Annotated in this window: 43 protein-coding genes; 25 read left to right on the forward strand and 18 right to left on the reverse strand. The window is 71.7% G+C overall.

Translation table 11 applies throughout. The features are described 5' to 3' along the window. Nucleotides 1-309: 309 nt before the first annotated feature. Complete coding sequence (locus ACZ4MF_RS40555) at nt 310-1,815, reverse strand: peptide MFS transporter (protein ID WP_467498253.1); 1,506 nt, start codon at nt 1,813-1,815, stop codon at nt 310-312. 494 nt (nt 1,816-2,309) lie between these two features. On the opposite strand from ACZ4MF_RS40555, the gene ACZ4MF_RS40560 reads away from it, so the two are divergent. After that, nucleotides 2,310-2,987, forward strand: coding sequence for a response regulator transcription factor (locus tag ACZ4MF_RS40560; protein ID WP_020940464.1), 678 nt, complete (start codon nt 2,310-2,312; stop codon nt 2,985-2,987). A gap of 53 nt (nt 2,988-3,040) precedes the next feature. After that, a complete protein-coding gene (locus ACZ4MF_RS40565; RefSeq protein ID WP_467498255.1) occupies nt 3,041-4,312 on the forward strand; it encodes an ATP-binding protein in 1,272 nt (423 codons plus the stop codon). A gap of 76 nt (nt 4,313-4,388) precedes the next feature. Here ACZ4MF_RS40565 and ACZ4MF_RS40570 read toward each other — a convergent pair whose 3' ends face one another. Beyond that, nucleotides 4,389-4,895: a GtrA family protein gene (locus ACZ4MF_RS40570; protein ID WP_467498257.1), complete on the reverse strand. Its 507-nt coding sequence runs from the start codon at nt 4,893-4,895 to the stop codon at nt 4,389-4,391. Between the two features lie 182 nt (nt 4,896-5,077). Between ACZ4MF_RS40570 and ACZ4MF_RS40575 the strand changes: the two genes are divergently transcribed. Genes ACZ4MF_RS40575 through ACZ4MF_RS40585 form a run of 3 tightly spaced genes read left to right on the forward strand, consistent with a single transcriptional unit; the run spans nt 5,078 to nt 7,992 of the window. After that, a complete protein-coding gene (locus ACZ4MF_RS40575; RefSeq protein ID WP_467498259.1) occupies nt 5,078-6,271 on the forward strand; it encodes a 5-(carboxyamino)imidazole ribonucleotide synthase in 1,194 nt (397 codons plus the stop codon). Then, nucleotides 6,268-6,801, forward strand: coding sequence for a 5-(carboxyamino)imidazole ribonucleotide mutase (purE, locus tag ACZ4MF_RS40580; protein WP_356035532.1), 534 nt, complete (start codon nt 6,268-6,270; stop codon nt 6,799-6,801). Before ACZ4MF_RS40575 ends, purE begins: the two co-directional genes overlap by 4 nt. Before the next feature lie 6 nt (nt 6,802-6,807). After that, the gene (locus tag ACZ4MF_RS40585) at nt 6,808-7,992 is read left to right on the forward strand and encodes a dipeptidase (RefSeq protein ID WP_467498261.1); all 1,185 of its coding nucleotides are present in this window, start codon (nt 6,808-6,810) and stop codon (nt 7,990-7,992) included. Here the strand turns inward: ACZ4MF_RS40585 and ACZ4MF_RS40590 are convergent. Next, a complete protein-coding gene (locus ACZ4MF_RS40590; protein ID WP_467498263.1) occupies nt 7,935-9,089 on the reverse strand; it encodes an alkene reductase in 1,155 nt (384 codons plus the stop codon). The genes ACZ4MF_RS40585 and ACZ4MF_RS40590 overlap by 58 nt on opposite strands. A 61-nt stretch (nt 9,090-9,150) precedes the next feature. Between ACZ4MF_RS40590 and ACZ4MF_RS40595 the strand changes: the two genes are divergently transcribed. Together ACZ4MF_RS40595 and ACZ4MF_RS40600 are read left to right on the forward strand one after the other, a co-directional pair. Further along, nucleotides 9,151-9,510, forward strand: a complete 360-nt coding sequence (locus ACZ4MF_RS40595; protein ID WP_467498265.1) for a MerR family transcriptional regulator — start codon at nt 9,151-9,153, stop codon at nt 9,508-9,510. 126 nt (nt 9,511-9,636) lie between these two features. Beyond that, complete coding sequence (locus ACZ4MF_RS40600; protein WP_467498267.1) at nt 9,637-10,698, forward strand: dipeptidase; 1,062 nt, start codon at nt 9,637-9,639, stop codon at nt 10,696-10,698. A 115-nt stretch (nt 10,699-10,813) separates the two neighbouring features. Here the strand turns inward: ACZ4MF_RS40600 and ACZ4MF_RS40605 are convergent, their stop codons facing one another. Further along, entirely contained in the window at nt 10,814-12,157 is a 1,344-nt protein-coding gene (locus tag ACZ4MF_RS40605; RefSeq protein ID WP_467498319.1) for a UDP-glucose dehydrogenase family protein, read from the reverse strand. A 188-nt stretch (nt 12,158-12,345) separates the two neighbouring features. Between ACZ4MF_RS40605 and ACZ4MF_RS40610 the strand changes: the two genes are divergently transcribed. Continuing rightward, nucleotides 12,346-13,503, forward strand: a complete 1,158-nt coding sequence (locus ACZ4MF_RS40610; RefSeq protein WP_356035522.1) for an acyl-CoA dehydrogenase family protein — start codon at nt 12,346-12,348, stop codon at nt 13,501-13,503. Nucleotides 13,504-13,667: 164 nt separating this feature from the next. After that, nucleotides 13,668-14,033, forward strand: coding sequence for a four-helix bundle copper-binding protein (locus tag ACZ4MF_RS40615; protein WP_467498269.1), 366 nt, complete (start codon nt 13,668-13,670; stop codon nt 14,031-14,033). Nucleotides 14,034-14,092: 59 nt separating this feature from the next. Here ACZ4MF_RS40615 and ACZ4MF_RS40620 read toward each other — a convergent pair whose 3' ends face one another. Then, on the reverse strand, nt 14,093-15,397 hold the full coding sequence (locus ACZ4MF_RS40620; protein ID WP_467498270.1) for an LCP family protein: 1,305 nt from the start codon (nt 15,395-15,397) through the stop codon (nt 14,093-14,095). Between the two features lie 118 nt (nt 15,398-15,515). Between ACZ4MF_RS40620 and ACZ4MF_RS40625 the strand changes: the two genes are divergently transcribed. Continuing rightward, nucleotides 15,516-16,076 (forward strand): acyl-CoA thioesterase, encoded by a 561-nt coding sequence (locus ACZ4MF_RS40625; protein WP_467498272.1) that lies wholly within the window; start codon nt 15,516-15,518, stop codon nt 16,074-16,076. A 7-nt stretch (nt 16,077-16,083) separates the two neighbouring features. Here the strand turns inward: ACZ4MF_RS40625 and ACZ4MF_RS40630 are convergent, their stop codons facing one another. Then, entirely contained in the window at nt 16,084-17,589 is a 1,506-nt protein-coding gene (locus tag ACZ4MF_RS40630) for an LCP family protein (RefSeq protein WP_467498274.1), read from the reverse strand. A 128-nt stretch (nt 17,590-17,717) separates the two neighbouring features. Here ACZ4MF_RS40630 and ACZ4MF_RS40635 point away from each other — a divergent pair, with 128 nt between their 5' ends. Continuing rightward, nucleotides 17,718-18,746 (forward strand): glycosyltransferase family 2 protein, encoded by a 1,029-nt coding sequence (locus tag ACZ4MF_RS40635; protein ID WP_356035509.1) that lies wholly within the window; start codon nt 17,718-17,720, stop codon nt 18,744-18,746. A 39-nt stretch (nt 18,747-18,785) separates the two neighbouring features. Here the strand turns inward: ACZ4MF_RS40635 and ACZ4MF_RS40640 are convergent, their stop codons facing one another. From ACZ4MF_RS40640 to ACZ4MF_RS40655, 4 genes are all read right to left on the reverse strand, one after another. Continuing rightward, nucleotides 18,786-20,423 carry an LCP family protein gene (locus ACZ4MF_RS40640; RefSeq protein ID WP_467498277.1) on the reverse strand — a complete coding sequence of 546 codons (1,638 nt, stop codon included), beginning with the start codon at nt 20,421-20,423 and terminating at the stop codon, nt 18,786-18,788. A gap of 143 nt (nt 20,424-20,566) precedes the next feature. Beyond that, nucleotides 20,567-22,333 (reverse strand): LCP family protein, encoded by a 1,767-nt coding sequence (locus ACZ4MF_RS40645; RefSeq protein ID WP_467498279.1) that lies wholly within the window; start codon nt 22,331-22,333, stop codon nt 20,567-20,569. Between the two features lie 229 nt (nt 22,334-22,562). Continuing rightward, entirely contained in the window at nt 22,563-23,744 is a 1,182-nt protein-coding gene (locus tag ACZ4MF_RS40650) for an LCP family protein (protein WP_467498281.1), read from the reverse strand. A 111-nt stretch (nt 23,745-23,855) separates the two neighbouring features. Continuing rightward, the gene (locus tag ACZ4MF_RS40655; RefSeq protein WP_467498283.1) at nt 23,856-24,611 is read right to left on the reverse strand and encodes a TIGR03089 family protein; all 756 of its coding nucleotides are present in this window, start codon (nt 24,609-24,611) and stop codon (nt 23,856-23,858) included. Between the two features lie 128 nt (nt 24,612-24,739). Between ACZ4MF_RS40655 and ACZ4MF_RS40660 the strand changes: the two genes are divergently transcribed. Both ACZ4MF_RS40660 and manB read left to right on the forward strand, forming a co-directional pair. Further along, the gene (locus ACZ4MF_RS40660; RefSeq protein ID WP_467498285.1) at nt 24,740-26,155 is read left to right on the forward strand and encodes a peptidoglycan recognition protein family protein; all 1,416 of its coding nucleotides are present in this window, start codon (nt 24,740-24,742) and stop codon (nt 26,153-26,155) included. A gap of 217 nt (nt 26,156-26,372) precedes the next feature. After that, nucleotides 26,373-27,455 (forward strand): mannose-1-phosphate guanylyltransferase, encoded by a 1,083-nt coding sequence (manB, locus tag ACZ4MF_RS40665; protein WP_467498287.1) that lies wholly within the window; start codon nt 26,373-26,375, stop codon nt 27,453-27,455. A gap of 99 nt (nt 27,456-27,554) precedes the next feature. Here manB and ACZ4MF_RS40670 read toward each other — a convergent pair whose 3' ends face one another. The 4 genes from ACZ4MF_RS40670 to ACZ4MF_RS40685 form a co-directional block, all read right to left on the reverse strand. Further along, entirely contained in the window at nt 27,555-28,538 is a 984-nt protein-coding gene (locus tag ACZ4MF_RS40670) for a DNA-3-methyladenine glycosylase family protein (protein WP_467498288.1), read from the reverse strand. Between the two features lie 93 nt (nt 28,539-28,631). Beyond that, nucleotides 28,632-29,948, reverse strand: a complete 1,317-nt coding sequence (locus tag ACZ4MF_RS40675) for a coenzyme F420-0:L-glutamate ligase (protein WP_467498290.1) — start codon at nt 29,946-29,948, stop codon at nt 28,632-28,634. Continuing rightward, complete coding sequence (gene cofD / locus ACZ4MF_RS40680; protein ID WP_467498291.1) at nt 29,945-30,904, reverse strand: 2-phospho-L-lactate transferase; 960 nt, start codon at nt 30,902-30,904, stop codon at nt 29,945-29,947. Before cofD ends, ACZ4MF_RS40675 begins: the two co-directional genes overlap by 4 nt. A 34-nt stretch (nt 30,905-30,938) precedes the next feature. Beyond that, a complete protein-coding gene (locus ACZ4MF_RS40685; RefSeq protein ID WP_467498293.1) occupies nt 30,939-31,433 on the reverse strand; it encodes a cysteine dioxygenase in 495 nt (164 codons plus the stop codon). Nucleotides 31,434-32,057: 624 nt separating this feature from the next. Between ACZ4MF_RS40685 and ACZ4MF_RS40690 the strand changes: the two genes are divergently transcribed. The 3 genes from ACZ4MF_RS40690 (at nt 32,058) to ACZ4MF_RS40700 (ending at nt 37,865) form a co-directional block, all read left to right on the forward strand. Further along, nucleotides 32,058-32,321 carry a WhiB family transcriptional regulator gene (locus ACZ4MF_RS40690; protein WP_003975777.1) on the forward strand — a complete coding sequence of 88 codons (264 nt, stop codon included), beginning with the start codon at nt 32,058-32,060 and terminating at the stop codon, nt 32,319-32,321. A gap of 181 nt (nt 32,322-32,502) precedes the next feature. Beyond that, the gene (locus ACZ4MF_RS40695; RefSeq protein ID WP_467498295.1) at nt 32,503-36,282 is read left to right on the forward strand and encodes a glycosyltransferase; all 3,780 of its coding nucleotides are present in this window, start codon (nt 32,503-32,505) and stop codon (nt 36,280-36,282) included. After that, nucleotides 36,279-37,865, forward strand: coding sequence for a DUF5719 family protein (locus ACZ4MF_RS40700; protein WP_467498297.1), 1,587 nt, complete (start codon nt 36,279-36,281; stop codon nt 37,863-37,865). Before ACZ4MF_RS40695 ends, ACZ4MF_RS40700 begins: the two co-directional genes overlap by 4 nt. Before the next feature lie 45 nt (nt 37,866-37,910). On the opposite strand, the gene ACZ4MF_RS40705 is transcribed toward ACZ4MF_RS40700, so the two are convergent. Continuing rightward, nucleotides 37,911-38,363 carry a metallopeptidase family protein gene (locus ACZ4MF_RS40705; RefSeq protein ID WP_467498321.1) on the reverse strand — a complete coding sequence of 151 codons (453 nt, stop codon included), beginning with the start codon at nt 38,361-38,363 and terminating at the stop codon, nt 37,911-37,913. A gap of 322 nt (nt 38,364-38,685) precedes the next feature. Between ACZ4MF_RS40705 and ACZ4MF_RS40710 the strand changes: the two genes are divergently transcribed. From ACZ4MF_RS40710 to ACZ4MF_RS40735, 6 genes are all read left to right on the forward strand, one after another. Continuing rightward, entirely contained in the window at nt 38,686-39,111 is a 426-nt protein-coding gene (locus ACZ4MF_RS40710; protein ID WP_356035479.1) for a DUF3499 domain-containing protein, read from the forward strand. A 110-nt stretch (nt 39,112-39,221) separates the two neighbouring features. Next, entirely contained in the window at nt 39,222-40,586 is a 1,365-nt protein-coding gene (locus ACZ4MF_RS40715; RefSeq protein ID WP_467498298.1) for a phosphomannomutase/phosphoglucomutase, read from the forward strand. 255 nt (nt 40,587-40,841) lie between these two features. Beyond that, nucleotides 40,842-41,012: a Trm112 family protein gene (locus ACZ4MF_RS40720; RefSeq protein WP_376287156.1), complete on the forward strand. Its 171-nt coding sequence runs from the start codon at nt 40,842-40,844 to the stop codon at nt 41,010-41,012. A 102-nt stretch (nt 41,013-41,114) separates the two neighbouring features. Next, on the forward strand, nt 41,115-42,239 hold the full coding sequence (locus ACZ4MF_RS40725) for an SIS domain-containing protein (protein WP_467498301.1): 1,125 nt from the start codon (nt 41,115-41,117) through the stop codon (nt 42,237-42,239). A 148-nt stretch (nt 42,240-42,387) separates the two neighbouring features. Further along, nucleotides 42,388-43,539, forward strand: coding sequence for a mannose-6-phosphate isomerase, class I (manA, locus tag ACZ4MF_RS40730; RefSeq protein WP_467498303.1), 1,152 nt, complete (start codon nt 42,388-42,390; stop codon nt 43,537-43,539). A gap of 174 nt (nt 43,540-43,713) precedes the next feature. Then, nucleotides 43,714-44,694: a cation diffusion facilitator family transporter gene (locus ACZ4MF_RS40735; RefSeq protein WP_467498305.1), complete on the forward strand. Its 981-nt coding sequence runs from the start codon at nt 43,714-43,716 to the stop codon at nt 44,692-44,694. Nucleotides 44,695-44,701: 7 nt separating this feature from the next. On the opposite strand, the gene lepB is transcribed toward ACZ4MF_RS40735, so the two are convergent. After that, nucleotides 44,702-45,394: a signal peptidase I gene (lepB, locus tag ACZ4MF_RS40740; RefSeq protein WP_467498307.1), complete on the reverse strand. Its 693-nt coding sequence runs from the start codon at nt 45,392-45,394 to the stop codon at nt 44,702-44,704. Nucleotides 45,395-45,603: 209 nt separating this feature from the next. After that, nucleotides 45,604-47,823 (reverse strand): fructose-specific PTS transporter subunit EIIC, encoded by a 2,220-nt coding sequence (locus ACZ4MF_RS40745; RefSeq protein WP_467498309.1) that lies wholly within the window; start codon nt 47,821-47,823, stop codon nt 45,604-45,606. Between the two features lie 468 nt (nt 47,824-48,291). Here ACZ4MF_RS40745 and ahcY point away from each other — a divergent pair, with 468 nt between their 5' ends. Both ahcY and ACZ4MF_RS40755 read left to right on the forward strand, forming a co-directional pair. Further along, nucleotides 48,292-49,749 (forward strand): adenosylhomocysteinase, encoded by a 1,458-nt coding sequence (gene ahcY, locus ACZ4MF_RS40750; RefSeq protein ID WP_467498311.1) that lies wholly within the window; start codon nt 48,292-48,294, stop codon nt 49,747-49,749. Nucleotides 49,750-49,949: 200 nt separating this feature from the next. After that, complete coding sequence (locus ACZ4MF_RS40755) at nt 49,950-50,564, forward strand: hypothetical protein (protein ID WP_467498313.1); 615 nt, start codon at nt 49,950-49,952, stop codon at nt 50,562-50,564. 42 nt (nt 50,565-50,606) lie between these two features. Here ACZ4MF_RS40755 and ACZ4MF_RS40760 read toward each other — a convergent pair whose 3' ends face one another. After that, nucleotides 50,607-51,590, reverse strand: a complete 984-nt coding sequence (locus ACZ4MF_RS40760) for an RDD family protein (RefSeq protein ID WP_467498315.1) — start codon at nt 51,588-51,590, stop codon at nt 50,607-50,609. A gap of 151 nt (nt 51,591-51,741) precedes the next feature. Between ACZ4MF_RS40760 and ACZ4MF_RS40765 the strand changes: the two genes are divergently transcribed. Then, nucleotides 51,742-52,749 (forward strand): stage II sporulation protein M, encoded by a 1,008-nt coding sequence (locus ACZ4MF_RS40765; protein ID WP_467498317.1) that lies wholly within the window; start codon nt 51,742-51,744, stop codon nt 52,747-52,749. Nucleotides 52,750-53,075: the final 326 nt, after the last annotated feature.

The raw sequence follows: 53,075 nt of genomic DNA on the forward strand, positions 1-53,075 counted from the left end.
CTGGTCACACTTCCGTAGACACAGCCAGGCACGAGCCCGCCGCTCCCACTACAAACGTCGAGGGCACAACCCCCAGATGCGGTTGCAGTACTAGGGCCTGTCGTCACATTCCCGCCTGCCGTGCGCTGTCTGGCACGCGCTCCCCCGGAGGGGGCACCCCCAGCCGCGTTGTCGTCGGTCGCCGACGGGCCCGCGGTCGCACACCGAGGCCGGCCCCCAGGGCGCTGCGCGCTGCCTCGCGCATACCAAGAGGGCCGCCGCACCCATGTGGATGCGGCGGCCCTCTTCGGCCAGACCCAGCGGCAGTGACTAGTGCACGTCGCCCATCAGCTTGTTGACCTTCTTGCGGTACATCCACACCGCCGCACCGGCGAGCACGGCGAGCACGGCCTCCAGGGCGACGAAGCCCTGCTTGTCGAGGTTGACGCCGCCGACGGCCGGGTTCGAGAGCAGCGCGGTGATCGAGTCGCCCGCGGTGACCGCGAGGAACCAGACACCCATCATCTGGGAGGCGTACTTCTTCGGCGCCATCTTCGTCGTCACCGACAGGCCGACCGGCGACAGCGTCAGCTCACCGATGGTCTGCACGAAGTAGATACCGACGATCCACATCGCGGCGGCCTTGTGACCGCCCTCGGCGATGGACAGCGGAGCGAGGAAGACGAAGAAGGAGACACCGATCAGCACCAGACCGGATGCGAACTTCACGATCGTGCTCGGCTCGCTGCCGCGCCGGTTCAGCCACAGCCACAGCCAGGCGAAGACCGGCGCCAGCGCCATGATCATGACCGGGTTGACCGACTGGTACCAGGAGACCGGGAAGCCCCAGCCGAAGATCGTGTTGTTGGCCGAGCTGCTCGCGAACAGCGACAGGGTCGAACCACCCTGGTCGTAGATCATCCAGAAGACGGCGGCGGCCACGAAGAACCAGACGTACGCCGTCACCTTCGACTTCTCGCCCGCGTCCAGGTCCTTGTCCCGGCGGATGCGGGCGATGACCAGGACCGGCACGATCAGGCCGATGATCGTGAGCGGGATCAGCGCCCAGTTCAGCGTGAAGTGACCGGTGCCGCCGACGACGCCGTAGAAGACGGCCGCGACGGCCAGCCAGATCAGGCCCTTGCGCAGGGTCGCGGACCTCTCCTGGGCGGTCAGCGGGGTCGGGACCTCGCTGCTCTTCTCGCTCAGGTGGCGGCCGCCGAGCAGGTACTGGGCCAGACCCAGCGCCATGCCGAGCGCGGCGAGCGCGAAGCCCAGGTGCCAGTTGACGTTCTCGCCGACCGTGCCGATGACCAGGGGCGCGACGAAGGCGCCGACGTTGATGCCGATGTAGAAGAGCGTGAAGCCACCGTCACGGCGGGGGTCGTCGGCGCCCTTGTAGAGGTGGCCGACCATCGTGGAGATGTTGGCCTTCAGCAGACCGGAACCGATGGCGACCAGACCCAGGCCGACGAAGAAGCTCGCGGCGACGGGCAGGGCCAGGCACAGGTGGCCGAGCATGATGATCAGGCCCGCGACGGCGACCGTCTTGCGGGGGCCGAGCACGCGGTCGGCGAACCAGCCGCCGGGCAGGGCGAGCAGGTACACGAGCGACACGTACACCGAGTAGATGGCGGTCGCCGTGCCCGCGCTCAGGTGGAGGCCACCCGGGGCCACCAGGTACAGCGGGAGCAGGGCCCTCATGCCGTAGTAGGAGAAACGCTCCCACATCTCGGTCATGAAGAGGGTGGCCAGGCCGCGGGGGTGGCCGAAGAAGGTCTTCTCGGAGCCGGGGGTGCCCGGGCGGACCGAGTCCTTCGTCAGGCTGGACGCCATGGTCGTTCCTTGCTGGTCGGGACGCGCTGCTGGAGCGTTGCGCGCCCGGTGGGGGTGTGGCCGGCACCGGCGAGGTCGGTCGTCCACCCCCACGCCGAGGGGGAGTCCGTCTCCGGATCACGGAAGCGGCGGACGGCGACCACCGGGATCCACGCCCCGACGCGACGGTGCGTCCGGGGCCCGGCCAGAGGTCATTCCTTTCAAGGCTGGCGGTCGCCAGCCCGTACACAAAAGAGACCTTCAGCGTCAGATGCCCGCCAAAGGTCCCCGGATGTACTACAGGCGTTCACGTCACTGTACGGCAGGACACTGCCGGATATGGAAGGACTTGAGACGCGGATCACAGGTGTCAAGGGAACCGCAGGAACGATTTCGAAGGTCCCTCCACGATCGCATCTCCGGACCGATGGTCCGAACCAGCAGTTCAGCAAGGTAAGAGTTCCAGGAAGCGATCACACCCCAGCGAGGCGCGCGGGCGGTCTACCATCACCTCTATGACCCGTGTACTGCTCGCCGAGGACGACGCGTCCATCTCGGAGCCGCTGGCTCGCGCCCTACGCCGGGAAGGTTACGAGGTCGAGGTGCGCGAGGACGGCCCCACCGCGCTCGACGCCGGAATGCAGGGCGGCGTCGATCTGGTCGTACTGGACCTGGGACTGCCCGGCATGGACGGCCTGGAGGTCGCGCGCCGGCTGCGGGCCGACGGCCACACCGTGCCGATCCTCATCCTGACCGCGCGGGCCGACGAGGTGGACACCGTCGTCGGTCTGGACGCGGGCGCCGACGACTACGTCACCAAGCCCTTCCGGCTCGCCGAACTGCTCGCCCGCGTACGGGCCCTGCTGCGCCGCGGCGCCGCCGAGCCGCAGCAGCCGCCGGCCACCCACGGCGTCCGGATCGACGTCGAGTCGCACCGCGCGTGGATGGGCGACGAGGAACTCCAGCTCACCGCCAAGGAGTTCGACCTGCTGCGGGTGCTGGTGCGCGACGCCGGCCGGGTCGTCACGCGCGACCAGCTGATGCGCGAGGTCTGGGACACCACGTGGTGGTCGTCCACCAAGACCCTCGACATGCACATCTCCTGGCTGCGCAAGAAGCTCGGCGACGACGCGGCGAACCCTCGCTACATCGCCACGGTCCGCGGCGTGGGCTTCCGCTTCGAGAAGAGCTGAGCCCCGCCGGGGGGCCGTGCTCCCTCCGGGCCGATCACCTCAGGTAACGGAACATGCGCCGACGTCTCATCCAGTCCACCCTCGCCGTCGTCCTCGTCGTGATCGCCGTCTTCGGCGTCTCCCTGGTGATCGTCGAGTCCCGGACGATCAGCAACAGCGCCCAGGAGCGGGTGGACTCCGAGGCGGTGCGGCTGGCCAGCATCGTGGACAGCAGGGTCCTCGCCGCGGAGAACGTCAACGCGGACGTGCTGCGCAATCCGGTCAGCAAGGAGCAGTACGCGGTCATCCGCATGCCCGGACAGCCCCCGATCGAGATCGGCACCAAGCCGCAGGGTGACGTGATCCACTCCACCCAGCACGGCGAGGAGGGCGAGACGGTCACCGTGCAGGAGCCGCGCTCCGCGGTGACCCGGGAGGTCGGCCGCACCCTGCTGATCATCGGGCTGGTCGCGCTGCTCGCCGTCGTCGCCGCCGTCCTGCTCGCCGTCCGCCAGGCCAACAAGCTCTCGTCCCCGCTGACCGATCTCGCCGAGACCGCCGAGCGCCTCGGCTCCGGCGACCCGCGCCCACGGCACAAGCGCTACGGCGTCCCCGAGCTGGACCGGGTCGCCGATGTGCTGGACTCCTCCGCCGAGCGGATCGGGCGGATGCTGACCGCCGAGCGACGGCTCGCCGCCGACGCCTCCCACCAGCTGCGCACCCCGCTGACCGCGCTCTCGATGCGGCTGGAGGAAATCACCCTCACGGATGACCCGGACATCGTGAAGGAAGAGGCGAACGTCGCGCTCACCCAGGTCGAGCGGCTCACGGACGTGGTCGAGCGGCTGCTGACGAACTCCCGCGACCCGCGCACCGGCTCCGCCGTCACCTTCGACCTGGACGAGGTCATCCAGCAGCAGCTCGCCGAGTGGCGGCCCGCCTACCGCAGCGCCGGCCGGGCCATCGTCAGCTCCGGCAAGCGCCATCTCCAGGCCGTCGGGACGCCGGGCGCGGTCGCCCAGGTGCTGGCGGCGCTGATCGAGAACTCCCTCATGCACGGTGGCGGCACGGTCGCGCTGCGTACCCGGGTCACCGGCAACCAGGCCGTGGTCGAGGTCACCGACGAGGGCCCCGGCGTCCCGGCCGACCTCGGCGCGCGCATTTTCGAGCGCACGATCAGCGGCCGCAACTCCACGGGGATCGGCCTGGCCGTCGCCCGCGACCTCGCGGAGGCCGACGGCGGTCGTCTGGAGCTCCTGCAGACCGCGCCCCCGGTCTTCGGCCTGTTCCTCTCCCGCACCCCGCCGGCCCGCAAGGCGGACGAGAGCCGGCCGACGGTCCGCTGAGGCACAGAAAGCCGAGGCACAGAAAAGTGGGCCCCCGGTCGGGGGCCCACTTCGTGCTGCTCGGTGTGCGCGTGTCCTACGGGACTCGCTGCGTCTTCGGTTCCGGCTCGGTCCGCGACGTCTGCGACGCGGCCGCCAGGATCGACTCCGCCTCCTGCGCCGGCTGCACCCGGAACACCCAGGTGCGGTACGACCAGAAGCGGAAGAGCGTGGCGACGCCGATGCCCACGAACTTGAAGATGTTGCTCTGCAGCGAGCTGTCCCAGCCCATGCCGTAGGTCGCCGCGTACAGCACGCCGTTCTCGATCACGAGGCCGATCGCACTGAAGAACAGGAACAGCGTGAGTTCCTTGGTGCGGCCGCTCTTCTCACGGTCCCGGTACGTCCAGTAACGGAAACCGACGTAGTTGAAGGCGATGGCGACCACGGTCGCGATGATGCTCGCGCGCACGACCGGCAGGCCGGAGGCGTGTCGCACCAGGTTGAAGACAGCGAGATTGACAAAGATGCCCGCGACACCGACGGTGCCGAACTTGGCCACCTCGCGCACGAGTCGTTGCAGCCCCGAGGAACGAGGTTCCATGGCTGGGCAGCTCCCGTCGGTAGGTTTCGTCAGCCCAGCCATGCTAACCAGGTGAACCGGCCGCCGCCTGCGCTCCAGGCCACAGCTGGGAAACAGTCCGGAAAGAGGTCGGGAAGCCCGCGGTAAGAGGCCGTGCGAGGGACGCGATCCGGCTGCCTCGAAGTGGCCGATACGCTATAGGCGTGACGTTCCCGGTAGTCGGCATGGTCGGCGGGGGGCAGCTCGCGCGTATGACGCACGAAGCGGGCATCCCGTTGGGCATCAGGTTCAAGCTCCTCAGTGACACCCCTCAGGATTCCGCGGCGCAGGTCGTGAGTGACGTCGTCATCGGCGACTATCTCGATCTGGACACGCTGCGTGACTTCGCGCGCGGGTGCGATGTGATCACCTTCGATCACGAACACGTGCCCACCGAGCACCTCAGGGCCCTGGAGGCGGACGGCATTCCCGTGCGCCCTGGGCCCGACGCGCTGGTGCACGCCCAGGACAAGGGCGTGATGCGCGCGAAGCTCGACGCGATCGGCGTTCCGTGCCCCCGGCACCGGATCGTGGCCGACCCGGAGGACGTGGTCCGCTTCGCTGCGGAGCTCAGAGGGGGCGGGCACGAAGTGCCCTCCGGCAAGGGCGGTGGCGGGCGACGGACGGGCGGCTTCCCGGTCGTCCTCAAGACCGTCCGCGGCGGCTACGACGGCAAGGGCGTGTGGGTCGTGGAGACCCCCGAGGAGGCCGCGGAGCCGTTCCGTGCCGGTGTCCCGGTCCTCGCCGAGGAGAAGGTCGACTACGTCCGCGAGCTGTCCGCCTGCGTCGTCCGCTCCCCGCACGGCCAGGCCGTCGCCTACCCGGTCGTCGAGTCCCGGCAGGTGAACGGCGTCTGCGACACCGTGATCGCGCCCGCCCCCGGCCTGCCCGAGACCCTCGCGCTCCAGGCCGAGGAGATGGCGCTGCGGATCGCGAAGGAGCTCGGCGTCGTCGGGCATCTCGCCGTCGAGCTGTTCCAGACCCGTGACGACCGTGTCCTCGTCAACGAACTGGCGATGCGACCGCACAATTCCGGCCACTGGACCCAGGACGGCGCGATCACCAGCCAGTTCGCCAACCACGTCCGCGCGGTCCTCGACCTGCCGCTCGGCGACCCGCGCCCGCGCGCCCCGTGGACGGTCATGGTCAACGTCCTGGGCGGCGACTACCCGGACATGTACTCCGCGTACCTGCACTGCATGGCCCGCGACCCCAAGCTCAAGATCCACATGTACGGCAAGGACGTGAAGCCCGGCCGCAAGGTCGGACACGTCAACACCTACGGCGACGACCTGGACGACGTGCTGGAGCGCGCCCGTCACGCTGCCGGCTACCTGAGAGGCACCATCACCGAATGAGTACCGCCGCCGGCCCCGTCGTGGGCATCGTCATGGGTTCGGACTCCGACTGGCCCGTCATGGAGGCCGCCGCCCAGGCCCTGGACGAGTTCGAGATCGCCTACGAGGTCGACGTCGTCTCCGCGCACCGCATGCCGCGCGAGATGGTCACGTACGGCGAGCAGGCCGCCGACCGCGGCCTGAAGGTGATCATCGCGGGCGCGGGCGGCGCCGCCCACCTGCCCGGCATGCTCGCCTCCGTGACCCCTCTGCCGGTCATCGGCGTGCCCGTGCCGCTGAAGTACCTGGACGGCATGGACTCGCTGCTGTCCATCGTGCAGATGCCGGCCGGTGTGCCCGTCGCCACCGTCTCCGTCGCCGGCGCCCGCAACGCCGGACTGCTCGCGGCCCGGATCCTCGCCACGCACGACGAGGACCTGCTGCACAAGATGCGCGACTTCCAGCACGACCTCAACGACCAGGCCACCGAGAAGGGCAAACGGCTGCGCGCCAAGGTCGAGGGGTCGAGCGGCTTCGGCTTCGGGAAGTAAGACGTAATGACCTCAACTGACGAAGCACGGTCCCTGCTCCGCGAGTTCCCCGTCGTCGACGGCCACAACGACCTGCCCTGGGCACTGCGCGAACAGGTCCGCTACGACCTCGCCGCCCGCGACATCGCCGTACCGCAGAACGAGCACCTGCACACCGACATCCCCCGCCTGCGCGAGGGCGGTGTCGGCGCGCAGTACTGGTCGGTGTACGTGCGCTCGGACCTGCCCGGCGCGGTGCCGGCCACCCTCGAACAGATCGACTGCGTACGGCAGTTGATCGCCCGGCACCCCGCCGACCTGCGGGCCGCGCTGACCGCCGCCGACATGGAGGCGGCGCGCGCGGAGGGCCGTATCGCCTCCCTGATGGGCGCGGAGGGCGGGCACTCGATCGACAACTCGCTGGGCACCCTGCGCGGTCTGTACGAGCTGGGCGTGCGCTACATGACGCTCACCCACAACGACAACAACGACTGGGCGGACTCGGCGACCGACGAGCCGAAGGTCGGCGGTCTGTCGGCGTTCGGCCGCGAGGTCGTCCGGGAGATGAACCGCCTCGGCATGCTGGTCGACCTCTCCCACGTGGCGGCCACGACGATGCGGGCCGCGCTGGACACCACGTCCGCGCCGGTGATCTTCTCGCACTCCTCCGCGCGCGCCGTGTGCGACCACCCGCGCAACATCCCGGACGACGTGCTGGAGCGGCTGCCCGCCAACGGCGGCATGGCGATGGTGACGTTCGTGCCGAAGTTCGTGCTCCAGGCGGCCGTCGACTGGACCCTGGCCGCCGACGAGAACATGCGCGCGCACGGCTTCCACCACCTCGCCTCGACGGCGGAGGCGATGAAGATCCACCGCGCCTTCGAGGAGCGCAACCCGCGCCCGATCGCCACGGTGTCCACGGTGGCGGACCACCTGGACCACATGCGCGAGGTGGCCGGCATCGACCACCTGGGCATCGGCGGCGACTACGACGGCACCGCCTTCACGCCGGACGGCCTGAACGACGTCTCCGGCTACCCGAACCTGCTCGCCGAGCTGCTGGAGCGCGGCTGGTCCAAGGCCGACCTGGCCAAGCTGACCTGGCAGAACGCCGTGCGGGTGCTGGGCGCCGCGGAGGACGTGGCCCGCGGTCTTCAGGCGACGCGCGCCCCGTCCAACGCCACGATCGAGTCGCTCGACGGCGACGTCTGAGCGTCGGGCGCGTCGAGGGCGGGGTAGTCGTTGTAGCCGGCGGCCCCGCCCACGTACATGAAGTACCGGTCCCGGACCGGGTTGAGGGGTGCGCCGCGGCGCAGTCGCTCGACCAGGTCCGGGTTGGCGAGGAACGGCCGGCCGAGCGCGACCAGGTCGGCCCCGGCGGCCAGCATCTCCCGGGAGGCGCGGGCGACGGCCTCGCCCGACAGGTCGGTCAGGTCCGGGTTGCCGATCAGGACGCCGGGCCAGGCGGCGCGGATCCGCCGGTACCAGCCGGCCGCCGGGTCGGAGCGCACCAGGTGCAGATAGGCGAGGTCGAGCCCCGTCAGCCGGGCGAGGAGCGTGGCGTAGAGGCCGTCGGTGTCCTCCTCGCGCACGCCGTTGACGGTGGAGGCGGGGGAGATCCGGACGCCCACCCGGTCGGCGCCGACCGCGTCGGCCACCGCCTCGGTCACCTCCACCGCGAACCGCACCCGCCGCCCGGCCGGGCCGCCGTAGGCGTCGTCGCGCCGGTTGGTGTTGTCCGCGAGGAACTGGTGCAGCAGCATCCCGTTGGCCGCGTGCACCTCGACCCCCTCGAAGCCCGCGTCGACCGCCCGTCGCGCGGCGGCGGCGAAGTCGGCGATCGTCGTACGGATGTCGTCGGCGGTCATCTCCCTCGGCACGGCGGCCGGACGGTGTCCTCCGGCAGTGAAGATCGTCTCCGGCAGCGGCACGGCGGACGGGGCGACGGGGGTCAGCCCGGTGGTCGCCGGGTGGCTGACGCGGCCGCCGTGCTGGAGCTGGAGGAACATCCGCCCGCCGGCCGCGCGGACCGCGTCGGTGACCTTCCGCCAGCCCTCCTGGTGCCGGTCGGTGTGGATCGCGGTGATGTCCGGGTACGTCTGCCCGACCGCGTTCGGCGTCGAGCCCTCGGCGACGATCAGCCCGGCGGAGGCCCGCTGGGCGTAGTGGGTGACCATGAGGTCGGAGGGGGTGCCGTCGGCCTCGGCGCGATTGCGGGTGAGCGGGGCCATCACGAGGTGGTGGGGGAGTTCGAGCCGGCCGAGCCGGGCGGGGGCGAGGAAGTCTGTGGTGTCCGTTGTCCGCGTCATGCCGGCACGGTAGAACTTGACACCGATGTGAGATTCAAGCCCTCATCCGGCGGAGGCGGACATGCGGATCGGCGAACTGGCCCGGCGCACCGGGGTGAGCGAGCGGTCGCTGCGCTACTACGAGACCCAGGGTCTGCTCGCCGCCGAGCGCACCCCCGGCGGCCATCGCGACTACCCCGAGCCGGCCGTCGACCGGGTCATCAGGATCCAGGAGCTGTACGCGGCCGGGCTGCACAGCGAGAAGATCCGGCAACTGCTGCCCTGCATGCGCGACCAGGACGGCGGCCCCTCCGCCATCGCCACCCCGCGCCTGGTCGAGGACCTCACCGCCGAGCGTGCCCGCATCGACCGGATGATCGCCGACCTCGTACGCTCCCGCGACACCCTGGACGAGGTCATCCGCACGGCACGCGACAGCTGACCGGCGTACCCCCGAACGCCCCACTCACCAGGAAGCTCCCGCTCCCTCCGTGCGACCGTGACGAGTACGCCTTCACCACGAGGTAGCTCAACCACGACGTAGCTCACGACGACGTACGGAGCCGCCATGGCCGACCTCCAGCACGGCATACCCACGACCACCGAGGCCGGCGCGGGCGAGGGCCTGCCGGACGACCCCTTCGCGCAGGACGATCCCGGCGCGCTCCTGGTGCGGGCCCACGCGCTGCTCTCCGAGCACCCCGTCGCCGACGGCTACAGCGGACTGCCCTGGGCCCTGCGCCATCTGCCCTGGTACGACCTGGAGCTGGGCGAGGCGGCCGTCGACACCGATGTGCCCCGGATGCGCGAGGGCCACGTGGGCGTGGTGTTCTGGTCGCTGCACCTGCCCGAGGGCCCCGGCGGCGACCGGGCGACGGCGGCGACCCTGGAGCAGCTGGACCAGGTGCGCACGGTGATCGAGTCGCATCCGGAGGGCCTGCGCCTGGTGGGCACCGCGGGCCAGGTCATCGACGCCCGCAACTGCGGCCGGGTCGCCGTGGTGCCGGGCCCCGCGTACGCCGCCGCGCTCGACGACTCCCTCGGCATCCTGCGGATCCTGCGCACCCTCGGCCTGCGCGTCCTCACCCTGACCGGTACGGCCTGGGCGGGGGAGCGGGGGCTGAGCCGGTTCGGCGAGGAGGTGGTCCGCGAGATGAACCGCATCGGCGTGCTGGCGGACGTCTCCGGCGCCTGTGCCGCCACCGTCGAACGCACCCTCGCCCTGTCCAAGACCCCGGTGCTGTGCACCCGCTCCGCCGCCCGCGAGCTGCGCCCGCACCCGGCCAACCTGACCGACGAGCTGCTCACGGCGCTGGGCGCGGCGAAGGGGGTGTGCATGGTGCCGCTGACCGCCGAGCAGACCGGGCCGACGGTCAGGGACGTCGCCGACCATCTCGACCACGTCCGCGACGTGGCCGGCCCGCAGTGCGTCGGCCTGTCCGGCACCTACGACTCCGGCGCCGTCCACCCCCGGGACCTCGCCGACGCCTCGCGCTACCCCCACCTGATCGCCGAGCTCCTGCGCCGCGGCTGGGCCGAGACCGAGCTGTCCCTGCTGACCTGGGGCAACGTCCAACGGGTGCTCCGCAGCGCGGACTTCATGGTCCGGGCGGCACAGCGGCGCGCGTGAAGCGCGGCGATTCACAGGCAGTTCACCGGCCGGGTATGTGTCCGGTGGTGCAGAATGCGGGAGGACGCCGGTTCGGCCGACTGAGCCTCGGCCGAACCGGCGTCGTCCCGGACGGCTACGCCGTGGGGCGGCCCATCGCCCGGTACGTCCAGCCCGCCCGGCGCCACAGCTGCGGGTCGAGCGCGTTGCGCCCGTCCAGGATGAGGCGGGCCGCCGCGACCTCGCCGAGCGCCGCCGGGTCCAGCTCGCGGAACGCGCGCCACTCGGTCAGGTGCAGCACGGCGTCGGCGCCGCGCACGGCCTCCAGCGCCGAGTCGGCGTAGCCGAGCGTCGGGAAGACCTTGCGGGCGTTGTCCATGCCCTTCGGGTCGTACACGGTGACCTGGCCGCCCTGGAGGTGGATCTGACCGGCCACGTTCAACGCGGGCGAGTCGCGGACGTCGTCCGAGTCGGGCTTGAAGGTGGCGCCCAGCACCGCGATCCGCCTGCCGAGGAAGGATCCGCCGCCGAGCGCCTCGCGGGTCATCTCGACCATCTGACCGCGTCGGCGCATGTTGATGGAGTCGATCTCGCGCAGGAAGGTCAGCGCCTGGTCGGCGCCCAGCTCGCCGGCCCGCGCCATGAACGCCCGGATGTCCTTCGGCAGACACCCGCCGCCGAAGCCGACGCCCGCGCGCAGGAACTTGGCTCCGATCCGCTCGTCGTACCCGATGGCCTCCGCGAGCTTCACCACGTCACCGCCGGCGGCCTCGCACACCTCCGCCATCGCGTTGATGAAGGAGATCTTGGTGGCGAGGAAGGAGTTCGCGGCCGTCTTCACCAGCTCGGCGGTCGGGAAGTCGGTCACGACGAACGGCGTGCCCTCGCCGACGGGGACGGCGTACACCTCGCGCAGCAGCTTCTCGGCGCGCTCCCCGCGCACGCCCACCACGATCCGGTCCGGGTGCAGGGTGTCCTGCACGGCGAAGCCCTCGCGCAGGAACTCCGGGTTCCAGGCCAGCTCCGCCTCCGCGCCCACCGGGGCGTTCGCGGCCAGGTACGCCGCCAGCCGCTCGGCCGAGCCGACGGGCACGGTCGACTTGCCGACGACCAGGGCCGGGCGGTCCAGGTGCGGGGCGAGCGAGGCGATGGCGGAATCGACGTACGACATGTCGCAGGCGTACTCGCCATGCTTCTGCGGGGTGTTCACGCAGACGAAGTGGACATCGCCGAAGGCGCCGATCTCGGCCCAGTCGGTGGTGAACCGCAGCCGCCCGCTCGACCCCTCGATCCCGGCGACGTGCTTGCGCAGCAGCTCGTCCAGCCCCGGCTCGTACATCGGCGTCTCGCCGCGCTCCAGCAGGGCGATCTTCTCGGGGACGACGTCGAGCCCGAGCACCTCGAAGCCGAGTTCGGCCATGGCGGCGGCGTGCGTGGCGCCGAGGTAGCCGGTGCCGATCACAGTGATCTTCAGGCTCATGGGGGTGCGCTCCAGCTCGGACTCGGGTACGTCGGTGATGCGGCCCCGAGCATAGTCGGGCACCTCACCGGGCAATTTCCCCGCTGTCGTGTAGCTCACGTAGGCGCGGCGCGGGCAGGCCTCTAAAATTTGAGTTACTTAACGGTAATTAGCGTCAGTATCACTGCGTCTTTGGAGCGTGAGAGACCGTGGCCGGATCGGCTGACTTCGACCTGTACCGCCCGTCCGAGGAGCACGACATGCTCCGCGACGCCGTCCGTTCCCTGGTCGAGGCGAAGATCGCGCCGTACGCCGCGGCGGTGGACGAGGAGGCCCGCTTCCCGCAGGAGGCCCACGACGCCCTCGTGGCGGGCGACCTGCACGCCGTGCACGTACCCGAGGAGTACGGCGGCGCCGGCGCCGACGCGCTCGCGACCGTCATCGTGATCGAGGAGGTCGCCCGTGCCTGCGTCTCCTCCTCCCTGATCCCCGCCGTGAACAAGCTCGGCTCGCTCCCGGTGATCCTCTCCGGCTCGGAGGACCTGAAGAAGAAGTACCTGTCCCCCCTGGCCAAGGGCGACGCGATGTTCTCGTACTGCCTCTCAGAGCCGGAGGCGGGCTCGGACGCCGGCGGCATGACGACCAAGGCGGTCCGCGACGGCGACCACTACGTCCTCAACGGCGTGAAGCGCTGGATCACCAACGCGGGCGTCTCCGACTACTACACGGTCATGGCCGTGACCGACCCCGCCAAGCGCACCAAGGGCATCTCCGCCTTCGTCGTCGAGAAGTCGGACGAGGGCGTCTCCTTCGGCGCCCCGGAGAAGAAGCTCGGCATCAAGGGCTCCCCGACCCGCGAGGTCTACTTCGACAACGTCCGCATCCCCGCCGACCGCATGATCGGCGCGGAGGGCACCGGCTTCGCGACCGCCATGAAGACCCTGGACCACACCCGCATCACCATCGCCGCCCAGGCGCTCGGTGTCGCCCAGGGCGCCTTCGACTACGCCAAGGGCTATGTCCAGGAGCGCAAGCAGTTCGGCAAGCCGATCGCCGACTTCCAGGGCATCCAGTTCATGCTCGCGGACATGTCGATGAAGATCTCGGCCGCCCGCGCCCTCACCTACCAGGCCGCCGCCGCCTCCGAACGCGGCGACGCCGACCTCACCTACCTGGGCGCCGCCGCCAAGTGCTTCGCCTCGGACGTGGCCATGGAGGTCACCACGGACGCCGTCCAGCTGCTCGGCGGCTACGGCTACACCCGTGACTACCCGGTGGAGCGGATGATGCGCGACGCCAAGATCACCCAGATTTATGAGGGCACGAACCAAGTTCAGCGGATCGTGATGGCCCGCAACCTGCCGTGACGGCACGGGAGTTCACGGCTCGGTGAAAGGCGCCCTCAGGGGCGCCTTTTCGCTGCCCGGGGGCACTTGCCGACCGGTCGGTCACATGCGGGACCCCGGCGCCTGACATAGGACGGAAGCACGCGGGGGCCCGTCCAAGGGTCCCACTTCCCCCAGGAGGAGCCATGACCCAGTCCGGAATGACGATGAAGCCCATGACGCAGCAGATGCAGGAGTGCGTCGACGCCTGCATGACCGCGCACCGTATGTGCGAGGAGACCATGAGCTCCTGCATGCACATGGGCGGGCAGGTGCAGATGAAGATCATGCGTGCGCTCATGGACTGCTCCGAGACGACCCGCATGTGCGCCGACATGATGATGCGCCGCTCGCCCATGGCGGGCGAGATGTGCGCGATGTGCGCCAAGGCGTGCGACATGTGTGTCGAGGCGTGTATGACGATGCCGGACGATCCGCAGATGATGCGCTGCGCGGAGGCGTGTCGCCGCGCGGCGCAGATGTGCCGGGCGATGGCGGGCGCCGCTATGTGAGAGCGCGGTACGGCGGAGGGCGCCCACGGGGGCGCCCTCGGCTGCGTGCACGGACCGGTCTAGTTGCCGGAGACGGTGACCTTCTGGTCGTTGTTCAGCTCGTCCACCAGCGTCTTCACCTTCGTCTTGTCCCAGACGAGGTTGCCGCCGACCGAGCCGGAGATCGGCATGTTCAGGGACGTGCCGGCACCGCCCTGGACCCCCTTCATCGCCCAGAACATCGAGGCCAGGTCCCACAGGCCCATGTTCTTGTCGACGATCAGCGAGTCCAGGCCCGCGCCCATCACCGGGTAGAACGTGAAGGGGTTCAGGATCGTCGAGGGCGTCGCCACCTGGTGGGCCAGTGCCGACAGGAACTTCTGCTGGTTCTTGGTGCGCTGGAGGTCGCTCGCGGCGAAGGCGTGCCGGGTGCGGACGAAGGCGAGGGCCTGTGCGCCGTTCAGCGTCTGCTGGCCCGCCTTGAAGTTCGCGCCGGACCATTTGTCCGAGAAGCCCTTGTCGATGTTGATCTCGACACCGCCGACCGCGTCCACGATGTTTGCGAAGCCCTGGAAGCCGATCTCCACGTAGTGGTCGATGTGCAGACCCGTGTTCGCCTCGATCGTGCGGACCAGCAGCGTCGGCCCGTCCTCGGCGTAGGTCGCGTTGAGCTTCTCCTGCCGGCCCTGAGTCGGGTAGACCTTCCCGGACGTGGAGCCCTTGTACGACGGGACGGTCACGTTCGAGTCGCGCGGCAGCGAGACCAGCGTGTCGCCGTTGTCGCCGACGTGCAGGATCATCATCGAGTCCGTGCGCTTGCCCTGGGCGGAACCGGTGTGCAGCTTCTGCTCGTCGGCCTTGGACATGCCCTCGCGGCTGTCCGAGCCGACGATCAGGTAGTTCGTGCCCGAGCCCGATGCCGGACGGTCGATGACCGTGGACAGGTCGACCTCGCGGCGCAGCTTGGAGTCGGCCCAGAAGTAGGTCGCGACCGACGTGACGACCAGCACGGTCGCCAGCGTGAGCACGGTCCACTTGATCCGCCGCCGCCAGTTCGGCGCGGGACGCGCCCCTCGGACCGGCGCACCGCCGGGCCCCTCCGGCCCGCCCCCGCCCGGACCGCCGTAGACCTGACCCGTGTTGTAGCCGCTGTCGTACTCGCCGTAACCGTCGTCGTACGACGGCTGCTGCGGCACGCCGGCCGCCCCGTACGGCGGGGCGGCCGGGCCGCGGTTGCCGTACGCCGAGCGCTGCCCGGGCGGTGTCGCCGGGCCGCGCCGCACCTGGCGCATCACCTGGGCGCCCTCCGGCTGTGCGTCGGAGCTGCCGCGCCCGTAGCGCGGGCCGCGGTTGTCGTCGGACCATCCCTCGGGCCAGTCATTCATGGGCCCAGTGTGCAGGGCGCGGACATGGGCCGTACAAGGGCTGTCGGAAAATAGGAGCGGCGCTGTTGCGAAGCCGACACAAATTCCGCGAAGTTCGCATCGGCATAAGGTGGAGGGCATGACAGACCAGGCCACGGACGTGGAACGGGACATGGAACCGGAAATACCGGGCAAGCCGACGTCCGCCTCACGCACCACTCTCAGCCACATCATGACCCACAACGACACCAACCTTCTGGGCACGGTGCACGGCGGCGTGATCATGAAGCTGGTCGACGACGCGGCGGGCGCGGTGGCGGGCCGGCACTCCGGCGGTCCCGCCGTCACCGCGTCCATGGACGAGATGGCCTTCCTGGAGCCGGTCCGCGTCGGCGACCTGGTTCATGTGAAGGCCCAGGTCAACTGGACCGGCCGGACCTCCATGGAGGTCGGCGTCCGGGTCCTGGCCGAGCGCTGGAACGAGTCGGCCCCGGCGACGCAGGTCGGCTCGGCCTACCTGGTCTTCGCCGCCGTCGACGCCGACGGCAAGCCGCGCCGGGTGCCCGCGGTGGTTCCGGAGACCGACCGCGACCGGCGCCGCTACCAGGAGGCCCAGATCCGCCGCACGCACCGCCTGGCCCGCCGCCGGGCGATCCGGGAGCTGCGGGAGCGGCGCCATGCCGAGGGGTTCGAGGACTGACCGGGTCCTAGGACCCCGCGCACACCACGTCGCTGCCGCGCACCGCGCGCGGGGCCGGCTGCCCGGGGTCCTCGAAGCGCACCTTGTGCACGTCCTTGAAGTCCGCCGCGACCGTCAGCCTCAGCAACTGCCCCTGCCCCGGTACGGCCCGCAGCTCGGCGCCCGGCAGGGCCGCGGCGAGGGCGCGGGCGGAGCGGTCCCAGCGGGGGTCGTAGGAGATGACCGAGTGCGGGACATGGGCCGGGGCCGTCACCGGCTGCCGGGTCGTGGTGAAGCCCGCCGCCGCCAGCGCCGCGTCCACCCGCTTGGCCAGTCCCAGGGTGGCCGAGCCGTTCGCCACCTGGACCCGGACCTGCCCCGGATCCACGTCCACCGGGGTCACCGGGGCCGGTGCCGGGCCGTCGTGCCGTGGCTGGTCCGCGGTGAGCGGCTTGTCGTCGCGCAGGGAGGTGAACAGCTCGTCCGCCTTGGCCTGGTCCCACTTCAGGGTCGAGCCGATGCCCCTGACCTCGTAGTTCATCTGCCCGATGGGCACGGTGACGAACTCGGAGGAGGAGGGCGAGAAGTCCCGCATGGCCCGGCCGAGGTCGAGCAGCTCGTCCGTGCCGAAGGTCTCGTCGGCGCGGACCGAGCCGAGCACCGCCCTCGCCACGTCCCTGAACCGCATCGGGTTCAGCAGCACCCCCGAGGAGGCGGCCTTCTCGATCAGCGAGGCCAGGAACCGCTGCTGCCGCTTCATCCGCCCCAGGTCGCTGGTGCCGTCGACGTGCCGGGCCCGCACGTACTGCAGCGCCTGCCCGCCCTTGAGGGTGTGCGTGCCGGGCGCGAGGTCGAGCCCGCTGTACGTGTCCTTCAGCGGGGTCGGCGTGCAGATCTTCACCCCGCCGAGGACGTCCACGGTCTTCATGAAGCTGGTGAAGTCGACCTCCAGATAGTGGTCGATCTTCACATGGGTCATGTTCTCGACCGCGCGGACGGTCAGCTGGGGGCCGCCCTCGGAGTAGGCGGCGTTCAGCCTGATCGGGTGCGCCGGGTGCTGCTGCCCGGTGGCCGCGTCGGTGCGGGCGGGCACCTCGGCGTAGGAGTCGCGTGGCAGGCTCACCACGGTGGCCCGGTCCCGGTTCTCCGAGATGTGCACGATCATCATCGTGTCCGTGCAGTGACAGGGCGCCCCGCCCAGCCGGTACGCCCGCCGCTCCTGCTCGGTGATCTTGTCGCGGCCGTCGGTGCCGACCAGCAGCACGTTCATGCCGTGGCCCGCCCGGGGCCGGTTCTTCATGTCCTTGAACGCGTCGACTCGTGCGATGCCCGCGTCCAGGCTGCTGATCACCGTGTGTCCGATCCCGGCCGAGGCCAGCACCACCACGGACAGTGTGCACAGCGCCCGCATGGCCCAACGCGGCCGGCGGGGAGTGCGCAGGGACCTCACCGGCCGTACGGGCGGGCGCGGCACACGGCGGGGCGGCTGCGGTCGGCGCTGCGGAGGCGCGGGGGACCGGGGCGGGCTGGCCAAGGGGGACACCTCCGGGCGAGGCCGTACGTGGGATCCGTGAGCACGGTAGGCCGATACGATCTCCAGCCCGGTCCTGCGCCCCTGCGGCACGCAAAGGTGTCCCCCGTTCGCGGTAACGTGAGCCCCCTATGAACGCCAAGTCCGACGTGCGGCTCCCCGCTGTTTCCGTGATCATGCCCGTCCTCAACGAGGAGCGGCATCTGCGCGGCGCCGTCCAAGCGATCCTCGCGCAGGAGTACGCCGGCGAGATGGAAGTCGTGATCGCCCTCGGTCCGTCCACGGACCGCACGGACGAGATCGCGGCCCGGCTCGTGGCCGAAGACGCGCGCGTGCACACCGTTGCGAACCCGACCGGCCGTACGCCCGCGGCGCTGAACGCGGCGATCAAGGCCTCCCGGCATCCGATCGTGGTCCGCGTCGACGGCCACGGCATCCTCTCGCCGAACTACATCACGACCGCCGTCCGGCTCCTGGAGGAGACCGGCGCGCAGAACGTCGGCGGCATCATGCACGCCGAGGGCGAGAACGACTGGGAGCACGCGGTCGCGGCCGCCATGACCTCGAAGATCGGGGTCGGGAACGCCGCCTTCCACACGGGCGGCGAGGCCGCCCCCGCCGAGACGGTCTACCTCGGCGTCTTCCGCCGGGAGGCGCTGGAGCGGCAGGGCGGCTACAACGAGGAGTTCATCCGCGCCCAGGACTGGGAGCTGAACTTCCGCATACGGGAGGCCGGCGGCCTGATCTGGTTCTCGCCGGAGCTGAAGGTGTCGTACCGGCCGCGGCCCTCCGTGCGGGCGCTGGCCAAGCAGTACAAGGACTACGGCCGTTGGCGGCACGTCGTCGCGCGCTACCACTCCGGCTCGATCAACCTGCGCTACCTCGCCCCGCCGACCGCGGTGTGCGCGCTGGCGGCGGGCGTCGTGGTCGGCGCCGTTCTCACCCCGTGGGGCTTCGTCGTCCCCGGCGGCTACCTCGCGGCGATCGCCGCGGGCTCCGTCCCGGCGGGCAGGGGCCTGCCCCTGAAGGCCCGCCTGCAGATCCCCGTGGCCCTCGCCACCATGCACATGTCGTGGGGCTGGGGCTTCCTGACCAGCCCGAGGTCGCTGGCGAAGAAGGTCATCGCGTCCCGGCGGCCGGCGGTCCTCAGCTCGCACTGAGCCGGCGAACAGGGCCCCTCTCCGGCAGGGGCCCTTCCGCTACCACTGATACGGCTTGTACACGTCCATGCACTGCGACGTGTCCGAGCCGTTGACGGCGTCGGAGCCCGTGGGGATGTCTCCGGCCTTCGGCTTCGACTGCCGGGGGTACGACGTGCCGGTGCGCCAGTCCGCGCCGACGACGACCGTGACTCCGGACACCCCGGTCGACTGCTGCACCGAACCCGCCGGAACGCCCAGCGCCTTGGCCACGGCCTGGGCGTCGCCCGCCAGGTCCGCGCTCGGGTACTGCACGACCGTCTTGTCCACGGACTGCGTCACGGAGGTGTCCGCCGCCGCCCTCGCGTAGCCCTGCTGCACGAGGACCTGGCTGATCGCCCCCGCCCGGCCCGGCACCGCCGCCTCGGTCGAGCTCTGGGTGGCGTTCTGCACCAGCACTCCGAGCCGGGCCGGGTCCGTCGAGGCGGCCTTGGCCGTCTTCCCGGACTTGTCCGTGTTGTCCGCGTTGTCCGCGGGCTGCTTCGTGTCCGCGCCCTTGCCGCCGCTGTCGTCCTTGCCGTTCTTGTCGAGCGGCACGTCGTCGCGGAGCATCTGCCACAGCTTGTCGGCGTTCGCCGTGTCCGGCACCACGTGGTTCGTGGGGTCCTGCGGATCCTCGATGTTGGGCATCGTCACCGACGTGATGCGGTCGGACGGCACCGACTTCATCTCCATGCCCAGGTCGTACAGCTTCTTGACCGTACCGATCTCCTCGGAGACCTTCAGGGACTTGGTGGCCGCCTCGGCCAGGTTCATCAGGCGCCCGGTGTCGGTGAAGACGTTCTGCTGCCGCAGCGTGCGCATCATCGAGTTCAGGTACATGTGCTGGGCGCGGGCCCGCATCAGGTCACTGCCCCAGGCGTGCCGGGTACGCAGCCACTGCAACGCCTGTACGCCCTGGACCTTGTGCGTGCCGGCCGTCAGCTTCAGCCCGGAACCGCCGCGCTGGGCCGCGGTCGGGTGGTCCCACACGTTCTGCTTCACACAGACGTCCACTCCGCCGATGGCGTCCGCCATGCTCACCACACCGGAGAAGTCGATCGTCATCCAGTGGTCGATGTAGACCCCGGTGAGGTTCTCCCAGGTGGACAGCGTGCAGCCGGCCCCGCCGCGGGCCAGGGTGGTGTTGATGATGTTGTTCGTCGCCGGGTAGACCTTGCCCGTCTCGGAGTCCGTGCACCGGGGGATGTCGACCCGGGTGTCCCGGGGGATGCTCACCATCGCGGCGCTCTTGCGGTCCGCGGACAGGTGGATGAGCATCTGCACGTCCGCGTTCGGAGGGCCCCCGACGCTGTCCCTGCTGCCGCCGAGCTTCAGGTTCTCGGGCGAGTTACGGCTGTCCGAGCCGATCAGCAGGATGTTCAGCGGGGTCTGCCCTGCGGCGTTCGGCGCGGTCTTGTGCGCCTTGGAGTCGCCGCTGCTGCGCGTGCCCTTCTGGATGTTGCCGTTGAGGTGCTGGTAGTAGAGGTAGCCGGCGCCCGCCGCGCCGAGTATGACCACCGCGAGCACGCTCGCCGACCAGCGCAGGGCGCGCCGTCTGCGTCGTCGCCGGTCGGTCTTCGCGCCGCCCGGCGGACGCCCCCCGCCGTGCCGGCCGGAGCCGTCCGCCGCCTCCGTGGACCGCGGCGTGAGCGACATCGTGTCGCCCTCCGCGGGAGCCTCTCCCCGCACATCGCTCTGCGCCAAACTTCCTGCCCTCCCCACCCTTGCGCCCCACCCCTGGTCATGAAAACGGGCCCGTCCCGCGTCGGGTTAGACGCACGACGGGCCCGAAGGGTTACCTATGAAGCGCACTTGGCCTCGCCGGCCGTCGACCCGTCGACCTTCGGTGCCTTCGACGGAGCGGTGAGCGAGACACCGGCGCCCTTGAAGTCCTTGCCCAGGGTCAGCGTCATCGCCGGCAGTCCCTGGGAGTTGACCACGCTCTTGCCGGGGACGAGCGCCGAGCCGGGCAGCCCCATCAGGGCGGCCAGCTCCCGGGCCTGGGCGGCCTGGTCGGGGGCGTACTCCAGCGTGGTGTTCTTCACCTCGGCCGGTGCGTTGCCCGCGTTCTCCGACTTCAGCACGCCCTTGTCGGTCTGCAGCCAGGACAGCTCCTCCTGCGCGCTGCCCGGCTGGGCACCGCCGTTGAGGATCCGCACCCGCACGTCCGACGGCGCGGACCTGCTGCCCTTGAGCTGGGCGGCCTGGGCGTCCTTCGCCGCCTTCTGCTTCTTCTTCACGTCGGTGAAGGAGACGTCGTTCTGGATCGCCTGGAACACCGCGGGTGCCGTCGACTGGTTCACGACGACGGTCGCGTGGACCTTCTCGGCCGGATTGTCTATCACCGGCACCGTGGTGAAGGTGATGTTCTTCGGCGGCACCTTCTTCATCTCCAGTGCCATGTCCTTGAGGGTGCTGATGCTCTTGATGCCGGTGTCGACGGTCAGCGCCTTGGTCGCGGCCTCGGCCAGGTCCAGCAGCTTGGAGGGGTTGGTGAGGGTGTCGCTGGAGGACATCTTGCGCATCAGCGAACCCAGGAACTGCTGCTGGACCTTGATGCGGTCCAGGTCGCCCTGGTTGCCGAAGCTGTGCCGGGTGCGCACGAAGGCGAGGGCCTGCTCGCCCTCCACCACCGACTTGCCCGCGGGCAGCTTCAGATGGGACTCCTTGTCGTTCACCGGGTGCGCGACGCACACCTCGACGCCGCCCACCGCGGTCGACAGGGTCTTCACCGCGTTGAAGTCGGCCATCATGAAGTGGTCCACGTGGATGCCGGTGACCTCCTCGACGGTGCGCATGGTGCAGCCCGGGTCGCGGCCGTCCTGCCCGAGGCTCGTGTTGAAGCGCACGTTCTCCGTGCCGGGGATCACCTTGGTGCTGCCGTCCGGCTGCTTCGTCGGGCAGTCCGGGATGTTGACGATCAGGTCGCGCGGGATGCTCAGCGCGGTGGCGTTCGTGCGGTCCTTGGACACGTGCAGCAGGATGTCGGTGTCCGCGTGCCCGACGCTGCCCGCGTCGCCGTAGCCCTCGTTGCCCTTGCCGGTGCGCTTGTCGGTGCCGATGACCAGGAGGTTGAAGGCCTCGTCCTTGCTGAAGCCCTTGGAGCCCGCGTCGCCGACGTCGGTCGAGCTGATGTTGCCTTCGAGGTGCTGGAGATAGAGATAGCCGGCGGCACCCGCTGCGACCAGCACGAACGCCGTGCCGCCCGCGGTCCACGCGAGGACCTTCTTGGCCTTCGACTTCTTCCCGTTCCGCTGCGTCGGGCGCCGCGCGGCGCGTCGCCCCTGCGGGGTCTCCGGCTCGCCGCCCCGGCGCCGGGCCGAGCGCGGCCGGGGCACCTCGGCGCCGCCCACCGGGCTCATCTCCCGGGTCTCCCCGGCGGCCATGTCGTTACGGCGGCGCCGCGCACCGCCGCCCTCCTGGGCGGCCGGTCTGCGGGGAGAGGGCACCTGCGACTGCGCTGCGGAAGTACCCAGTCGCAGTTCGTATTCGCCGGTATTCGGATTGAGTACCCACTGGTCGGCGGGATCGATGTTGTCCGCCCGCCCACGGCCTTGCGCGTCCACGGTTGTCCGAATCCTCCGTCGGGGCCACGCGGCGCCTTCCCCGCAAAGGCGCTCGGGTCTCGGTGAATCGGTGCACGACTCCAGGACTGGCCTCGCGCCGGGTGCACCGGATCGCTCACACTATCCGCCCAGTTCAGCGTCCAGCGACGCCGGTGACAAATTCGCCCTCCCTACAACTGGGCAATCCCCCTCATATTCTGAACGGAATTCGGGCGCGCCGGTGTGCGCCTCACGCGCAGCCGTGCTCGGCGGCCGTACTGCCGCGGAAGGTCGGCGCGGGGGAGGGGGACCCCTTGCCGCCCGTGTCCCCGCCGGGCCGCGCGGTCTTCCCGGGCGTTTCCCGGGCCACCGCCACGGGCTGATCGGCGCGCAGCCGCGTGAACAGTTTCCCGGCCTCCGGCTCCACGAGTTGGTCACGGTTGGCGTCGTGGACGTACGACTTCCTCGGTACCGTCAGGAACTGCACCTGTTTGATGGGAATGTTGCGCAGCCCCCGCACCAATTGGTACAAGCCGCGCAGACTGGCCAGTTCCGGATCGGCGGTCAGAGAAGAGGTCGCCGCGTCCAGCACCGGATACAGCTTCGCCGGATTCAGCAGGACGTCGCTGCTCTGCATCTTGTTGACGAGTGCGCCGAGGAACTGCTGCTGCCGTTCCATCCGCTCGGTGTCGCTGCCGTCGCCCAGCGACTCGCGGGCCCGCACGAACCCGAGCGCCTGCTCCCCGTCCAGCACGACCTCCCCCGCGGGCAGCGTCAGCCTGGCCGCCTTGTCGTGGACGGGCTCCTTCACGCAGACCCGCACCCCGTCGACGGCGTCCACCATCTCCTTGAACCCGCTGAAGTCCACGACCACGTGATGGTCGATCCGGATACCCGTCAGCTTCTCGACGGTACGGATCGAACAGGCCGAACCCCCCACCGCGTAGGCGCTGTTGAACATCGTGAACACCGGCGCGCTGCGACTGCCGTCCGCCCGCAGACAGCGGGGGACGTCCACCATCAGGTCTCGCGGCAGCGACACGGCGGTGGCGCTGCGCCGGTTCGCGGCGAGGTGCAGCAGGATCGTGGTGTCGGACCGCTCGCTGCCCAGATCCCGCCCGTAGCGGGCGTTGCCGTCCCCGGACCGGGTGTCGGAGCCGATCAGCAGGATGTTCTGCGCGCCCTTCACCAGCGCGGTGGGGCGCTCCCGCTCGTACCGGGCGAGTTCCCGGGCGGCCGCGTCGTCCGCGGTGATGTTGGCGTCGAGGGTGGCGTAGAGGAGCCAGCCGCCCCCGGTGGCCGCCGCGACGGACGCGGCCAGCCCGAGCGCCCCCCGCCGCACCCACCGCCGCCGACGCCGCCGCGCCGGCCTGTCTTCGACGGCCGAGGCCCCGAGCCCGGGACCGAGGGCCCTGCCTGCGGTGTCGGTCACGGGCGGGGCACCCCCTCATCGGCGTACGAGCGTCACGTGCTGCTCTCTCGACGATGGCCGGGATGGCGGCGGGCGGCGCCCTCAGCTAGTCCGAGCGGGGGAGAACGGCCCCTACCGCCGTACCGCGGTCACCCGCTCGCTCTCGATCCGCTGGGCGAGCGCCTCCTCGCCCAGCCGGTCCGGATGCCGGCAGAGCACCACGGACCCACCGGAGGCGAGCGGCGAGAACAGCCCCGCGCTCAGCCCCTCCCAGGTGTCGTACGGCAGCCCCGACAGCAGTCGCGAACCGGGCCCCGTCAGCTCCAGCTCCGCCGCGTCGGCGAGCGCCTTCTGCACGACCTCGGCCGCGCTGAACTCCGCGCCGGCGACGATCAGCGCCGGTGCGTCCGCGTCCACCGGGGCGAACGGCACGAACCGGTCGCCCTGCCCCGGCACCTCCACGGCGTAGTCGAGGAACCCGTCCGGCGGCTGCGGGAAGCGCCCGCCCAGCGGCCGCAGCGCGAGAGCGACCCGCTCGCCCCGGCAGGCCCGCGCCGCGTCCAGCGAGTCCGGCCCGCTGACCACCATGTCGGCCACGGACGGCTCCCCGCCCACGTCGGCGAGGGCGCCCACCGACGCACAGGCCAGCAGCCACACCGCCGTCTGCCAGTGCGCGGGCAGCAGCAGGGCGACCCGGTCGCCGGGCTCGACGGAGAGTTCGCCCTGAAGGAGGTTCGCGGTCTTGGCCACCCAATTGGCGAACGTGGCCACGGACAGTTCGACACGTTCGCCCGTGGCGTCGTCGTAGAAGGTCACCAGCGGGCGGCCGGGGTCCGCGGCGAGCGCGGAAGCCAGCAGGTCGGCAGGGGTGCGATCGGTGGCGTTCACCCGGGAAAGGGTACGCGCGGGCGGTCACCGGCCGTGCGTGCCCGTGCCACCGGTTCGGCGGAACTCTTCCGACGGTCCGTCAGATCACCTGTGGACAGATTTGTCTGACTATGTTCAAGATCGTAACCATGCGTGGACTTCTCACCTCTTCCTCCGGTGTGCCCTTGATCGCCACCGCGTGCGCTGCCACCGCTCTCGCGCTCCCCACCCTGTCCCTGCCCGTGAACACCGCGAACGCCGCGAACGCCGCGAACGCCGCGAACGCCGCGCCCGTGACCGCCGTGTCCGCCGTGTCCGCCGTGTCCGGGGCCGGCGACCCGGGAAGCACCCGCTCGCTGCCCCTCGCCCCCCTCTCCCGCGCGCGCGTCCTCGGCGCCGCCCCGGAACAGGGCCTGTACCGGGCGGGCGGCGAGCACTTCTCGCTGCTCGGGGTGGTGTGGGACGACCCCGGCGCCGAGCTGCGCGGCCAGGTCCAGGTGCGCACGCGGGCGGCCGGCACGGGGGCCTGGTCCGACTGGCGGGACGTCGAGACGCACAACGGGGGACACGGCCCCGACCCCGGCACGGCGGAGGCGGCCTCGCGCCGGGTGCGCGGGGCGACCGCGCCGCTGTGGGTGGGGGCCTCGGAAGGGGTGGACGTACGGGTCCGCGCGGCGTCCGTACCGGTGCGGGACGGACGCCGCGCGGCCGGAGCGCGGACCTCGGAGCCGTTGCCGTCCGGGCTGCGGCTGGAACTCGTCGATCCGGGGGACGACGGAACACCGCCGGACGCACCGGCCGGCACGCCCCACACCGTTCCGGACACGGAGGCGGCGCGCGCGGCCTCCGCCGCCAACACCGACGTCGCGGGCTTCGGCGCCCTGGAGATCCCGGAGCTCGACAAGGCGGCCACCGAGCGGGAGCTCACCCGCCTCAAGGGCCCGGCCCGGACGGCGTCGTACATCGGGGCGCGCCCGCGGATCGTCACCCGCCTGGGCTGGGGCGCGGACGAGTCACTGCGCGAACCCGGGTTCGGCTACACGAGGACGGTCAAGGCGGCCTTCGTGCACCACACGGGCTCGGGCAACCAGTACAACTGCTCCCAGACCCCCTCCGTCATCCGCAGTATCTACCGCTACCACGTCAAGAGCATGGGCTGGCGGGACATCGGCTACAACTTCCTCGTCGACAAGTGCGGAACCGTCTACGAGGGCCGGGCCGGGGGCGTGGCGAGGGCGGTGCTCGGCGCGCACACCCTCGGGTTCAACAGCGACAGCATGGGCATCGCCGTGATCGGCACATACACCGGAACGGAGCCGTCCGACGCGGTGGTCACGGCCCTCGCCCGGCTGACCGCGTGGAAGCTCGGGCTGAACGGCGCCGATCCACAAGGCAGGACATATCTCACGTCGGGTGGAGGCAACCTCTACCGGAAGGGTAAGAACGTGCAGCTGAACGTGATCTCCGGCCATCGGGACGGGTTCGCCACCGACTGCCCCGGTGCGGCGCTCTATGCCAGGCTCGGAACGGCTCGTTCCGCTGCCTCCGACTACCAGGGACGCTGAACGGGCGGCCGTCGCGGGCGCGGTGAACGAGGCTCGCGTTCACCGCCGTCGGCGGGGGCGCGCCGGTCTCACACCGTTCTATTACCGATCTCGTGGAAAACCTCGCGGTCGTCAAGGGCGCCGTCGCTACGGTCTGCATACACTGACCGGCCGAAGCCGAAACGAGTAGTAACGAGTAGTTCGACCGGTCCCGGCAGGAAGAAAGCAGAGACGACAGGTGACAGAAGCGATCCTCCTGGTCGGCGGCAAAGGCACCCGGCTGCGTCCACTGACGGTCCACACGCCCAAGCCCATGGTTCCGGCCGCCGGCGTACCGTTCCTCACGCACCAGTTGGCGCGGGCCAAGGCGGCCGGCGTGGACCACATCGTCCTCGCCACCAGCTATCTGGCCGAGGTCTTCGAGCCGTACTTCGGCGACGGCTCCGCCCTCGGACTGAGCATCGAGTACGTGACGGAGGAGGAGCCCCTCGGCACCGGCGGCGCCATCCGCAACGTCGCCTCGCGTCTGCACTCCGGGCCCGACGAACCGGTCCTGATCTTCAACGGCGACATCCTGACGGGCCTGGACATCGAGGCCCTGGTCGACACGCACCGTTCGACGGGCGCGGACGTCTCCCTGCACCTGACGAAGGTGACGGACCCGCGCGCCTTCGGCCTGGTCCCGACCGACGAGACCGGCAGGGTGCTGGCCTTCCTGGAGAAGCCGCAGACGCCCGAGGAGATCGTCACCGACCAGATCAACGCGGGGGCGTACGTCTTCCGCCGCTCGGTCATCGACTCGATCCCGCTGGGCCGCCCGGTCTCGGTGGAGCGCGAGACGTTCCCGGACCTCCTCGCGGCCGGAGCCCACCTCCAGGGCATGGTCGACTCCACCTACTGGCTGGACCTCGGCACCCCGGCGGCCTTCGTCCGCGGCTCGGCGGACCTGGTCCTGGGCCGCGCGCCGTCCCCGGCGGTCCCGGGCCGCTGCGGCGACCGCCTCGTCCTGCCCACGGCCACGGTGGCGCCGGACGCCAAGCTGACGGGCGGCACGGTGGTGGGCGAGGGCGCGTTCGTGGCCGAGGGCGCCCGTGTCTTCGGCTCGACGATCCTGCCCGGCGCCGTCATCGAGCCGGGTGCGGTCATCACCGACTCCCTGATCGGTACGAAGGCCCGCGTCGGCGAGCGCTCCGTGCTCACCGGCACGGTCGTCGGCGACGGCGCGATCGTCGGCCCCGACAACGAATTGCGCGAGGGAGTCCGGGTGTGGTGCGACGCCCGCATCCCGGCGGGCGCGGTGCGGTTCTCCTCCGACCAGTAGTGAAGGGCCGGTAGTGCGCCGGTAGTTCGGGTCAGAAGCGACGAGGGGGCCCGGGGATCACTTCCCGGGCCCCCTCGGCCGACCCCGGCGCAGGACGCCTCACAGCAACCCGATGTCCACCCGAGGCATCTTCGGTGCCCGCCGGGCCGGCACCTGCCCGCTCAGCAGGATCAGCCGGGCCGCCCGATGCCGCTGCCCGGCATACGGCTCCAGCAGGCGCAGCATCCGAGCGTCGTCGGCATGACGGTCCCCGGCCAGCGCCCATCCCACGATCCCCGGCAGATGCAGGTCCCCGACCGTCACCGCGTCCGCCGCACCGTGACTGCGCTGCACGACCTCCGCCGACGTCCACGGCCCCACTCCGGGCACGACCTCCAGCCGCGTCCGCGCCTCGGCGGCCGTCATCCCCACCGCCTGCTCCAGCCGCGCGGCGACCCGTACGGACCGCAGGATCGTCGACGCCCGCTTGTCGTCGACGCCCGCCCGGTGCCATTCCCAGGAGGGGATCAGCGCCCAGGTCCGCGCCGCCGGCATCACCCGCATCGGCCGCTCGGACACCCCGGCGGGCCCCGGCGCCGGCTCCCCGAACCTCCGTACCAGCAACCGCCAGGCCCGGTACGCCTCGTCGGTCGTGACCTTCTGCTCCAGCACCGACGGGATCAACGACTCCAGCACCAGCCCGGTCCGCGTCAGCCGCAGCCCCGGCCGCCGGTGCCGCGCCAGCGCCACCACCCGGTGCCGGGGCACGAACGCCTCCGGGTCGTCGGCCGCGCCCAGCAGTTCGGGCAGCCCGTCCAGCAGCCACTCGGCCCCCGGCCCCCACGCCTCGCCGAGCACCTCACCGGCGTACGCCCGCACCCGCAGCGTGCCCGGCCCGGCCGGCGTACGGCAGGCCCGCCACACGGATCCGTCCGGCGTGGCCCGGAACGTGGGATCGGCGGGCCCGCGCCGCAGCGGTCCGAGCACCAGCCCGAGATCCAGCGGCCCCTGCGGCGTCCACCGCCGTACCCGCGCCGCCGCCGTCGCCTGCCGCGGGATCGGGCCAGGGGGGAGCGTGGGCCGCTGGGGGAAACGTCCTGCCACGAGTGAGGTCCTAGGAGAGCCGGTGCCGTGCTACGAGAGTAGGCGGTGCGGGAAGGAGCCGTACGGGACTTTCCCGCACCGCCCCCTCCCGGCTCACCGCACCTCGATGAACGCCCCCGCGTCCCGCTCCGGCCGCGGTACCGGCTCCGCTGCCGGATGCCCGACCGCCACCGCACCCATCGGATCCCAGTCCGCCGGCAGGCCGAGCGCCTCGCGCACCACGTCCCGGCAGAACATCGTGGACGACACCCACGCCGAGCCCAGCCGTTCCCCGGCCAGCGCGACCAGGAAGTTCTGCACGCCCGCGCCCGCCGCGACGACGAACATCTCCCGCTCGGCGCCGTCCCGCCGCGCGTCCCCGTAGTGGTGCGAGCCGTCCATGACGAGACACGGCACGACCAGACAGGGCGCATGGCGCAGCACATCGCCCCGGCGCACCCGCCTCGCTATGGACTCCTCGCTCTTGCCGTCCCGGCGCAGGTCGGCGATCCAGGCCTCCCGCATCGCGTCCAGCAGCCGCAGCCGTGACTCCTGCGACTCCAGCAGCACGAACCGCCACGGCGTCGTGTGGTGCGGCGCCGGTGCCGTCACCGCCGCGGCCACCGCGCGCCGGACCGCGCCGGGGTCCACGGGCTCGTCCGTGAAGGCCCGGACCGTGCGCCGCTGGGTGACCGCCTCGCGGACCGCCTCGGAGGTGCCGAGCCGGAACATGTCGTCCCGCGCGGTCCGCACCAGCGCCCGCGCGCCCTCCTCCGGCTCCCCGCCGACGACGTGGGGCAGACCGCGGACGACGGCGACCGGCCGCCCGGACGCCTTGCCCTTGACCAGGTCTCCCGCCGCCGCCAGTTCGTCCGCCGTGGCCACGACCGTCGCGCTCAGCGGATTGCCGTACGCGTCCGTGCCGCCGCGCAGGTCGTCCAGCACGCGCACGCCGGCCGCGCCGATCGCCACGTCCGTGAGCCCCGAGCGCCAGGGCCGCCCGAAGGTGTCGGTGACGACCACGCCCACGTCGACGCCGAGCGTGGCGCGCAGCCCGTCGCGGATCGCGCGCGCGGAGGCGTCCGGGTCCTCGGGCAGCAACAGCACCGTGCCCGCGGGGGTGTTGGAGGCGTCGACCCCGGCCGCGGCCATGACCAGGCCCTGCCGGTTCTCCACGATGCGCAGCGTGCCGCGGCGGGCCACCACCCGGACCGTCTCGGCGTCGATCGCCGCCTCCCGGTCGGCGGCCTCCGTGATCCGGCCCTCGGCCTTGGAGACGATCTTCGAGGTGACGAGCAGCACGTCCCCGTCGGCCAGGCCCGGCTCGGCGGCGGCGATCAGCTTGGCGAGGTCGTCACCCGGCTGCACCTCGGGGATGCCGGACAGGGCTCGGACCGTGTACTGCGCGCCCTGCGGGCGGTCCTCGCTCACGCTCCCCGCACCTCCTCGGCCAGCGCCAGCGCCTCGCGCGCCATCTGCGCGGCCGCGTCCACGTCGGTCATCATCAGCGGCACGGCCCGGCAGCGGATGCCGTCCGCCTCGACCCGCTCCACGGCGGCCGCGTCCACGGTGTCGACGAGCCAGCCGTCCAGCAGCCCGGAGCCGTAGTGCTCGGCGACCGCGGCGGCCGTGGACTCCACGCCGACCGCGGCGAGGACCTTGTCGGCCATCCCGCGCACGGGCGCGTCCCCGACGATGGGGGACAGGCCCACCACGGGCACGCCCGCCTCCGCGATGCCCTCCCGGATGCCGGGCACGGCCAGGATCGTGCCGACGGACACGACCGGGTTGGACGGCGGGAAGAGGATGACGTCCGCCGCGGCGATGGCCTCCAGGACGCCGGGCGCCGGCTTGGACTGCTCGGCGCCGACGGGCACGATCGCCTCCGCCGGGACCTCGGCGCGCAGCCGCACCCAGTACTCCTGGAAGTGGACCGCCCTGCGCTCGCCGTCGACCTCGACGGCCACGTGGGTCTCCACGCGGTCGTCGGTCATCGGGATCAGCTTCACGCCCGGCTGCCAGCGATCGCACAGCGCCTCGGTGACCGCGCTGAGCGGATAGCCGGCGCCGAGCATCTGCGTCCGCACGATGTGCGTGGCGAAGTCCCGGTCGCCGAGGCCGAACCACTCGGGCCCCACGCCGTAGGCCGCCAGTTCCTCCTTGACCCGGAAGGTCTCGTCGGTCCGCCCCCAGCCCTGCTCCTCGTTGATACCGCCGCCCAGCGTGTACATCACCGTGTCGAGGTCCGGGCAGACCTTCAGCCCGAAGAGATGGATGTCGTCGCCGGTGTTGCCGATCACCGTGATCTCCGCGTCCGGCACGGCCCGCTTCAGACCGCGCAGGAAACGGGCACCGCCGATGCCGCCTGCCAGAACCACAATGCGCATGGCACCAAGTCTTGCAGGCGGGTACGACAACGCGTCAGGCAGTCACCGGACGAGCCTCGCAGTGCGGGGACGCGTGCATGGGCATCTCGGTCAGACCCGGGTGGTAGACGTGCAGGCTGACCGCGGGCTCCAGGGCGTCGTTGACGACCTCGTGGACGTACCCCGGCGCGAACACGCGCTGGGCGCCCGCCGCCAACGCGCGCGTGCCGCGCTCCGTGCGCTCGGTGAGGGCGCCCTCCAGGACGGTGAGGACACCGGAGGAGCGGCCGTGGTCGTGCAGGCCGCTGCCCTGTCCGGGCACCCAGCTCAGCAGCCACACCTCGTAACCGGGTCCGGTGCGCAGCCGGTGGTACCAGCGGGTCGTCGCGTCGTAGCGGACGAGGTGGGCCCACTGGGAGCGGTCCGCGGCGATTGCGCGAGCGAGGCCCGCGAACTCGGCGACGGTGGCCGGGTGCTCACGCGGTGGCTGGAGCAGGTGCGGGACTTCGAGGATGTCGCCGGCGATCTGGAGGTCGTTGTCGCTGTTCATGGGTGCGCTGGTTCCTCGGTGAAAGGAGGTCAGAGGGAACGGAGAAACGGGAACCGCGTCGCGGGGGACACGGCCGACAGCTGGAGCGGGGTGTGGCTCAACAGCCGGAACAGCAACAACAGCTACAGCGCGCCCGGGCAGCACCGTGGGACCCGGCGGTGCGGGTCGAGGTGAGTGCCGAGTGCGCGAGCATGCCCTCTAGAACAGCGGTTCACACCTGTGGTGTCAACTCGACGCCCGACATGTGGGACACGCTTCACCTCATCCGGTTCATCTGTCAGGTGAAAGGTTTGCTCAGCCGAGTACCCGGACACATGCGCCACAACCGGGCACTCAAACCTCGTGCAACTCGATCGAACGCGGAGCCGTCTTTCTCCGTACAGAGATCTGTCAGAGGTCTGTACGAGGTTCGACCACCTCCGGAGCCCTCGCCTGTGCATCAAGGTTTATGGCGATTTGAACACTTTCCGCACGGCCTTGGTTCCGCAGAGTGAATAACGGGCCCAATAGCAGATCTCGGCTTGACTCGCCCGGAGCAGCACACTTGTAATTTCACTCGTGTCGTTCAGCCGAAATCGGTAACGGCTGACGCACGGGGACGCGAAAGACAGACGAGGGGCGCACATGACCGAGCTGGTGCAGCAACTGCTGGTCGACGACGCGGACGAGGAACTCGGCTGGCAGGAGCGCGCGCTGTGCGCCCAGACCGACCCCGAGTCCTTCTTCCCCGAGAAGGGCGGCTCCACCAGAGAGGCGAAGAAGGTCTGCCTCGCGTGCGAGGTCCGCTCCGAATGCCTTGAGTACGCCCTCGCCAACGACGAGCGCTTCGGTATCTGGGGCGGCCTGTCCGAGCGGGAGCGCCGCCGCCTGAAGAAGGCCGCCGTCTGACCGCACATCCACACCAGAACGTCACGAACGGCCCGTCGCATGTGGGTTATCCACAGGCGGCGGGCCGTCGTCGTGGTCAGCCGATAGTGTGGTCGCTCGTCCGAGACGCCCCGCTGTCCCCTCGACGCACGAGGAGGCACAGGCGTCCACCGCAGTCCATCGAACCGGGGCCCGTACCTCGATGTCCGTGCACAGCCATACGGCAGCCCAAAACCCCGCCGCCACGTCGGGGTTCGACCCGTCCCGCCCGGGCGCGTTCGACCCGTCCCGCCCGGCCGCGTTCGACCCGTCCCGCCCGCCCGAGTTTCCGCGCCACGTGGTCACCGCCGTCCTCGTCGCCCACGACGGTGCCCGCTGGCTGCCCGACGCCCTCGCCGGCCTGCTCGGCCAGGAGCGCCCCGTCCAGCACGCGGTCGCGGCCGACACCGGCAGCGCGGACGACTCCGCCCGGCTGCTCACCGAAGCCCTCGGCGACGCCGGCGTCCTGCACCTGGCGCGCCGCACCGGCTTCGGCCAGGCCGTGGAGGAGGCAAGCCGCACCGCCCCGGTCCTCACCCCGGAAGAGCTGCCGTATCTCAAACGCCCCAGCGGCTGGGACCCGGTCACCCGCTCATGGCGCGACGACGCCTACGACCTGCCCGAACTCCCGTACGGCGAGCCCGTCCAGTGGCTCTGGCTGCTGCACGACGACTGCGCCCCGGAACCCGACGCCCTCGCCGAGCTGCTGCGCGTCGTGGAGAACGAACAGGAGCTGGGCCGCACCGACGTGGGCATCGTCGGCCCCAAGCTGCACGGCTGGTACGACCGCCGGCAACTGCTGGAGGTCGGCGTCTCCATCGCCAACTCCGGCCGCCGCTGGACCGGCCTGGACCGCCGCGAACAGGACCAGGGCCAGCACGACCACGTCCGCACCGTGCTGTCCGTGTCCACCGCCGGCATGCTCGTCCGCCGCGACGTCTTCGAACAGCTCGGCGGCTTCGACCGCCGCCTGCCCCTCATGCGCGACGACGTCGACCTGTGCTGGCGCGCCCACAGCGCCGGCCACCGCGTTCTCGTCGCCCCCGACGCGGTCGTCCGGCACGCCGAGGCCGCCGCCCGCGAGCGCCGCACCGTCGACTGCGCCGGCCGCACCAGCGCCTCCCCGCACAAGGTCGACAAGGCCGGCGCCGTCTACACCCTGCTCGCCAACACCCGCACGGCAGCGCTGCCCTGGGTCCTGCTCCGGCTCGTCCTCGGCACCGCCCTGCGCACCGTCGCCTACCTCGTCGGCAAGGTCCCGGGCCAGGCCGTCGACGAGATCCGCGGCCTGCTCAGCGTGTTGCTGCGCCCCGAGCGGATCATCGCCGCCCGCCGCCGCCGCGGCTCCTCGCGGCTCGACAAGAGCGAACTGCGCCAGCTCCTCCCACCACCCGGCGCCACCATCCGCGCCACCGTCGAGCAGGTCGCGGGCAACTTCTCCAGCGGCCGGGACAGCGAGACCTCCTCGGCGGGCCGGCACGGCGGCGCCATGGAGTCCGGCCCCGGCGGCGACGACGCCGAATTCCTGGAGATCGAGCAGTTCGCCCGGCTCAAGCGCATCGCCCGCAACCCCGGCCCGGTGCTCTTCCTGACCCTGCTGCTGATCTCCCTCGCCGCCTGCCGCGCCCTGCTCGGCAGCGGTGCACTCGCGGGCGGCGCCCTGCTGCCCGCCCCGGCCGGCCCCGGCGAGCTGTGGTCCCGCTTCGCCGACTCCTGGCACCCGGTGGGCGCGGGCGGCTCCCCGTCCGCACCGCCCTACCTCGGGATTCTCGCGGCCCTCGGCACGCTCCTGTTCGGCTCCACCGGACTCGCGGTCACCGTCCTGCTGATCGCCGCGGTGCCGCTCGCCGGCTTCACCGCCTACTTCGCCTCCCGGCCGCTCGTCACCTCCCGGCTGCTGCGCGCGTGGGCCGCCATCGTCTACGCCTTCCTGCCCGCCACCACCGGCGCCCTGGCCGGGGGCCGCATCGGCACCACCGTCCTCGCCGTGCTGCTGCCGCTCATCGCGCGCGCGGGCATCGCCGCGAGCGGCCTCGCGAACCGCTCCGGCGCGCGTGGCAGTTGGCGTGCCACCTGGGCGTACGCGCTGCTGCTGACCATCACCACCGCCTTCACGCCGATCGTGTGGCCCATCGCGCTGCTCCTCGGCCTCGGCGTGCTGGCCCTGCGCCGCACCGATCCCGTCGCCCACGGCCTGCGCTTCCTCGCCCAGCTCGGCACCCCGCTGCTGGTCCTCGCCCCCTGGTCGCTGACCCTGCTGCCGACCGGCTTCTTCAAGGAAGCCGGCCTGGACTACGGCGCGTCGAGCGCCTCCGCGCTCGACCTGCTCGGCGCCAGTCCCGGCGGCGCGGGCACCGTGCACGGACTGATGCTCATCGGCATCGTCCTCGCCGCGCTCGCCGCCCTCCTGCGCTCCGAGCGACAGCTGGGCATCCGCACGGCCTGGGCCGTCGCCCTGGTCGCCCTCGTCTTCGCCGTCCTGTCCAACAAGTCCGCCTGGGCCGGACCGGCCACCCTCGTCTACGGCATCGCCCTGCTGGCCGCCGCCACCCTCGGCGCCGACGGCGCACGCGCACGCGTGGCCGAGCAGAGCTTCGGCTGGCGCCAGCCGGTCGCCGCCCTGATCGCCCTCGCCTCCGCGGTGGGCCCGCTGCTCGTCGCCGCCGGCTGGATGATCGGCGGAGCCGACGGCCCTCTGAGGCGCCAGGACCCCACCCAGGTGCCCGCGTTCGTCGCCGAGGACGCCACCACCGGCGACCAGGCCCGCACCCTGGTCCTCGACAGCGACTCCACCGCGCGCGTGCGCTACACCCTGGTCCGCGGCTCCGGCGCCCGCATGGGCGACGCCGAACTCAGCGCCGCCGACGGCACGAACAGCCGACTGGACAAGATCGTCGCCAACCTCGTCGCCGGATCCGGCGCCGACCAGGCCGGCGAACTCGGCGGCTTCGCCGTGCGCTACGTCCTCGTCCACAAGGGCGCGCCCCGCGACTTCACCCGCGTCCTCGACGCCACGCCCGGCCTGTCCCGGCTCAGCCAGCAGAGCGGCAGCGCCCTGTGGCGCGTCGACCAGGAGGTCTCCCGCGCCGCCGTCGTCCCCGCCGGCGGCACGGGCACCGCCCAGCCGGTCAGCGCCGGACCGGTGGAGATCCACACGACCGTCCCGTCCGGCGCGGACGGCCGCGTCCTGCGCCTCGCCGACACGGCCTCGGCCGGCTGGACGGCCACCCTGGACGGCAAGCCGCTCACCCGCACCACCGTCGACGGCTGGGCCCAGGGCTTCCAACTGCCCGCGAACGGCGGCAGGCTGGATGTCGTCTACGACGACCCGATCACCCACACCGCCTGGCTGTGGGCCCAGGGCGCGCTCGCCGTCGTCCTGGTCGTCCTCGCCCTGCCCGGCCGCCGCCGTGACGTCGACGACGACCTGCCCGAGGCGGAGCCCGTGCCGGCCCAGGTCCCGGCCGGCGAGGGCCGCCGCGCCCGCCGCCTGCGCGCCCAGGCCGAGGAACAGGCCGCCGTGCAGACAGCCGAGCAGGCCGCCGAACAGGCCGGTGAGCCGGCGGAGGAGCAGGCCGCCGCGCCCGCGATGCCGGACGCTCCCCCGGCCCCCGCCGCCGTACCCGAGCAGCAGCCCTACGGCGAGTGGGACCAGTCCTCCTACGCGAACGCCGGCTACGGCGGCTACGCGACGGACCAGTACCAGCCCGCGGACCCGTACCAGACGACCGGCTACGACCAGCAGGGCTACGCCCACGACCCGTACCAGAACGGCCAGTACGATCCGTACGCCTACGGCGCCACGGCCGACCAGATGCCGTACGACCCGGGGGCCTACCAACAGGCCTACGACCCGGCGTACGACCCCGCCCAGCAGGGCTACGACCCGGCCCAGCACCCTCACGGCACCGGCAGCGAGCGCCCCGACGGGAGCCAGCAGTGAACCGCACGACCCTGTCCCTGATCGCCGGCACCACCGCGCTGGCCGCCGTCACCGCGTTCGCCGCCCTCGACGGCCCGTCCGCGTCCGGCGCCACCGCGCCGAAGGCGGCGGCCAGCCTCCCGGTGGAGCGCACGAGCCTGCTGTGCCCGGCACCGAGCATCTCGGACATCGCCGACACGTCGTACACCTCGTTCACGCCCGTCACCCAGTCCACCGCGAGCAGCGGCAAGGCCCAACTCCAGGCGGCCGACGAGCAGTCGGCGGACGGCACGGGCGACTCCGCGTCGGGCGGCTCCCAGCCGGGCCAGGGCTCCAAGGGGTCGCAGGGCTCGAAGGCCGGCAAGGGCTCGAAGGACTCCAAGGGCTCCAAGAGCGGGAGCGCGACGCCGGGCAAGCCGGTGCTCACCCCCAAGGCCCCCGGCACCCCGGCCACCGGCGACACCTCGGGCGCCGACGCGCCCGCGCTCATCGGCACCGCCGACGGCAGGTTCGCGCCCGGCTGGACCGTGCAGGAGACCACCGAGGTCGCCGCCGGCACAGGCCGCGGCCTCCAGGGCGTCAACTGCACGCCCGCTGACACCGAGTTCTGGTTCCCGGGCGCGAGCACGGCCGCGAGCCGGACCGACTACGTGCACCTGACCAACCCCGACGACTCCGCCGCCGTCGTCGACATCGAGCTGTACGACAAGAACGGCGCGGTCAAGTCCCCGCTCGGCGAGAACCTCACCGTCCCGCCGCACGCGAGCAAGCCGATCCTGCTCTCCACGCTCACCGACGAGCAGCAGTCCGACCTGACCGTGCACGTCAGCGTGCGCAGCGGCCGGGTCGGCGCGGCCGTACAGGCCCTGGACGCCAAGGCGGGCGGCGACTGGCTGGCCGCGGCCGCCGACCCGGCGCCCGACCTGGTGCTGCCCGGCATCCCCGCGGACGCCACCGACGTCCGGCTGATCACCTTCGCCCCCGGCGGCAACGACGCCGACCTCAAGGTCCGCCTGGCCACGTCCAGCGGTCTGATCACCCCGGCCGGCAACGAGACCGTGCACGTGAAGTCCGGCATGACAACCGCCGCCGACCTCGGCCCCGTCACCCGCGGCGAGGCGGGCTCCCTGGTCCTGACCCCGACGGACCAGTCGGTCCCGATCGTGGCGGCGCTCCAGGTCGTGCGCGGCAAGGGCGACAAGCAGGAGACGGCCTTCATCCCGGCCACGGCCCCGGTCGCCGCCCGCGCGACCGTCGCCGACAACGGCGTCAAGGGCTCGACCCTGTCCCTGAGCGCGCCGACCGCCACGGCCACGGTCAAGGTCACCGCCTCGGCGGGCAGCGACGGCGGCACGGCGACGTCGAAGACCTTCACGATCAAGTCCGGCACGACCCAGAACGTCGCGGCCCCGGTCCCCTCGGGCCTCCAGGGCACCTACGCCCTCACCGTCGAAACGACCTCGGGCGGCCCGGTCTACGCCGCCCGCACCCTCACCGCCACCGAGGGCGGAGTCCCGGGCTTCACCATCCAGACCCTCCCGAACGACCGCGCAATGGTGGCCGTACCGCAGACGACACAGGACCTGGGGGTGCTGCAGAAGTAGAAGCACCGGGGGCACCCGCCCCCGGCCCCTGGTCCTCGCCGTCCCCTAGTCCTCCCCGTACCGGGGATCCACGGTCTCCGGAGTCAGCCCCAGCAGCTCGGCCACCTGCTCCACGACCACCTCGTGCACCAGCGCGGCCCGCTCGTCGCGTCCCTTGGTCCGGATCTCCACCGGCCGCCGGTACACGACGACCCGCGCCTGCCGCCCGTCTTGCGCGGGCACGACCCCGCCGAGCGGCACGGCCTCGTCGCTCCACACCTGATCGCCCCGCGCGTCCAGCCGGGGCACCTCCAGCACGAGAAAGTCGATGTCGGCGAGCTGCGGCCACCGCCGTTCGAGCCGTTCCACGGAGTCCCGCACCAGATCCGCGAACACCTCGGCACGGCTGGCCGAGAGCGGCACCTGCGGCGGTGCGATCGGTCCCCGCATGCCCCGCCCGTGACGATCACGGCGACGGGGCCCGGGGCCGCTGGCACGGGGCGGTACACGGTTGTCCATCACCGGTGAAGCGTAGTCCCCGCCCGCGTCCCCCGCCCTGCTCCACACGACGACCTCGACCTCCCCGAGACGACCGGCCGGCCCCGCGTCCCGCGGCCGTGGCCCACCTGATGTCACAGGATGACCATTCAGGCCAACGTCTGGCCCGTTTCCGTAACCCTCCAAGACCGCCGAACTCAAGGCAATTGACGGTGTTTGTGCCGACTCATGACCGGATCGAATACCGCCCGCGACGCGCCGGGGACTCGTCCACGCAGGTCAACGGGGTCTCCACGAAAGGGTGTGTGGGGCGTTTCACAGCCCGACACGGTGGAGTGACCTGGTGGAGAGTCGTCGCGGCCCGCTCAAGAGTGCGGTACCGTCCAACGTCGTGAGCCCTGTACGTCGCTGTTCGCGCACCGCCTGCGGCCGACCCGCCGTGGCGACGCTGACGTACGTCTACGCCGACTCCACCGCGGTCCTCGGCCCGCTCGCCACCTACGCCGAACCCCACTGCTACGACCTGTGCGCCGAGCACTCCGAGCGCCTCACCGCCCCGCGCGGCTGGGAGGTCGTACGCCTCCTGGACGGCTCGGCCCCCGCGCGTCCCAGCGGCGACGACCTCGAAGCGCTGGCCAACGCCGTGCGCGAGGCGGCCCGCCCCCAGCAGCGCGCGGCCGAGGCGGGCGGCGGCGGAGCCCGCACGGCCGACCCCATGGAGGTCGCCCGGCGCGGTCACCTCCGGGTCCTGCGCTCCCCGGACAACTGAGCAGCCTCCGCCACCCCGGAGGCTCAGCCTCCACATGGTGTCCGCACACCTCCCCCTTACCCCCGACGGGTAGTTTGTGCTCACCCATAGAACTTTCAGGAGGGTTGGCCGTGGCTGCTGATCTGTCGCAGATCGTGAAGGCGTACGACGTGCGGGGAGTGGTCCCGGACCAGTGGGACGAATCGCTCGCCCGGCTCTTCGGCGCCGCCTTCGCGCAGGTGACGGGCGCCACGGCGATCGTCGTCGGCCACGACATGCGCCCCTCCTCCCCGAGCCTGTCCCGCGCCTTCGCGCAGGGCGCGGCGGACCGCGGCGTGGACGTCACCGAGATCGGCCTGTGCTCCACGGACCAGCTGTACTACGCCTCGGGCGCGCTGAACCTGCCCGGTGCCATGTTCACGGCCTCCCACAACCCGGCCCAGTACAACGGCATCAAGCTGTGCCGCGCGGGCGCCGCCCCGGTCGGCCAGGACACCGGCCTCGCGCAGATCCGCGAACTGGTCGAGGGCTGGCTGGAGTCGGGCGCCCCGGAGCCGGTGGCCGAGCCGGGAACCCTGTCCGGGCGCGAGACGTTGGACGACTACGCGGCGTACCTGCGCTCGCTGGTCGACCTGACCTCCATCCGCCCCCTGAAGGTCGTGGTCGACGCGGGCAACGGCATGGGCGGCCACACGGTCCCCTCCGTCTTCGAGGGCCTGCCCCTGACCCTCGTCCCGATGTACTTCGAACTGGACGGCACCTTCCCGAACCACGAGGCCAACCCGCTCGACCCGGCCAACCTCGTGGACCTGCAGAAGCGGGTTCCCGAGGAGGGCGCCGACCTCGGTATCGCCTTCGACGGCGACGCCGACCGCTGCTTCGTCGTGGACCAGCACGGCGACCCGGTCTCCCCGTCCGCGATCACCGCCCTGGTCGCCGCCCGCGAGCTGGCCCGCAACGGCGGCACGGGCACGATCATCCACAACCTGATCACCTCCCGCACGGTCCCGGAGGTCGTGCGGGAGAACGGCGGCACCCCGGTGCGCACCCGCGTCGGCCACTCCTTCATCAAGGCGGAGATGGCGGAGTCCGGCGCGATCTTCGGCGGCGAGCACTCCGCCCACTACTACTTCAAGGACTTCTGGAACGCCGACACGGGCATGCTGGCCGCCCTGCACGTCCTCGCGGCCCTCGGCGGCCAGGACGGCCCCCTCTCCTCCCTCGTCGCCCAGTACGACCGCTACGTCGGCTCCGGCGAGATCAACTCCACCGTCGCCGACCAGGCCGGCCGCCTCGCCGCCATCCGCGCCGCGTACGGGGACCGCGCCGACGTCACCCTGGACGACCTCGACGGCCTCACGGTCGCTGCGGCCGACTGGTGGTTCAACGTCCGCCCCTCCAACACGGAGCCCCTCCTCCGCCTGAACGCGGAGGCGAAGGACGAGGCGACGATGACGAAGATCAGGGACGAGGCCCTGGCGATCATCCGGGCCTGAGGCCTGAGGCCTGAGGCGTGAGGCCTGAGGGCTGAGGACTGGGGGTCCGGGCCCGCCGGGCGACCGGGGCGACAGGGACAGACCGGTCGGGCGGCCGGGCCGGGGCGACGCGACGGCTTCCCGGCCGCCGCCGTCCCCGACCGTATCCGCGGCCCCGGTATCCGTCCCCGTCCCGCCCCTGTGCCCCGGCCCAACCCGCCCGGCAGCGGTACGCTGACCAGCGGCCAAAGAATCCTCGCCCCGAAGGGACATCCCATGCCGCTCGAAGCCGGCCTCCTGGAGATCCTCGCCTGCCCCGCGTGCCACGCCCCCCTGGAGGAGCAGGACACCGAGCTGGTCTGCACGAGCCAGGACTGCGGCCTCGCCTACCCCGTCCGCGACGGCATCCCGGTCCTTCTCGTGGACGAGGCCCGCCGCCCCGAGTGACGAGGCGCTTCACCTCGTAGCCCAGGCGCCCGCCGCACCGCGTACCGGCGCCACCCCCTGGAGGGCTCCGCACAGGACCCCGGCGATCGGAGGCTGCCGCCCATGCTGGACGAATCGCTGCTCGACACCCCGGAGGGCCTCGCCGAGGCCGACCGCCGGGGCCTGCTGCGCGGTGCCGCCGAGGCCGGCGCCCGCGTCCGCACCGCCGCCCGGCACGCCGCCGAGGCCGGGATCGGCGACCTCAAGCCCGACGGCCGCCCTCGCGCCGTACTGATCGCCGGCCCCGGCACCGCCGCCACCCACACCGCCGACCTCATCGGCGCGCTGGCCGGCGTCGGCAGCCCCGTGGTCCGGCTGGCCCCGACCGGCGTCGCCCCGGCCGCCGGCGCGCTGCGCTGGGAGCTCCCGGGTTGGGCCGGCTCCGTCGACCTGCTTCTGATCGCCACCCCGGACGGCACCGAACCCAGCCTCGCCCTCCTCACCGACCAGGCCTACCGCCGCGGCTGCTCGGTCGTCGCCGTGGCCCCGGCCGGCACGCCGCTCGCCGAGTCCGTCGCCGGCGCGCACGGCCTGTTCGTACCGATGGCGACAGCGCCGTACGACCAGGACGAACCGCTCGCCGCGTCCTCCCCCGTCTTCTGGGCGCTGCTCACCCCGCTGCTGGCCCTCCTGGACCGCATCGGCCTGCTCAGCGCCCCGCCCGAGGAGCTGGAGAAGGTCGCGGACCGGCTGGACCACGTCGCCGAGCGCTGCGGCCCCGCCATCGCGACGTACAGCAACCCGGCGAAGACCCTCGCCGCCGAACTCGCCGACGCGCTCCCGGTGGTGTGGACGGAAGGCACCTCGGCGGGTCCCGCCGGGCACCGCTTCGCCGCCGCCCTCGCCGAACTCGCCGGCCGCCCCGCGCTCGTGGCCGAACTCCCCGAGGCGCTCGCCGCGCACAGCGCCCTGCTGGCCGGCCCGCTGGCCGCCAGCGCCGACCCCGACGACTTCTTCCGCGACCGGGTGGAGGAGGCGCCCGCGATGCACGCGCGCGTGGTGCTGCTCCGCGACCGCCCGCTCAGCGGCCTCACCGCCGCGCCCGCCGCCCGCGACCTGGCCCTCAGCCACGACACCCCGATCAGCGAACTCGAACCGGAGGAGGGCGGCGAACTGGAGACCCTCGCGGACCTGATCGCCGTCACGGATTTCGCCGCCGTTTACCTGGCGCTCGCTTCCGGGGCCTGATGTGGGCTCCGGGCCGGCCCCGCCGCGCCCACGCCCTCACCGGCCGACGCCGGCCGAGCGACACCGGCCGATGCCGACCGGCCGACGCCGACCGAGCGGCGTACGGACCGAGCCGCGTACGAACGACAGACAGAGAAGACACGGACACATGGACCGCCTCGACAACACCATCCGCCCCTACGCCTGGGGTTCCCCCACCGCCATCCCGCACCTGATCGGCGTCGAGCCGACCGGTGAACCACAGGCGGAGATGTGGATGGGCGCCCACCCCGGCGCCCCCTCGCGCACCGCGCGCGGGAACCTCGTCGAGGTCATCGACGCGAACCCGGAGGCCGAGCTGGGCGAGGCGGCCGTGGCCAAGTTCGGCCCGCGCCTGCCCTTCCTGCTCAAGATCCTCGCCGCCGGCGCGCCCCTCTCCCTCCAGGTGCACCCCGACCTGGCCCAGGCGAAGGAGGGCTACGCGGATGAGGAGCGCCGCGGCATCCCGGCCGACGCCCCGCACCGCAACTACAAGGACGCCAACCACAAGCCCGAACTGATCTGCGCGCTCACCGAGTTCGACGGCCTGTGCGGCTTCCGCGACCCCGTCCAGGCCGCCGACCTGCTCGCCGGCCTCGGCGTCGACTCCCTCAAGCCGTACGTCGACCTGCTGCACGCGCGCCCCGAGGACGCGGCCCTGCGCGAGGTCCTCACCGCGATCCTCAGCGCCGCCCCGGAGGAGATGGCGCACACGGTCGCCGAGGCCAGTGCCGCCTGCACCCGCCTCGGCGGCGCCTACACCCCCTACGCCGACATCGCCCGCCACTACCCGGGCGACCCCGGCGTCATCGCCGCGATGCTGCTCAACCACGTCCGGCTCCAGCCCGGCGAGGCCCTCTTCCTCGGCGCCGGCATCCCGCACGCCTACCTCGACGGCCTCGGCGTCGAGATCATGGCCAACTCCGACAACGTCCTGCGCTGCGGCCTGACCCCCAAGCACGTCGACGTCCCCGAACTGCTGCGCGTCGTCCGCTTCGAGGCGAGCGACCCGGGCGTGCTGCGCCCCGAGGCCTCCGCGTCCGGCGAGGAGCTCTACGAGACGCCGATCGACGAGTTCCGCCTGTCCCGCTACGTGTTCGCCGAGGGCGCCACTGCCCACGACCTCACCCTCGACACCCCACAGATCCTGCTGTGCACGGCCGGTTCGGTCCGCGCGGGCGAGCACGAGCTGGGCCCCGGCCAGTCGGTCTTCGTCCCGGCGGGCGAGAAGGCGGCCGTCTCCGGCGCGGGAACCGTCTTCCGCGCCACTGTGATCGTATGACCGGGGTTGTGGATACCTGACGCGGCGAGCCCCGGCCGGGCTGCAACAATGGCCCACCGGCAAAGGTCGGGCAAAGCCGGGCCGCCCGGACGACAGCGACGTCCGACGGCGGCACAGACGGCCAGGCCGCACAGGCCGCAGAGGGCGACAGAGGCGAAGGGACAACGCGGACACATGAGCGCGTCAGGCGGTACGAAGGCGATCGTGGCGGCACTCGGCGCCAATCTCGCGATCGCGGCATCGAAGTTCGTGGCGTTCGCGTTCAGCGGCTCCTCCTCGATGCTCGCCGAGGGTGTCCACTCGCTCGCCGACTCCGGCAACCAGTTCCTGCTGCTGCTCGGCGGCAAGCGCGCACAGCGCGAGGCCACCGCGCAACACCCGTTCGGTTATGGCCGCGAGCGCTTCATCTACGCCTTCCTGGTCTCGATCGTGCTGTTCTCGATCGGCGGCATGTTCGCCGTCTACGAGGGCTTCGAGAAGATCAGCCACCCGCACGAACTGGAGAACTGGTACTGGCCGGTGGGCGTCCTGCTCTTCGCGGTCATCGCCGAGGGCTTCTCCTTCCGCACGGCCATAAAGGAGTCCAACGAGCTGCGCGGCGCGCTGTCCTGGGCCCAGTTCATCCGCCGCGCCAAGGCGCCCGAGCTGCCCGTCGTCCTGCTGGAGGACTTCGGCGCGCTCATCGGTCTGGTCCTCGCCCTGCTCGGCGTCGGCCTGTCCGTCCTCACCGGGGACGGCGTCTGGGACGGCATCGGCACCGTGTGCATCGGCGTCCTGCTCGTCTGCATCGCCCTGGTCCTCGCCGCCGAGACCAAGTCGCTGCTGCTGGGCGAGGCCGCCGGCCCAGACGTGATCAAGCAGATCGAGGAGGCGACCGTCGACGGCGACACCGTCACCGGCGTCATCCACATGCGCACGCTGCACCTCGGCCCCGAGGAGCTGCTGGTCGCCGCCAAGATCGCCGTCCAGCACGACGACACGGCCGCCGAGGTCGCGAACGCCATCAACGCCGCCGAGGCCCGAGTCCGCGCCGCCGTCCCGATCGCCCGCGTCATCTACCTCGAACCGGACATCTACAGCGAGGCCGAGGCCGCCAAGGGCCCCGACCCGGAGGCCACCCCCGGCGGCCCGAACCCGCACGCGGCCGACCACTGACCAGCCATCAGCCATCCATCGGCGGCGCGGGCCAGGACATCGTCGGCACCGGCGCCGCCTCCCGCCGCCGTACGACGAGAAAACCGATCCCGAGCCCGACGCCGACGAGCACCAGCACACCGCCGAGGAGCGCAGCCGTGACGCCCAGGGCCGGGACGGTACGGTCGTCCGTCACCCGGCCCAGCACCGCGCCCGCGGACACCGTCCCGCTCTGCTGGTCGAGATGGAAACGCGAGTCCTGGGAGTCGGCGCGGTAGTCGCCCAGGAGGAACAGCCGCCCCTGAGGGACCGTCACGTCGTACGCCCTGTGCACACCGTCGGCGTCACCGCCGTACACGTACGGCTCCTCGACCGGCTTCCCGTTCACGCTCACCCGTTCCCGCGAACCCACCGTCGTGCAGCACCGCACCCGGTCCCCGCCCACCCCGATGACCCGCTTCACCAGGGGCGCGCCGATCCCGTACGACGCCGGCGGTGTGAACACCACGACGTCGCCGTGCCGCACCTCACCCCCGCCGACACGCTCCCAGACGATCCCGGTCCCGCGCGCGTACGTCGGCCGCATGCTGTCGCCCGCCAGCGTGGAGACCCCGTACGCGGCCCGCAGCCAGGCGACGGCACCGACCGCCAACACGAGTCCCAGCACCCCCAGCACCAGCGCCGAGATCCCCAGCCCCCGCCCTCGCGTTCTCCCCGCCATGTCCCGTCCTCCCCAAGAGCCCCCTCCGAGGCGCGGAGAATAGCGGCACGCTGTGAACGGACTGTGCGGCGGTGCCGGTCTCCAGGAGGAGAGACGGACGGGACGGCGCGTACAGCGCCGCGTACGGCGGCGCACACGGGACGGGGAACACGGGCCCCGGGCATCGATCACCGGGGCCCGCACCCGTCAGCCCGTTCGTCCCCGCCGGCTCATCCGACCTCGGCGAGCACGTCGAGGACCGCCCGCTCGTCCGGCGCCGCCAGCAGCCGCTCCCGAAAGCCGGGGTCCATCAGCTTGCGGGACAACAGCGCCAGGATCCGCAGATGTTCGTCACCGGCGGCCGCCTCCGGTACGGCGATCATGAACACCAGCCGCGCCTTCGTACCGTCCAGCGAACCCCACTCGACCCCCTCGGCGGACCGCGCGAACCCGACGACCGGCGCACTCACCGCATCGGTTTTCGCATGCGGGATGGCGATCTCCTCGCCCAGCCCGGTCGTTCCCTGCTCCTCCCGCCGCAGCGCGGTCGCCACCAACTCGTCCACATCGGAGACCCGCCCGCTACGGCCCAGCAGCTCGGCCATCTCCCGTATCGCGGCCTCCTTGTCCCCGGCGGCGAGCGCGACCCGCACGGTGCGCCCGTTGAGATAGCCGGACAACACCTCGGCCTCCGTACCCGGACCGGCGGAAACAAGCACCGAACCCCCCGAGCCCGCGGCACCGGCCTCCGCCGCCGCCCCCGCCTGGTCAGGCACGACCACCTGCGCCGCCGAATCGCCCCCCACAGCCGACGAACCCGAGCCCGCGCTTGTGTCCGCGCCCGAACCCAAGTCCGAGTCCGCGCCCGAAGCCGACGACGAATCCGAACCCGATTCCGCACCCGAAGCCGACGACGATTCCGCACCCGAAGCCGACGACGATTCCGCACCCGAAGCCGTGCCCGAAACCGCGGGAACAGCCCCCACACGCCCTCGCCGGCGACCCACATCAACCAACGTCACGGTCGCCAGCGCGGTCACCACCGCACCGATCACCACTGCGACGAAGAACATCGGCACCCCGCTCACGGCACCGAGCACCGCCACGATCGGCCCCCCGTGCGGCACCGCGTCCTTCACCCCGGCCAGCCCCGCGACCGCACCGGCCACCGCGCCACCGAGCATGTTGGCCGGAATCACCTGCGCGGGCCGCGCGGCCGCGAACGGAATCGCGCCCTCCGAGATACCGAAGCAGCCCATGAACAGGGCCGCGAGACCGGTCTCCCGCTCCTGCTCGGTGTACAGCCCGCGCCGGATCAGCGTGGCCAGCCCCTGCCCCAGCGGCATCACCGGAATCGCGGCCGCGCACATGCCCATCACCGTCTGGTTGCCGCTCGCGATGAGCCCGGCACCGAAGAGGAACGCCGTCTTGTTGACCGGCCCGCCCATGTCGAACGCGATCATCAGCCCCAGAATCGCGCCGAGCAGGATCGCGCTGGTCCCCGTCATCCCGCCGAGCCAGCTCGTCAGGTGCTCGAACACCCAGGAGATCGGCCTGCCGATGACATAGATGAAGAACAGCCCGAGCGCGGTCGTCGCCACGATCGGGATCACGATGATCGGCATGATCGGCTGTACGAACTTCGGCACCCGGACCTTCTTGATCCACAACACCAGGTACCCGGCGAGGAACCCTGTCACGATCGCGCCGATGAACCCCGCGCCGGCCTTCGAGTCGTACAGCGCCCCCGTGTTCGCGATCCAGCCCCCGATCATGCCCGGCACCAGCGCGGGCCGGTCGGCGATCGCGTACGCGATGTAGCCGGACAGGATCGGGATCATCAGCTGGAACCCGATCCCGCCGATCGCGTTGACGTGCGCCCAGAAGGTGCCGTCCGGGATCACGTACCCCTTCGCCGTCGCATGGCCGCCGAGCGCCAGCGACACCGCGATCAGCAGACCGCCGACGACCACGAACGGGATCATGTACGACACGCCGTTCATCAGCGCCTTGTACACCGGCCCCCGCTCCCGGCCGCCGCCCCCGCCACCCGAGGTCCCCGCACCGCTCCCGGCCCCGCCCGGCGCGTGCACCGGCGCCGACCGCACCCGCTCGATCAACTGCTCGGGATGGTGGATGCCCTCGGCGACCCCGACCGTCAGCACGCGCTTGCCCGCGAACCGGCTCAGGTCGACGTCCTTGTCCGCGGCGACGATGACGCCGTCCGCGTGTCTGACATCGTTGTCATCAAGGACGTTTTCGGCCCCGATCGATCCCTGGGTCTCCACCTTCATCTCGATGCCACGGCTCGCCGCGGCCTGCGCGAGCTTCTCCGCCGCCATGTACGTGTGCGCGATGCCGGTCGGGCAGGCGGTCACCGCCAGCAGCTTCACCCGCCGCCGCTCGTCATCACGGCCACCCGTGGAGGGCGGTCCGGCCGGACTGGTCACGTCGATACTCCTCACACCTTCGTCGCGCGCGGTGCCGTCCCGGACACCCCGCGAGCGCGGACCGGAATTCCCGGCCCCTGCATCCTGTCGCACCCTCTCCTCGGACCTCAGAGGCGAAAGTTCCTGTTCATCCCGGTCTGCGGGCCCCCGTCCCCAGGGATTCGCACCCCTGCCGGCACGCCTCCTGCCCCCGCAGTGCCGCTCGAAACCGCCCTCCCAGTGGCTCGAACCTTGCGGCGACGGACTGGGGGCGACCCGGTCCTCCGGTGTAGCTTGGGACGGAGCCAGACGTCGCTGCTGATGGCGGTCGGGCGGTCCTCGCGGACCGGCCGAGGGAGAGAGGGCCTCCGACGGACTGCGCTGCGCGTACGGGGGCATGCCTGTGTGCTCTTCGCGGGCACCCGTGTGTCCGCCGCCGCGCAGATCAGCCGTACCCACCTCGATCCCGACTCCGAGGAGCAGCTCGTAATGACGACTGTCGACAACCGACAGGACTTCAAGGTCGCCGATCTCTCACTGGCCGAGTTCGGCCGCAAGGAGATCACCCTCGCCGAGCACGAGATGCCCGGCCTGATGGCGATCCGCAAGGAGTACGCCGAGGCGCAGCCCCTGGCCGGCGCCCGCGTCACCGGCTCCCTGCACATGACCGTCCAGACCGCCGTGCTCATCGAGACCCTCGTCGCCCTGGGCGCGCGGGTCCGCTGGGCCTCGTGCAACATCTTCTCCACCCAGGACCACGCGGCCGCCGCCATCGCCGTCGGCCCGAACGGCACGCCCGACAACCCGCAGGGCGTCCCGGTCTTCGCCTGGAAGGGCGAGACCCTGGAGGAGTACTGGTGGTGCACGGAGCAGGCGCTGACCTGGCCGGACAGCCCCACCGGCGGCCCGAACATGATCCTGGACGACGGCGGTGACGCCACCCTCCTCGTCCACAAGGGTGTCGAGTACGAGAAGGACGGCAAGGTCCCCGGCCTGGACACCGCCGAGTCCGACGAGCACCGCGTCATCCTCGACCTCCTGCACCGCACCATCACGGACGGCTCGCAGAAGTGGACCCAGCTGGCCTCCGAGATCCGCGGCGTGACGGAGGAGACCACGACGGGTGTCCACCGCCTGTACGAGATGCAGCGCGACGGCGTCCTCCTGTTCCCGGCGATCAACGTCAACGACGCCGTCACCAAGTCGAAGTTCGACAACAAGTACGGCTGCCGCCACTCCCTGATCGACGGCATCAACCGCGCGACCGACGTCCTGATCGGCGGCAAGACCGCGGTCGTGTGCGGCTACGGCGACGTGGGCAAGGGCTGTGCGGAGTCCCTGCGCGGACAGGGCGCTCGCGTGATCGTCACGGAGATCGACCCGATCTGCGCCCTCCAGGCCGCGATGGACGGCTACCAGGTCACGACCCTGGACGAGGTCATCGACAAGGCCGACATCTTCGTCACCACGACGGGCAACAAGGACATCATCATGGCCGCGGACATGGCCAAGATGAAGCACCAGGCCATCGTCGGCAACATCGGCCACTTCGACAACGAGATCGACATGGCCGGTCTGGCGAAGATCCCGGGCATCGTGAAGGACGAGGTCAAGCCGCAGGTCCACACCTGGACCTTCCCGGACGGCAAGAAGATCATCGTGCTGTCCGAGGGCCGCCTGCTCAACCTGGGCAACGCCACCGGTCACCCGTCGTTCGTGATGTCCAACTCCTTCGCGGACCAGACCCTGGCCCAGATCGAGCTGTTCACCAAGCCGGACGAGTACCCGGTCGGTGTGTACACGCTGCCCAAGCACCTGGACGAGAAGGTCGCCCGCCTCCACCTGGACTCCCTCGGCGTGAAGCTGACCACGCTGCGTCCGGAGCAGGCCGCGTACATCGGTGTCGAGGTCGACGGCCCGTTCAAGCCGGACCACTACCGCTACTGAGCCCCCGGGTTCCGTAGCCCCGCTCGCCGGGGAGCACACCGGTGCACCGCCGCGCTCCCCGACAGCAGGTCTCCCGAGGCAGGCCCCCGCACCCCCGTGCCGGGGGCCTGCCCCTTTCCCGGAACCGTCAGCCGGCCCCAGAGCCAGTCCGGACCGGCGAACCGGCCCGGGCCGTCAGCCCGTCAAGCCCCAGGACCCCCATGCCCCGCGGCCGTTATTCGCTCCACGATCCGCATGATCACACCCCCCTCGCAGAAGAGCACTTCCAATGCGCCCCCGGCCCGTCCGGCTGGCGCTACGTCTCCCGGCTGACCGGCCCCACCGGTGACCAGCACGGCTCGGTCGACCTCGCCCTGGACGACCTCGGCCGCCCTATCCGCCTCGAACTGCACGCGGGAGGCTGGCAGGTGCGAGGCGCCGCCCTCGACGGCGTCACCTGGGTCCGCACCGACCCCACCGGAACCCATGCCACCGAAGGCAATGTGCGCGCCCACGCCTTCACCGGCACGTCCCCCGCGTTCCTCGTCGCCACTGCCCGTCTGCTGCGCCTCACCCCCTCGTCCGCCGCGACCCGCGTACGCCTGGTCGCCTTCACGGATCCCGTCCTCGCCCCCCGCACCGTGGACCAGTCCTGGGCCTTGGTGAACAGCGAAGCACACGCCACTGACAACGGCCCCCTGACCGTGGACGAATACCAGGTCACAGCCCTGGACACCGGCGAACGGCACAGCGTCCACATCGCCGGCGACGTCGTTCTGGCCGCGCCCGGCATCGAGCTGGAGGACCTTGAGACACCGCCGTCGTCCTTCGACTGAACGCGACGGAACCCGACCGCCGAGCACTCCTCGGATCCCGCCTCAGGCCGGCGGTGCGAATCCGGTGGACGGGCGGTCGGCCGACGGCTCGTCCACCGGCCGTGCGGCATGCGCGGCCGACGGCGTGACGGGCGTCTGCGCCCGCCGCGGATCCCGGTCCTGCGGTCCGGCCGGCGGAACGACGTTCCATGGAGGGCCCGCGACGGGAACGGGCGGCGGCTGAGGGGCGGCGGGCGCCGTCGGCGTGCCGGTCCGCCCCGCGGCCGGGGCGGAACCGCCGGCACCGAACGTCTGCCGGACTTCACGGGACCGCCGCTCGTGCACCACGGCCGCGAGAAAGGCGGCGGCCGGCAGATCCGGCGGCACCGAAGCACCCGTACGCGCCGCGAGATCGGCCGCCAGCCGCTGCGCCATCCCCACGGAGACCTGCGGATCGAGCTGCGACATCCGCGTCAGGTACTGCCGCACGGCCAGCCACAGCCCGTCCGGCACGGCAGACAGGTCCAGCTCGGCGAACCGCCCCACGAGCCACGGCGGCGGAGGCGGCACGAACCCGGCCGGACCGGCGGGTATTCGCTCACGGACGACGAGCGTGCCCGCGAACACGTCCCCGAGCCGCCGGCCCCGCGCGGACACCAGCGAGGCGATACAGGCCACCACACCGAACGTCAGCAGGATCTCGACCACACCGATCGCACCGCGCACCAGCGCATGCCGGAACCGGATCGGTCCGCCGTCGTCCCGCACCACCCGAAGCCCGAAGGCCAGCTTCCCGAGCGACCGCCCATGACTGAGCGTCTCCACCGCGATCGGACCGCCGACCAGCACCAGCAGAAACGTCGCGATCGACAGGGCCACCTGCGCGGCCTCGTCCATCGACGCCGTCGACATCACCAGCGCCACCGTGACCACGACGTATGCGGTCACGGCCACCACCAGGTCGAACAACACGGCCAGCGCCCTGCTCGGCAGCCTCGCCGGCAGCAGTTCGAGCGCCACCGCCTCGCCGGTCACCAGCTCACTCACGCCCGCCGTCCTTCCCCGATCCGCCCCCGGAACCGCAAGTCTGCCAAGCTGTGGGCGCATCGCGCCCCAGTGCGACAAGCTGACAGTAGATGCGAGCATCCACGACGAGCGGACGAGCTGTCGACGACCAGCCGAGGAGCAGGCAGACCCGATGGACCTGGACGTCTTCGTCTCCGCGCACCGCGCCGAATGGGACCGCCTCGACGCCCTGCTCCGCCGCCGGCGCCGTCTCAACGGCGCCGAAGCCGACGAACTCGTCGCGCTCTACCAGCGCACCGCCACTCACCTCTCCCTCATCCAGTCCAGCGCTCCGGACCCGCAACTGACGGGACGGCTCAGCCAGCTGGTGGCACGCGCGCGCAGCGCCGTCACCGGCACCCGCCGCGCCTCATGGCGTGATGTCACGCGCTTCCTGGGACAGGGCTTCCCGGCAGCCGTCTATCGCGCGCGCCATTGGTGGGTACCCACAGCACTTGTCTCCACGGTCATCGCGATCCTGCTCGGCTGGTGGATCGGCACCCACCCGGACGTGCAGTCGTCCATCGCGGCCCCGGGCCAGCTGCGCGAGCTGACCCGCCCCGGCGGCGAGTACGAGACGTACTACTCCAGCCACCCCGCGGCCGCCTTCGCCGCCCAGGTGTGGACGAACAACGCCCAGGCGGCCGCGATGTGCCTGGTCCTGGGGGTGTTCCTGGGCCTGCCCGTCCTGTGGATCCTTTTCGAGAACATGCTCAACCTGGGTGTCGGGTTCGGCCTGATGTCCTCTGCCGGCCGCCTCGACACCTTCCTGGGGCTGGTCCTCCCGCACGGCCTGCTCGAACTGACCGCCGTCTTCGTCGCCGCCGGTACGGGCCTGCGCCTGGGCTGGACCCTCATAGACCCGGGTCCCCGCACCCGCCGTACCGCTCTCGCCGAGGAGGGACGGGCCGCGCTCGGCATGGCGATCGGTCTGGCCCTGGTCCTCTTCGTCTCCGGCGCCATCGAAGGCTTCGTCACCCCCTCCGGCCTGCCCACCTGGGCCCGCATCGGCATCGGCATCGCGGTCGAGCTCGCATTCCTGACGTACGTCTACGTCCTGGGCGGCCGAGCCGTACGCGCCGGCGAGACGGGCGATCTCGAAGCGACCGACCGCAGCGCCGGCGTCCCCACCGCTGCCTGATGTGCGCTCCACGTCTGTGAGCTGCTAGTCTCCTCTTCGCCCCGCAAACCCCGTTGACACGGGTGGCGCGGGGAGGTAGATTCAAACAGTTGCCTAGAGCTGGACAAGCTCGGTGGCGAGCGTTAGAATCTACGAGCTTCCTGAGAAAAGTCGAGAACGACTTCTCGAAGAAGCACCTCCCGATTACTCAGAAATGAGTGGCCGGTTAGACCGGCCAAGAACTTCTGATAAAGTCGGAACCGCCGGAAAGGGAAACGCGAAGCGAAAGCGGAGCGGGAACCTGGAAAGCACCGAGGAAATCGGATCGAGAAAAGATCTGATAGAGT

The sequence above is a fragment of the Streptomyces sp. NPDC025793 genome (assembly GCF_055558375.1).

What these genes read in the sequence shown, in the direction of transcription:
- ACZ4MF_RS40555 (WP_467498253.1), bottom strand. Translation starts at nt 1,815, where the DNA reads ATGGCGTCCAGCCTGACGAAGGACTCGGTCCGCCCGGGCACCCCCGGC.
- ACZ4MF_RS40560 (WP_020940464.1), top strand. Translation starts at nt 2,310, where the DNA reads ATGACCCGTGTACTGCTCGCCGAGGACGACGCGTCCATCTCGGAGCCG.
- ACZ4MF_RS40565 (WP_467498255.1), top strand. Translation starts at nt 3,041, where the DNA reads ATGCGCCGACGTCTCATCCAGTCCACCCTCGCCGTCGTCCTCGTCGTG.
- ACZ4MF_RS40570 (WP_467498257.1), bottom strand. Translation starts at nt 4,895, where the DNA reads ATGGAACCTCGTTCCTCGGGGCTGCAACGACTCGTGCGCGAGGTGGCC.
- purE (WP_356035532.1), top strand. Translation starts at nt 6,268, where the DNA reads ATGAGTACCGCCGCCGGCCCCGTCGTGGGCATCGTCATGGGTTCGGAC.
- ACZ4MF_RS40585 (WP_467498261.1), top strand. Translation starts at nt 6,808, where the DNA reads ATGACCTCAACTGACGAAGCACGGTCCCTGCTCCGCGAGTTCCCCGTC.
- ACZ4MF_RS40590 (WP_467498263.1), bottom strand. Translation starts at nt 9,089, where the DNA reads ATGACGCGGACAACGGACACCACAGACTTCCTCGCCCCCGCCCGGCTC.
- ACZ4MF_RS40595 (WP_467498265.1), top strand. Translation starts at nt 9,151, where the DNA reads ATGCGGATCGGCGAACTGGCCCGGCGCACCGGGGTGAGCGAGCGGTCG.
- ACZ4MF_RS40600 (WP_467498267.1), top strand. Translation starts at nt 9,637, where the DNA reads ATGGCCGACCTCCAGCACGGCATACCCACGACCACCGAGGCCGGCGCG.
- ACZ4MF_RS40605 (WP_467498319.1), bottom strand. Translation starts at nt 12,157, where the DNA reads ATGAGCCTGAAGATCACTGTGATCGGCACCGGCTACCTCGGCGCCACG.
- ACZ4MF_RS40615 (WP_467498269.1), top strand. Translation starts at nt 13,668, where the DNA reads ATGACCCAGTCCGGAATGACGATGAAGCCCATGACGCAGCAGATGCAG.
- ACZ4MF_RS40620 (WP_467498270.1), bottom strand. Translation starts at nt 15,397, where the DNA reads ATGAATGACTGGCCCGAGGGATGGTCCGACGACAACCGCGGCCCGCGC.
- ACZ4MF_RS40625 (WP_467498272.1), top strand. Translation starts at nt 15,516, where the DNA reads ATGACAGACCAGGCCACGGACGTGGAACGGGACATGGAACCGGAAATA.
- ACZ4MF_RS40635 (WP_356035509.1), top strand. Translation starts at nt 17,718, where the DNA reads ATGAACGCCAAGTCCGACGTGCGGCTCCCCGCTGTTTCCGTGATCATG.
- ACZ4MF_RS40640 (WP_467498277.1), bottom strand. Translation starts at nt 20,423, where the DNA reads ATGTCGCTCACGCCGCGGTCCACGGAGGCGGCGGACGGCTCCGGCCGG.
- ACZ4MF_RS40660 (WP_467498285.1), top strand. Translation starts at nt 24,740, where the DNA reads ATGCGTGGACTTCTCACCTCTTCCTCCGGTGTGCCCTTGATCGCCACC.
- cofD (WP_467498291.1), bottom strand. Translation starts at nt 30,904, where the DNA reads ATGCGCATTGTGGTTCTGGCAGGCGGCATCGGCGGTGCCCGTTTCCTG.
- ACZ4MF_RS40685 (WP_467498293.1), bottom strand. Translation starts at nt 31,433, where the DNA reads ATGAACAGCGACAACGACCTCCAGATCGCCGGCGACATCCTCGAAGTC.
- ACZ4MF_RS40690 (WP_003975777.1), top strand. Translation starts at nt 32,058, where the DNA reads ATGACCGAGCTGGTGCAGCAACTGCTGGTCGACGACGCGGACGAGGAA.
- ACZ4MF_RS40695 (WP_467498295.1), top strand. Translation starts at nt 32,503, where the DNA reads ATGTCCGTGCACAGCCATACGGCAGCCCAAAACCCCGCCGCCACGTCG.
- ACZ4MF_RS40705 (WP_467498321.1), bottom strand. Translation starts at nt 38,363, where the DNA reads ATGGACAACCGTGTACCGCCCCGTGCCAGCGGCCCCGGGCCCCGTCGC.
- ACZ4MF_RS40720 (WP_376287156.1), top strand. Translation starts at nt 40,842, where the DNA reads ATGCCGCTCGAAGCCGGCCTCCTGGAGATCCTCGCCTGCCCCGCGTGC.
- ACZ4MF_RS40725 (WP_467498301.1), top strand. Translation starts at nt 41,115, where the DNA reads ATGCTGGACGAATCGCTGCTCGACACCCCGGAGGGCCTCGCCGAGGCC.
- manA (WP_467498303.1), top strand. Translation starts at nt 42,388, where the DNA reads ATGGACCGCCTCGACAACACCATCCGCCCCTACGCCTGGGGTTCCCCC.
- ACZ4MF_RS40735 (WP_467498305.1), top strand. Translation starts at nt 43,714, where the DNA reads ATGAGCGCGTCAGGCGGTACGAAGGCGATCGTGGCGGCACTCGGCGCC.
- lepB (WP_467498307.1), bottom strand. Translation starts at nt 45,394, where the DNA reads ATGGCGGGGAGAACGCGAGGGCGGGGGCTGGGGATCTCGGCGCTGGTG.
- ahcY (WP_467498311.1), top strand. Translation starts at nt 48,292, where the DNA reads ATGACGACTGTCGACAACCGACAGGACTTCAAGGTCGCCGATCTCTCA.
- ACZ4MF_RS40755 (WP_467498313.1), top strand. Translation starts at nt 49,950, where the DNA reads ATGCCCCGCGGCCGTTATTCGCTCCACGATCCGCATGATCACACCCCC.
- ACZ4MF_RS40765 (WP_467498317.1), top strand. Translation starts at nt 51,742, where the DNA reads ATGGACCTGGACGTCTTCGTCTCCGCGCACCGCGCCGAATGGGACCGC.